The sequence below is a fragment of the Mycobacterium sp. SMC-14 genome, assembly GCF_046250075.1.
GTDB lineage: Bacteria > Actinomycetota > Actinomycetes > Mycobacteriales > Mycobacteriaceae > Mycobacterium.
The window spans coordinates 3,073,846-3,129,671 of record NZ_CP176429.1 but is presented as its reverse complement, the minus strand read 5'-3'; the positions used below and the strand labels follow the sequence as shown (position 1 = coordinate 3,129,671).

Here is a 55,826-nt window from a genome sequence, read left to right as displayed (position 1 = left end):
GGCGCTGTTCCCGCGCGAAGAGACCGACGTGAACCCGGCGATCTTGTCGGCGCTGTCGCCCAACGCCGACGAGAACCACGACTTCTTCTCTGGTTCGGGTTCGTCCTACGTGATCGGTAAGGCCGTCGTCACCGAGGACGAGGACTGGGAGTTCTGATTTAGCGGGAGGCACCGCCTCACTGCGGCTGAATAGTGCCGCTCGGACCCAACGCCGTGTTTACATAGCCGAATGACGGTTGTTGCCAAGCCGGAAACCAGGGCACAGCAGTTCGTCAACCTGTTCCTGGCCACCTGGGTCTCGGTGATCTGCTTTTGGGCGTGGACCTTGATCGGTCCGCTGTCGACGCGGTACGCCAGCCAGTTGTCGCTCAGCTCCAACCGTGAGGCGCTGCTGGTGGCCACTCCGATCCTGGTCGGAGCGCTGGGCCGGATCGCCACCGGATTGATGACCGACCGCTTCGGCGGCCGCACCATGTTCATCGGGGTCTCGCTGGCCTCGATTCTCCCGGTGCTGGCGGTCGGGTATGCGGCAAAGATCGGTTCCTATCCGCTGATGCTGGTGGCGGGGTTCTTCCTCGGCGTGGCCGGCACCGTCTTTGCGATCGGAATCCCGTTCGCCAACAACTGGTTTGGCCCCGAGCGCCGGGGGTTTGCCACCGGGGTGTTCGGCATGGGCATGGTCGGTACCGCGGTCTCGGCGTTCTTCACGCCGCGGTTCGTGAAGTGGTTTGGGCTGTTCACCACCCATCTCATAGTTGCGGTGGCCCTGGCGATTTCAGTGCTGTTGTGTGTGGCGCTGATGCGTAACGGGCCGCGCTTCGTGCCCAACACGGCATCGGTGCTGCCGAAGCTCAAGGCTGCCGCGCGATTGCGGGTGACGTGGGAGATGTCGCTGCTGTACGGACTGGTGTTCGGCGGCTTCGTGGCCTTCTGCAGCTACCTGCCCATCTACATCAAGACGGTCTACGACTTCTCCGCGGTAGGCGCGGGGGAGCGCACCGCGGCGTTCGCCCTGGCGGCGGTGCTGGCCCGGTTGCTCGGTGGGACGCTGGCCGACCACATCGCGCCCAAGTACGTCGTGTTGGCCTCGCTGGCCGGTATCGCGGTGCAGACGCTGATCTCGGTGTTCAAACCGCCCGCCGATATCTGGTCGGGACTGACGTTTCTGCCCCTTGCCGTCGCGCTCGGCATCGGCACCGGCGGGGTGTTCGCCTGGGTGTCCCACCGCGCCCCGGCCGGTTCGGTCGGCTCGGTCACCGGGATCGTCGCCGCCGTCGGCGGGCTGGGTGGCTACTTCCCGCCGCTGGTAATGGGCGCTACCTACGATCCGGTGCGCAACAGCTATGCGGTGGGATTGCTGCTGCTGGTGGCGACTGCGGTAATCCTGTTCGGCTATACCGCAGTGTTTTTGCGCGCGCACGAACCGATCGCTTCACCATCACCGTCGAGTTGAGGGAGAGACAAGATGACGACAAACGCCGACCCCGCTACGCCGCGTCGTTCCCGGGCATGGATCACCGGAGCCGCGATCACCGCCCTGCTCGGGCTGTTCTTCGCGTTCGATGCCATCCCGAAGATTCTGGGTGTGTCGTTTGCCCGGGAGGGCACCGAGGCGCTCGGCTTCTCTCCTGACAAGACCGCGGTGATCGGCTGGGTCCTGTTGGTGTGCCTGGCTGTGTTCTTGATCCCGCGCACCGCGGTGCTGGGTGCGCTGGGTCTGACGGCCTATCTGGGTGGGGCGGTGACGATCAACCTGCATGCCGACAAACCGTTGGCCGGCTTCGTGTTATCCGGGGTGTATGTCGGAGTGCTGATGTGGATCGGGCTGATCCTGCGGCGGCCGGAACTGCTACGGGTGCTCGGACTTCGGCGCGACTGAGCCGCTCATCGGGGCGGTAGTTGATCCAGTAGCTCGTCAAGGAATCCGCCCGCCTCGCGCCCGGCCGCCTCGACGTCGGCCGCGGCGATCGCGTCCACCAGGCCGCGGTGCCGGATCTGGTCCGCCTGCGCCGGTTTCGCGCTCGTGGTGGCCACGCTGGCCATCAGCACCTCGGTGAGTCCGCAGTACAGCTCGGTCAACACCGGATTGTGCGAGCAGCGGACCACCGCAAGATGGAAATCGGTGTCGGCCCGGACGAACTCTTCGTGTCGGCCCTGCTGCTGGTGGCCGTCGCGGCGATCCAACAGGGCGCGCAACTCGGCCAGGTCCTCGTCGGTGCGGGCGGCGGCGGCCAGGCGCGCTCCTTCCACTTCCAGGCAACGTCGCACCTGCAGTACGTCGCGCAGCTGCGGGCCGCACAGTCGGCGCACCGCGCCGGACACCTCGCTGGTGGCGCGCACGTAGGTGCCGTCGCCCTGGCGGACCTCCAGGAGGCCGCTGTGGGCGAGCGCCCGGACCGCCTCACGCACGGTATTGCGGCCGACGCCCAGCGCGTCGGCGAGCTCCGGCTCGGTGGGGATCCGCGTATCGACCGGCCATTCCCCGCCGGTCACCGAGGCGCGAAGCTGTTCAATCACCTGATCCACCAAGCCGGTGCGGCGAGTGGTGACCAACGGCACAGCTACCTCCCTTCATCCAATCATAGGATGTATGCCATCCTACTTTAGGTGACCCGCACCGCCCGCAACGACAGACTCGGCCAGTACGGGCACGACCTTGAACTGGAACTTGAGGGTGCGGCCGAATTCCGGCCGGCGACGATGGCGGCCGGCGGTGCACTCCTGACCGTCGCGGTGGTCTTGACCGCGCTGAACCTGCGCCCTGCGATCACCAGCGTAGGGCCGCTGCTCCCGGAGATGCGTGGCGCATTGGGCGCCTCGGACACCTGGGCCGGTGTCCTGACCACGTTGCCCGGTCTGTGCTTCGCCGCAGCGGGGCTGGCCGCGCCGTGGTTGTCGCGGCGGATCGGACTGGGCCGCACCGTTTCCGCGGCTTTGCTGATACTCATTGCGGGACTGCTGATCCGGGTCTGCGACGGACCCCTCGTGGTGCTCGGCGGAACGCTGGTGGCGACCGCCGGAATCGCGTTGATCAACGTGCTGATCCCGGTGATCATCCGAGGATCCTTCCCGGCGCAGGTCGGGCTGATGACCGGGATCTACACCGCGGCACTCCAAGGGGGAGGAGCCTTGGGCTCCGCGGTCACCCCGGTGCTCGATAACGCGCTGGGCGGCTGGCGCTCGGCCCTGGGCGCGTGGAGTGCGCTGGCGCTGCTGGCATTGGCGGCATGGGTGGTGGGGGCCCGCGGATTCGACCGGCCCGGCACCGCCGCACCCGCGGCGACGACCAAGGGCCGCTCGCTGCTGCGCAGCAAGCTGGCCTGGACCGTCACCCTGTTCTTCGGCACCCAGTCGTTCCTCGCCTACGTGGTGATGGGCTGGCTACCCGAGGTGCTGATCGAGAACGGCACCAGCGAAACGCGCGCCGGCCTGCTGCTCGGCCTGATTTCGCTGATCGCCGTGCCGATCAGCCTGATCGTCTCGCCGCTGGCGGCCCGCAGCGACAGCCAAAGCGGATGGATCGTCGGACTGGGGGTGCTCGGCATCTCCGGAATGCTCGGCCTGCTGATCGCGCCCGCGGCCGCACCACTGCTCTGGAGCGTGTTGGTGGGCCTCGGGATGAGCGTGTTCTCGTTGGCGCTTACCGTGATTGCGCTGCGAGCCCGCGACGCGCAGGACACCGCGAGCCTGTCGGGGATGGCGCAAGGTTTCGGCTATCTGCTCGCTGGCGTCGGCCCGTTCATGTTCGGCCTGTTGCACCACGTCAGTGGTGGATGGACCGTGCCGTGGCTCATGATGCTCGCCGTCTACCTGGTGCAGACAGTGGCGGGCGCCCTGGCCGGGCGCAACCGCTACGTCTGAGGCGGCAGCCCTCGCCGAACGTGTACTGAGACCGGTGATTTCGTGATTTTCTCGGTCTCAGTACACGCTCGGCGCGATGGACTGAAACGGTTGGTTGCTAGGCGGTCCGCAACGACTCGGTGTCGATGACGAAGCGGTAGCGCACGTCAGATGCCAGCACGCGCTCGTAAGCGGTGTTGATGTAATCCGGTTCGATGACCTCGATCTCGGGACGCACGCCGTGCTCGGCGCAGAAGTTCAGCATCTCCTGGGTCTCGGCGATCCCGCCGATCAACGAGCCGGTCACGCTGCGCCGCATCCGGACCAACGGGCTCGGCGGCACCGACAGGGCGTGTTCGGGCATACCCAACTCGACCAGCGTGCCGTCGAGGGTGAGCAGGTTCAGATACGCGCCCAGGTCCAGACTGGCCGAGACGGTGTTCAAGATGACGTCAAACTTGCCGCGCAGATCCTTGAACGTCTGTCGATCGCTGGTGGCGTGGTAGTGCTCGGCCCCCAGTCGCAGGCCGTCTTCCATCTTCTTCAGCGACTGCGACAGCACCGTCACCTCGGCACCCATCGCCACCCCCAGCTTGACGGCCATGTGTCCCAGGCCGCCGAGGCCAATGACCGCAATCCGCTTGCCGGGACCGACATTCCAGTGCCGCAGCGGCGAATAGGTGGTCACTCCGGCGCAGAGCAGGGGAGCGGCGGCGTCCAGGGGAATTTCGTCGGGGATGCTCAAGACGTAGTTCTCGTCGACGACGATCGCGCCGCTGTAGCCGCCCTGGGTGGGCTGCCCGTCGCGGCCGACGCCGGCGTAGGTACCGACCATGCCGCCGCCGGTGCAGTACTGCTCAAGGCCGGCCTGACAGTTGGCGCATTCGCGGCAGGAGTCGACGAAGCAACCCACGCCTACCCGGTCGCCCACCTTGAACTTCGTCACCTCGGACCCGACGGCGGTGACCACACCGGCGATCTCGTGGCCGGGAACCAGCGGGTACTGCGGAGCGCCCCACTCGGCTTTGACCGTGTGGATGTCGGAATGGCAGATGCCGGCGAAATGAATGTCGAATGCCACGTCGTGCGGGCCGGGGTCCCGGCGGGTGATGGTGGTCTTGCTCAGCGGGTCGGTTGCCGACGTGGCGGCATAGGCGGAAACGGTGCTCATAGTGGAGATTCCTCTTCAGATATGCATCGACACGTAAAAACATAGCTTAGCAAAGTTATTTGCTGCGACGCATGTCCCGAGGGCGTGAGTTCGGTCACCGCGGCGTCGGGAGCAGGGACGCCGGATCAGTTGATGGGCGCGTTCACCCAGTGCAGGTCTTGGGCCACGCCGCGCGCGGCGACCGGTCCCTGCCCGGTCTGCCACACCTCGTTGTTGACGACGAAAACCCGGCTGTCGCGGTTGGCCGCAAGCCGGCGCCAGGCGACGCTGTCGAACACCGTGGCTGCCCGCGCCTTCACTGCCGGCGAGGAGAAGGACACGTAGACGATGTCGCCGTCGGCCGCGGAGAAGTCCGCCCGGCCGGCCAGATCGGCATCGTTAGCTGGGATCTCGATGTAGGGCCGATCGGTGAATCGCTGCAACGGTGGGCGGTCCACCCCGACGGCCCTGAGCACGCTGGCGGCGAAGCCGGCGGACCCGTACACCCGCACGCTGTCGTCGGTGAGCGTCACTACCGACACCTGGAAGTGGGTGGCGTCGCTGACCTCGCGGGTTTCGGTTGCATATGCGCTGAACTTCTCCAGCACCTCGTCGGCGGCGTCGGTGCGCGCGGTCGCGGCGCCCACACCGCGCACGTTGTCCTCCCATGCCGAGCCGGGCGTACCGGTGAACACGGTCGGGGCGATCGCGGCCAGCTCCGCATACCCGGGCGTCAGGCCCTGCGCGCCCAGGATCAGATCCGGATGCAAGGCGGCGATGGCGTCGGTATCGGGGTTGCTGCGCGAGCCCACGGCCGCGACACCGTGCACTACCGAGCCCAGATACGACGGTTGCTTGTCCGCCCCGTCCGGTAGTGCGGCGCCCACCACGCGCGACTGCAGGCCCAGGGCGCACAGCGTGTCGAGCTGATCGCCGGAGAGCACCACGATGCGCTCGGCCTGCTCGGGAACTTCGACGGTGGGCGGCTCCACCTCGGCCGCGTTGTGGACCCAGCGCATGGCGGGCCCGGGGTCCGGATGCGCAGGCTCCGCCGCGCACGACTCGTCGGGGCGACGATCATTGCCGAGCACACCAGCGCCGGCGACCATCGTCGTCGTAGTGGAGATCGAGGTCGGGGCGGTTTCCGTCGCATCGCCCGCGCATCCGGCGGCCGTGAGCAAGGTCACGGAAAGCGCTACTGCGGACGCCGCCCGCCGGTCCACCCTGGTCACGCCGTGACGTTAACACCCACGGCGGAACACCCCTCGAGGAGACGAATACGACAGTTTGTAGGAGGCCTATACCGACCGGGCGACGCTCGGGGTTAGGATTCGACCAAGTTTCCCGGGATGCCCATGTTTGGAGGAATCTTGACCGCCGAAGCACCCCCACGCGCAGAACTCGAGGCCAGTCGGCCCTTCCCTGCGTTGATGGGCCCCAAGGGCAGCCTGCTGTACAAGATGATCACCACCACCGATCACAAGCTGATCGGCATCATGTACTGCGTCGCCTGTATGGCCTTCTTCTTCATCGGCGGCCTGCTCGCGCTGCTCATGCGCACCGAGCTGGCGGTGCCGGGCCTGCAGTTCCTGTCCAACGAGCAGTTCAACCAGCTGTTCACCATGCACGGCACGGTGATGCTGCTGTTCTATGCCACCCCGATCGTGTTCGGGTTCTCCAACCTGGTGCTGCCGCTGCAGATCGGCGCCCCGGATGTGGCCTTCCCGCGCCTCAACGCGTTCTCGTTCTGGCTGTTCCTGTTCGGTGCGACCATCGCTCTGGCGGGTTTCATCACCCCCGGTGGCGCCGCCGACTTCGGCTGGACCGCCTACACCCCGCTGAGCGACGCGGTGCACTCCCCGGGTGCCGGTGGCGACCTGTGGATCATGGGCCTGGCCGTCGGTGGTCTGGGCACCATCCTCGGCGCGGTGAACATGATCACCACGGTGGCCTGCATGCGTGCCCCGGGCATGACGATGTTCCGGCTGCCGATCTTCACCTGGAACATCCTGGTCACCTCGATCCTGGTGCTGATCGTCTTCCCGTTGCTGACCGCGGCGCTGTTCGGCCTGGCCGTCGACCGTCACCTCGGCGGGCACGTCTATGACTCCGCCAACGGCGGTGTGTTGTTGTGGCAGCACCTGTTCTGGTTCTTCGGCCACCCCGAGGTGTACATCATCGCGCTGCCGTTCTTCGGCATCGTCAGCGAAGTGTTCCCGGTCTTCGCGCGCAAGCCGATCTTCGGCTACGTCACCCTGGTGTACGCGACGCTGAGCATCGCCGGACTGTCGACCGCGGTGTGGGCGCACCACATGTTCGCCACCGGTGCGGTGCTGCTGCCGTTCTTCTCGCTGCTGACCCTGATGATCGCCATCCCGACCGGTCTGAAGTTCTTCAACTGGATCGGCACCCTGTGGCGGGGCCAGCTGACCTTCGAGACGCCGATGCTGTTCGCGCTGGGCTTCATCGTCACGTTCCTGGCTGGTGGTCTGACCGGTGTCATGTTGGCCAGCCCGCCGCTGGACTTCCACGTCAGCGACAGCTACTTCCTGATCGCGCACTTCCACTACGTGCTGTTCGGCACCATCGTGTTCGCGACGTTCTCCGGGATCTACTTCTGGTTCCCGAAGATGACCGGCCGGCTGCTCGACGAGCGGCTCGGGAAGCTGCACTTCTGGTTGACCTTCATCGGCTTCCACACCACGTTCTTGATCCAGCACTGGCTGGGCAACATGGGTATGCCGCGTCGTTACGCGGACTACCTGCCCACCGACGGCTTCACCGCGTTCAACATCGTTTCGACCGTGGGCGCCTTCATCCTGGGCTCGTCGATGATCGCCTTCACCTGGAACGTGTTCAAGAGCTGGCGGTACGGCGAGGTCGTCACCGTCGACGACCCGTGGGGCTACGGCAACTCCCTGGAGTGGGCGACCAGCTGCCCGCCGCCGCGGCACAACTTCACCGAGCTGCCCCGGATCCGTTCGGAGCGTCCGGCTTTCGAGCTGCACTACCCGCACATGATCGATCGGCTGCGGGCCGAGGCGCACGTCGGCCGTCACCCCGGTGACGAGCTGTACGAACCCGCAAACGCTTGATGAGCCTGTCGGGGGAGAGGCGGCGCCCGGTCGAGCCGGGCGCCCGCCGCGGGTGAGCACGCCCAAGGTGCCGGTGTTGATCACCGTCACCGGCGTCGATCAGCCCGGCGTGACGTCGACCCTCTTCGAGGTGCTGTCGCGCTACCAGGTGGAGTTGCTCAACGTTGAGCAGGTGGTGGTTCGCGGTCGGCTCACGCTCGGTGTGTTGGTCTCGGTAGGACCGGCGGTCGCCGACGGGACAGCGTTCGCCGATGAGGTCACCATCGCGATTCGCGGCGTGGGGCTAGATGTCACGATCGAACGCAGCGACGACGCGCCGATCATCGCGGCGCCCTCCACGCACCGGATCGTGGTCCTGGGACGGCCGGTGGCCGCCACCGCACTGGGCGCACTGGCACACGAGATCGCGGAGATCGACGCCAACATTGACATGATCCGCGGCGTTTCGGACTACCCGGTGACCGGGCTGGAACTGCGGGTTTCGGTGCCGGAAGGCGCCGCCGGCCAGTTGCAGTCCGCGTTGAGCAAAGTCGCCGCGGAGCAGCAGGTCGACGTCGCGTTCCAAGACGCCAGCCTGTCGCGCCGGACCAAGCGCCTGATCGTCTTCGACGTCGACTCCACCCTGATCCAGGGTGAAGTCATCGAGATGCTCGCCGATCGGGCCGGCGCCGGGGACGCGGTCGCCGCGATCACCGAGGCCGCGATGCGCGGCGAACTCGACTTTGCCGAGTCGCTGCACCACCGGGTGTCCACCCTCGCGGGTCTGCCCGCCAGCGTCGTCGACGAGGTCGCCGCACAGATCGAGCTGACTCCCGGTGCTCGCACCACGGTGCGCACGCTTCGCCGCCTCGGCTTCAAATGCGGGGTGGTGTCCGGGGGTTTCCGGCAGGTGATCGAGCCGTTGGCGGCTGAGCTGCAGCTGGACTTCGTGGCGGCCAACGAGCTCGAGATCGTCGACGGCAAACTCACCGGCCGGGTGATCGGTCCGGTGGTGGACCGGGCCGGCAAGGCCGAGTCGTTGCGGGAGTTCGCCTCCCAGGTGGGTGTGTCACTGGAGCAGACCGTGGCGGTCGGGGACGGCGCCAATGACATCGACATGCTGTCCACGGCGGGCCTGGGTGTGGCGTTCAACGCCAAGCCTGCGTTGCGCGAGGTGGCCGATGCCTCGTTGAGCTACCCGTACCTGGACACGGTGCTGTTCTTGCTCGGGGTCACCCGTGCTGAGATCGAGGCCGCCGACGCACACGACGGTGTGCTGCGCCGGGTCGAAATCCCACCGGTCTAGAACAGGGCGCCGAGCACGATCAACGGCAGCAGTCCGATGTCAGCGGCAAGCGGGATACCGATCGCGTCCAGCAGGTTGCCGTCGGCGAGCTCGGACATGAACACGTCGTAGTTGTACTGGGGCAGGGTGAACAACACTGCGCTGAGCATGTCCAGCGGCGGGAAACCGGTGTGCGGCGGGAACGTTTCGAAGAGGTCCTGCCAGGTGGTGGGCACGAAGGACAGCAGCGAGCTATCGCCCCCTTCGACGGCCTGCGCGGTCTTGAGTAGCTGTTCAGCCCAGTCCGGCAACGAATAGACGTAGTTGGCCGGGTCTATCAAAGTGTTGAAGGCGTCCGTGATGCCCTTCTGCACGCCGTCGAACAGGGCCTGCGGAACCTGTTGCAGGACACTGAGGTCCGGCAGGAAGCCGATTCCCGTGGGTACGTCGGCGAACCCGGGGCTCCAGCCGTGCTCGATGTTGCCGTAGCCCAGATTCACCAGCACCCGCAGGGCCGGCTGCAGTAGGTCGACCAGGGGGTTGCCGATGAACGGCAGCAGTTGCAGCGGTGCAAGCAGCGGCAGCGTGCTGACCGGCAGCATGTAGTAATCGGTCAGGACGTCATCGGAAGAGGTTGGCAGCTGCACCGCATTCGCGATCTCCTCGGGATCCAGTCCCAGGTAGGTCACGTGCTCGAAGAAGATGCCCAGCACGGCGTTGAGGGTGGACAAGAAGTTGAGCGGATACTGCGGGAAGTCGGCAAAGCCGTCGTACTCGTGGGTGTAGACGGTGGTCGGGAAGAGGTCGCTGGGCTGGGGCCCACTGAACGTCAACCCGAGGCTCGGGATGTCCTGATGGGAACCGGCGGGCAGATCGAAGCGGGACAGCATTCCCCCGTTGGGCAGGGCCTCGTCACCGATCAGCACGAAGTGCACGTAGTCGCTGGGCACACCCTCGTCTGCGAGCTGCTGCATCAGCAACGACGAAATCACCGCGCTCTGCGACCACCCGAACACCACCACGGGGTTCTCGGCATCGACGTGCCCTCCGACGATCTGTCGCAGGATCGCGAGCTCCAGGATCTGGCTGCCCTCTGCGGCCGACTCGTCGAAGGTGCCGGTGAACGGGCCGAGGAATGGGTACAGCGCCTCGGGGGTGCTGATGATCTGGGTGGTGCCGGTGAAGCCCAACGGGGCCAGGTAGAGCTCGTTGACCGTGTCCGCGTAGGTCTGCCCCGGGGTGGGCATACCGCTGCCGCCCATGATCAGAGCCGTACCGCCGCCCAGCGGCGCGTCGGCGTCGGCGAGCTGCACCGCTTGGACGACGGGATCCGCGGCGGCGGGGGAGGCGATGAGACCGGCACCGACAAGGCCGACCGCGAGAACACTGGGAAGACGAATCATCGAAGCCCCCTGAACCAAAGCCTAAGAACCGGTGTGGGCCGACCTCGGCAAACATTACAACAGCACAACGCCGCATCGGTGCGAAGAAGATCAGCCGGGAACGTAGGCCGGCTACCGGCACCCCGGTCGGTCGTCGCGGAGCCGGGATACGGCACGATAGGGCCGTGCCCGATACCGGACGTTCCGCTCCCGCAACCGGGGCCGATCAGGATCTGTTGATCCACTTCGAGGGCATTTCGCTGTGCCGTGACGGGCGCTCTCTGGTGGGGCCGCTGGACTGGTCGGTCGAACTCGACGAACGCTGGGTGATCATCGGGCCCAACGGGGCGGGCAAGACGTCGTTGCTGCGGATCGCCGCCGCCACCGAACACCCGTCCTCGGGTGTGGCCTACGTGTTGGGCGAACAGCTGGGCCGGGTCGACACCACCGAGCTGCGGGCCCGGGTGGGACTGAGCTCCTCCTCGCTGGCGCAGCGGATCCCGGGCGGGGAAACGGTCAGCGACCTGGTCATCTCGGCCGGCTACGCGGTGCTGGGACGGTGGCGGGAGCGCTACGACGCCGTCGACCACGAGCGGGCGGTCGACCTGTTGGAGAGCCTGGGCGCCGAACATCTGGCCGACCGCACCTACGGGACGTTGTCCGAAGGCGAGCGCAAGCGGGTGCTGATCGCCCGGGCCCTGATGACCGATCCGGAGCTGCTACTGCTCGATGAGCCGGCGGCCGGCCTGGACTTGGGTGGGCGTGAGGAGCTGGTGGCGCGCCTGGGGGACCTGGCCGCTGACCCCGACGCCCCGGCGATCGTGCTGGTCACCCACCACGTCGAGGAAATCCCGATCGGCTTCAGCCACTGCCTACTGCTGGCCGAGGGCCGCGCCGTGGCCGCCGGTCTGCTCGAGGACGTGCTCACGGCCGAGAACCTGTCGGCCACGTTCGGCCAGTCGATCTCCCTGGATGTCATCGACGGGCGCTACTTCGCGCGCCGGACCCGAAGCCGAGCAGCCCACCGGAGGCGCGCATGAACGAACCCCAGCCACCACCGTTGCCGACGCGACCGGCCGCGACGGTGATGTTGGTACGCCAGGACGCCCCCGGCGGGGCGGGTCTCGACGTGTTCCTGATGCGCCGCCACGCTGCGATGGAGTTCGCTGCCGGGGTGATGGTGTTTCCCGGCGGTGGGGTCGACGACCGTGACCGCAGCGCCGAGATCGCCTGGCACGGGCCAGAGCCGACGTGGTGGGCGCAGCGTTTTGGTGTGGACGTCGACCTGGCCGCGGCGCTGGTGTGCGCGGCCGCACGTGAGACCTTCGAGGAATCCGGGGTGCTGTTCGCCGGCCCTGCCGATGATCCCGACCGGGTTGTCTCCGATGCTTCGGTGTACGCCGAATCCCGGCGAGCGCTGAACGCCGGCGAGCTGTCGTTCGCCGACTTTCTGCGCACCGAGAATCTGGTGATGCATGCCGAGCTGCTGCGGCCCTGGGCGAACTGGGTGACTCCGGAAGCCGAGCGCACCCGTCGCTACGACACCTACTTTTTCGTGGGTGCGCTGCCGGTCGGGCAGCGGGCGGATGGCGAGAACACCGAATCCGACCGCGCCGGCTGGCTCACCCCCGAAGCCGCTATCGACGACTTCGCGGCCGGGAACAGCTTCTTGCTGCCGCCGACCTGGACACAGCTGGATTCACTCATCGGGCGCAGCATCGAAGCCGTCATGGCGGTGGAACGGCAGATCGTGGTGGTGCAGCCGGACCTGGCTCGCCGCGGTGACAACTGGGAGATCGAGTTCTTCAATTCCGACCGGTACAACGCCGCGCGTGGGAAGCGTTGGCCGGGATGAGCGAATTCGTCACGATGCACACCTCGGGCGAGGAACCCGGGGTGGCCACCCTGGTGGTCTCACGGGCACCGACCAATGCCATGACCCGGCAGGTCTACCGGGAGATCACCGCGGCCGCGGCCCAGGTGTCGGCGCGCGACGACGTCGCATCCGTGGTGTTGTACGGGGGCCACGAGATCTTTTGCGCCGGTGACGATGTGCCGGAACTGCGCACGCTGATCGCGGCAGAGGCGCAGGTGTTCGCCCGCGTGCGTCACGATGCCGTGCAGGCGGTGGCGGCAATCGGGAAGCCGACCGTGGCGGCGATCACCGGTTACGCGCTGGGCAGTGGTTTGGCGCTGGCGCTTGCCGCGGACTGGCGAATCAGCGGCGACAACGTCAAGTTCGGGGCGACCGAGATCCTGGCCGGCCTCGCTCCCGACGGTGGCGGACTGGCTCGCCTGGCTCGCACCATCGGTGCGAGCCGAGCCAAGGAATTGGCCTTCAGCGGCCGGTTCTTCGATGCCGAAGAGGCGCTGGCCCTGGGTCTGGTCGACGACATGGTCGCCCCCGACGGCGTCTACGATGCCGCGATCGCCTGGGCTCGGCGCTTCGTCGGCACCCAGGCGCAGGCGCTGGCCGCGGCCAAGGCCTCGATCGACTCGATCGAAACCGAACGTCCGGCCGATCGGGCCGGCGCGGACCAACGTCGTTACGGCGAGCTGTTCGCCGCCGGTATCGGCCCCGCCGGGGACGGCCCTTAGCCACCACGCCAGAACGACTTGGGGCAGTGACGGTTTCTTTTCACGTTTTTATCAGCTAACGTCCAGTCAGCGGCGAAGGCCGCCACGATGCCGGCGTTAGGAACCCATCATGCAATCACCTGCCATCCGCCCCTGGACCACCGCGGCCATCGCCCTGCTGGGCGCGGGCGCCGTTGCGTCCGGCCCGGTCGTGGTGCCGCAGGCCGGTGCCGTCGCGGTCGACATCCTGCTGGCCGCGCAGGACATCACGCTCGACCTGGTGCGCCACGGCCAGTCGGTGGACAACGCCGAGGACATCTTGGGCACCCTTCCGCCGGGCGCTCCGCTCACCGAACTCGGGCAGCAGCAGGCGGAGGACGTGGCGCCGCTGATCGATGCCGCATACCCGGGCGGGCTCGCCGGCATCTATGCGTCGGAGTTCATTCGTGCGCAGGACACCGCGCAGCCGCTGGCTGATCTGTTGGGGATGGACGTCATGGTCCTCGCCGGGCTCAACGAGATCAACGCGGGATGGTTCGAAGGGCACGATCTCAACATCCTCACCGAGATCGCCTACGCCCTGCCGACTTTCATGTGGGCCTTGGGTCAGTACTGGGTGCCGATGCTGGGGTCCACGATCGACCCCAACGGGGTGGCGTTCAACGATCGCGTCACTGAAGCGATCGACGCCATCTACAACAACACTGTCTCCGACCCGGCGAACCCGCTGAATGACGCGGTGTTCGCCCACGCCGGAACGATCTCGATCTGGACGTTGATGAACGTCAAGAACCCGGATTTCGGGCTGGTCCTCAGCGAACTGCTCGACACCCACAGTCCGCTGGCCAACACCGGCCAGGTGGTGATCGAGGGCAACCCCACCGACGGCTGGACGCTGGTCAGCTGGGGTGGGCACGAGGTGTCGCAGACCCCGGATCTGTTCACCGGGCTGTTCATCGACTGGCGGGAGCTGAACGTTGCGCCGCAGATCGCGACCTGGCACATCCTGGAGGCGTTGCAGGGCGGGGATCAGGCCGAAATCGCTGCCGCCGTGCAGACCGGGTTCGACCAGGTGCTCGGGGCCATCACCGCGTTCCCGCAGGCTGTGCTCGATACCATCACCGGCGCGCTGGGCGGCTAACGCGCCGCGCCGGACTTTGGCGGATTAAGCATTGACATAGGAAAACCACGGGATTACCTTCAGCGAAGTATTGCGCTACGCGTCGGAGCGTAACGGAAGCTATCGACTCGCTGAAGGAGAAGGTCATGCACCACACCCGCCCGTGGATCACCGCCGGGGTCGCCCTTGTCGGCGCCGGCCTCGTGGCTGTCGCCCCGGTGGCTCCGATAGCCGCACCTTTGCCCACCGTCGCTGTGTCCAGCATCCAGCTGACCGCAGCGGACATCGTGCTGGATCTGGTCCGGCACGGGCAATCGACGGAGAACGTGACCGACTACGTCGGGACGACGCCGCCGGGTGCTCCGCTCACCGACTTGGGTGAGCAACAGGCCATCGATGTCGGGAACAGCCTCTTCAACGGCGGCGACAACGACATCGCGCGGGTCTGGGCCTCGGACTTCCTGCGGGCTCAGCAGACGGCGTGGCCGCTGGCGCAGTTGCTGCTGGGCAACAGCAACTACGACGAGATCCCGGGAGGTCCGACCCCGCTGCTCGACCCGAGCCAGATCCTGTCCGGGCTCGGCGAGATCAATGCCGGGTGGCTGGAGGGGCAGAGCGGCACCATCGGCGGCCTGCTCTATCTCCTGCCCACCATTGCGTGGATGACCGGGGCTTACTGGGTGCCGATGCTGGGCTCGGACGTCAACCCCAACGGGATGGCGTTCCAGGACAACTACAGTGGCGCGATTCAGACGATCTACGACACCAGTACGGCAGACCCTGACAGCACCGGGACCGACGTGGCGTTCTCGCACGGCGCGGCGATCATGGCGTGGACGATGATGAACGTCAAGAACCCCGATTGGGGGCTGTTCTTGGAGACGCTGGCCGGCGACCGCGGGCTCCCCAACACCGGCCAGGTCGTGGTCGAGGGCAACCCCACCGACGGCTGGACGCTGGTCAGCTGGAACGGCACCGAGGTCGCGGAGAACCCGGGCCTGCTCACCGGGCTGTTCGTCGACTTCCGTGACCTGATCGTCGCGCCGCAGATGGCCGGCTGGCACGTCTGGGAGGCCATTCTGGGTGGCGACCCCTCCGAGATCTTGGCTGCGTTGCAGACCGGCTTCAGCGACGTGTTCTCGGCGCTCGTGGAGTTCCCGCAAGCCGTGATCGACACCATCACCGGTTCCCTGGGCGATGCCGCGGGCAGCGGCTCCGCCGATGCCATGGGTGACCTGCTGGCGGCCCTGGCGATCTAAGCCGCAGCAGTACCGAAGCCGGGTGCGGCAGCAACTCGCCGCACCCGGCTTCGCTGTCCCTGAAGGCGACCCCGCGATCCGCTGAGGGCCGGGTATTGCCCAGCCCTCTGCCGCCTGGGTACGATGTGATATCGGTCACACCGCGTCCCATCTGGGGGGATGGACATGCAGCGAGTCGTCAACCGTACGTGGATAACCGCCGGCATCACGCTGGTCGGGCTCGGGGTCGCCACCGTCACTCCGGTGCTACCCCCGCCCGCCGCAGCGCTTGTGGTCGATATCCAGCTCACCGCGGATGCCGAGCAGATCACGCTCGATTTGGTGCGGCACGGCCAATCGACCGACGACCTGAACAACATCCTCGGCACCCTGCCACCGGGTGCTCCACTCACCGAGGCGGGGGTACAGCAGGCCAACGCCGTCGCCCAGGCCATTGCGGGCGAGTTCCCGAACGGCATTTCCGGAATCTATGCCTCCGAGCTGATCCGGACCCAGGAGACAGCAGATCCGCTGGCCCAGGCATTGATGATGGACGTGCAGATCCTCGCCGGGCTCAACGAGGTGGGCGCCGGCATCTTCGAAGGCCAACCACGCGACCTGATGACCGAGATCGGCTACTTCGCGCCGATGGCAGCGTGGGTCCTCGGCTTCGTACTGGTGCCAGAGTTCGGCGGCATCAACGGCGTGCAGTTCGACGAACAGGTCGGCGGCGCCATCGACACCATCTACAACAACACCATCGCCGGCGACGGCCCACTGGCCGACGTGGCGTACACCAGCGGCGGAGTGATCGCCATCTGGACGTTGATGAACGTGCAGAACCCGCCCATCTTGCTGCTTCTGCAGCAGTTGCTCGAGACGCTGGGGCCACCACCCAATGCCGGCCAAGCCATCCTGCAGGGCAGCCCCACCGACGGCTGGACGATGGTCAGCTGGGACGGGACGCCAGTCCCGCAGACCCCGGATCTTTTCACCGGCTTGTTCGTCGACGTCCGAGACCTGATCGTCGCGCCGCAGGTGGCCGCCTGGAACGTCTGGGAGGCCATTCAAGGCGGCGATTCCGCCGATATCGCCGCTGCGCTGCAGACCGGCTTCAACGACGTGCTCGCGGCATTCACCGCGTTCCCGCAAGCGGTGATCGACACCATCACCGGCGCCCTGGGCGACAGCACCGGCTCAGCCGCCGACTCGGTGGCCGACGGTTTGGTGGGAGCGATCTGACCCGGGGCGGGGCCAGCCGTTAGGCTGGCTCACTATGACGAGCACGGACCCGACGCCGAACCCGCACGCCACCGCTGAGCAGGTGGAGGCCGCCCGGCACGACAGCAAGCTCGCTCAGGTGCTCTACCACGACTGGGAGGCCGAGCAGTACGACGAGAAGTGGTCGATCTCCTACGACGAGCGCTGTATTGACTACGCCCGCGGCCGCTTCGATGCGATCGTGCCGGCCGCCGAGCGCACCGGGGAAGCGCCGCTCTACGACCGGGCGCTGGAACTGGGCTGCGGCACGGGATTCTTCCTGCTCAACCTGATGCAGTCCGGCGTAGCGCGGCGCGGCTCGGTCACCGACCTGTCGCCGGGCATGGTCAAGGTCGCCACCCGCAACGGTCAGTCCCTGGGCCTGGACGTCGACGGGAGGGTCGCCGACGCCGAGGGCATCCCGTACGAGGACAACACCTTCGACCTGGTGGTCGGCCATGCGGTCCTGCACCACATCCCGGACGTCGAACTGTCGTTGCGCGAGGTGGTCCGGGTGCTCAAGCCCGGTGGGCGATTCATCTTCGCCGGCGAGCCCACCACGGTCGGCAACTTCTATGCCCGCCGGCTGGCCGACCTGACCTGGAAGACCACGGTCGCCGCGATGAAGTTGCCCGGAATGGGTTCCTGGCGCCGACCGCAGGAAGAGCTCGACGAGAACTCGCGCGCCGCCGCCCTTGAGTGGATCGTGGACCTGCACACCTTCGAGCCGCGCGACCTGGAGCGGATGGCGAGCAACGCCGGCGCGGTCGACGTGCAGACCGCCAGCGAAGAGTTCACCGCCGCCATGCTGGGCTGGCCGGTCCGGACCTTCGAGTCGACGGTCCCGCCGGGCAAGCTCGGCTGGGGCTGGGCGCGGTTCGCCTTCGGCAGCTGGACGGCCTTGAGCTGGGTGGACTCCAACATCTGGCGCCGGGTGGTGCCCAAGGGCTGGTTCTACAACCTGATGATCACCGGGGTTAAACCGTCCTGACTGCCGGCTTCAGATTTGAAGTCGACGACGTCGGCTATCTGAGCTCGCCGGTCGGGGTGGCCGCCCTGGCCGAGGTTGGCGGCTTCGCGCTCACCGACGCCAGCCGGATCGCCGACATCACCGCCCTGCGCGGCCGCTTCGGCACCCGGGCACCCGCGTTAGTGGAGACCGTGCTGCTGCGCCGGCGTGCCGCCGCCAAACTCGCTGAGCTGCCCGAGACATCGCGGTGGCTGTTCACCGACGAGGCCCTGCAACAGGCCAGTGCCGCCCCGGTGGCACGGCACCGGGCCCACCGCCTCGCCGCCACGGCACCAGGTGCCGTCGTGCACGACGTGACCTGCTCGGTCGGCACCGAGCTGGCCGCCTTCCTGGCGGCCGGTCTCCCGGCGGATCGGCTGCTGGGCAGTGATCTCGACTCGGTACGACTGGCGATGGCGCGCCACAACGTGGGCGTCGACTGCATTGTTCGAGCCGATGCGCTGGTGCCCGTCAGCCGCGGCACGGTGGTGTTGGCCGACCCTGGCCGGCGCGGCGGCGGGCGGCGTCGTTTCGACCCGACCGACTATCAGCCCGCACTGGATCGGTTGCTGGATGTCTACCGCAACCGCGACATGGTGGTAAAGGTCGCTCCCGGAATCGATTTCGACAAGGTGGGGGACCTCGGATTTCAGGGAGAGATCGAAGTCACCTCGTGGCGTGCCTCGGTGCGGGAGGCCTGCCTGTGGTCGCCCGGCCTGGCCGAAACCGGGGTGCGCCGCCGGGCTGTGATCCTGGACCGCGACGAGCAGATCACCGACGCCGACCCGCCCGACTGCGACGTGCGTCCCGCGGGGCGCTGGCTCATCGACCCCGACGGTGCGGTGGTGCGGGCCGGTCTGGTCCGCCAGTACGGCGCCCGGCATGGGCTGTGGCAGCTCGATCCCGACATCGCCTATCTCTCCGGTGACGAGTTGCCGGACGGTGTACGCGGATTCGAGGTGCTCGAGACGCTGGCCTACAGCGAGAAACGCCTTCGCCAGGTGCTGACGGCACGCGACTGCGGCGCCCTGGAAATCCTGGTGCGCGGCGTACGCGACGTGCAGGCCGACGCGGACGCGTTGCGTCGCCGGTTGCGGCTGCGCGGGGCGCAGGCCCTGTCGGTCGTGATCACCCGCATCGGGACGGGGGCAGCGGCGCGGGCCATTGCGTTCGTCTGCCGTCCGTCGCGCTAAGGCGCCCGGTAGGCTGTCGTCTTCGGGCCATTCCTGCTTGCTGCGGCAAGGCGAGACAAAGCGAGACAAACCGACAATGCGCATTCTGGTGGCCGCCCTGGTGGCGGGCGGTGCGGTGGGCAGTTGGCTGGGCATGACGGGTGTGCCCTCGGCGGGCGCGGTGTCGCCCTGTGCCGAACTGGGCGGCACGCTCGAATCCGGGCAATGCCACGTCCACTCGTCCAATGCCAACTACACCCTGGATATGCGGTTTCCGGTCGACTACCCCGACCAGCAGACCCTGACCGACTACCTGGTGCAGAACCGCGACGGGTTCTTGACCGTGGCCAAATCACCCGGGTCGCGGGATATGCCGTACGAAATGGATGCCACCTCTGAGCAGCACCGCTCGGGTCAAGCCCCCAAGGGCACCCAGAGCGTCGTGCTGAAGATCTTCCAAGACCTCGGCGGCCCGCAGCCCTCCACCTGGTACCAGTCGTTCAACTACGACCTGGCGACCCGCAAACCGATCACGTTCGAGACCCTGTTCGCGCAGGGCAGCAAGCCGCTGGAAGTGATCTTTCCGGTCGTGCAGCGCGACCTCGAGCGTCAGACCGGAGTGCCGGCCATCCTGATCTCGTCGGGTTCGGGAATGGACCCGGCGCACTACCAGAACTTCGCCATCACCAACGACGAGGTGATCTTCTATTTCGCACCCGGCGAACTGCTGCCGATGAGCTCCGGCGCCACCTCGGTGAAAGTGCCGCGCACGGCACTCCCGGCGCTGGCCGTCTAGGCGATCGCGCTGGGGGAAGTAGTCGCGATTACGCGGGGGCGAAGCTGAACACCTGACCGGCGCTGGTGGCCACCGCCACCCGCCGGTCATTGCCGACCGACACCCCGACGGGAAACCCGCGTGCCTCGGGCAGCGGATAACTGTTGATGGTGTGGCCGTCAGCCGGGTCAAACACCAGCAGCGACAAACCTGCCGGGCCGAGGCTGGTGCCCGCGACCACGGTGTAGCCCACCTTGCCGGCCAGGCTCGACGAGGACAGCGGCACGGTGTCCTCGCGGCGCCACACCTGCTCGGCGTAGTCACCGCGGTCGGTGTAGGCGACCAGTTCGGTGTCGGGGCCACCGCCCGAGACGATCAATCCGCCGGGCGTCACCGCCGGTGGTGTTTGGGCCAGGAACTTCAGCGGCACTGACCATTTCGCCTTGCCGTCGGCGGCATTGATCGCCCACAGGCGTTGGTCACGCCCGTTGACGTAGACCGTCTCACCGTCGGCGGACAGCACGGGGCTCGCCAAGACCCCGGCCGCGACGGCGTCGCTGCTCCACTCCTGGGTGAGCAGCGGGACGCCGCCCGCGTGGTATTTGAGGCCCACCAAGCCGGACTCCTTGGCGCCCGGCTGCCACAGGCTCACCACCGCGATATCGCTCTCCGGCGAGAAGGCCGGTGCGGCGGCGACCGGGCAGTCCGGCCGGGCGCCCGCGCAGTCGGACAAGCCGCGCCGGAAGTCGGTCGGGTCGACACCGTCCACCAGGTCCAGCGGGGTGCCGACGACGGCGCCGCGGTGCGCATCGAAAACCAGTACCTGGCCCAGATGGGTCACGACCAGCAGCTGGCCGTCGCCGAGGATCCGCGGCGTTGAGGGCATTCCGATCACCGGTGCGCGCCAGCGGATCCACTGGGTGGGCGGGAACGACAGCATGGCGCCCGGCTGTCCGACATAGACGTTGTCGAAGCCGTCGATGAGCGGGCTGAAGAACCCACCGCCCTGATGCAGCCGTGTGCACCAGCGTTGCCGGCCGCGGTCGGCGTTCTCCCACTGCATCAGCGAGCAACCCGATTCGGTCTGGGCGTTGAGCATCATCCAGCCGTGGACGCCCAGCGCGGGCTGGGCTCCCAGCTCACCCTTGACCGAGCGGATCCAATCCAGTTGCAGGTCGGCGGCTCCCGCGGTCGCGGTGTGACTGCTGTTGGCGGCGTCCGCGTACTGGGCGGGCCAGCCCGGCGCGGGCGCGGCATCCACCCACGAATCGGTGTTGGAGCAGCCGCCAAGAAGCCCCGCCAGCGCCATCATTGAGATTCCGGCCAGGACACCACGTCGCCGCAACACAGTGGCAATCCCCAATCCTCGGCCGGGCGTGTGAACGAGTCCAGGTGAGGGTAGCGCGTGGGTAGATCGCGCTCGCGTAGGCTTTCCGGCCATGACGACGATGTGGGGTGCTCCAATCCACAAACGCTGGCGGGGTTCGCGGCTGCGGGACCCGCGCCAGGCCAAGTTCCTCACGCTGGCCTCGCTGCGCTGGGTGCTGGCCAACCGGGCCTACACACCGTGGTACCTGGTCCGCTATTGGCGGCTGCTGAAGTTCAAGCTGGCCAACCCGCACATCATCACCCGCGGCATGGTGTTCCTGGGCAAGGGTGTGGAGATCCAGGCCACCCCGGAGATGTCGCACATGGAGATCGGCCGCTGGGTGCACATCGGCGACAAGAACACCATCCGGGCCCACGAGGGCTCGCTGCGATTCGGCGACAAAGTGGTGTTGGGACGCGACAACGTCATCAACACCTATCTCGACATCGAGCTGGGGGACTCGGTGCTGATGGCCGACTGGTGCTACGTCTGCGACTTCGACCACAAGATGGATGACATCAACGTGCCGATCAAGGACCAGGGCATCATCAAGAGCCCGGTGCGGATCGGTCCGGACACCTGGATCGCGGCGAAAGTCACCATCCTGCGCGACACCAGCGTCGGCCGCGGTTGCGTCTTGGGCGCCCACGCGGTGGTCAAGGGCGTCATCCCCGACTACTCGATCGCGGTGGGGGCACCGGCCAAGGTGGTCAAGAACCGCAAACTGGCCTGGGAAACCTCGGCCGCCGAGCGGGCCGAGCTGGCCGCCGCATTGGCCGACATCGAACGTAAGAAGGCCTCCCAGAGCTGAGTCGTGCCGGTGACGCGACCGCGGGTAGTCATAGCAGGGCTGGGCGACAGCGGCGTTCTCACCGCGATCCGGCTGGCCAAGCACGCCGACGTGGTGGGCATTTCGGTCAAGCCCGCCCTGGTGAGTGGCCAAGAGCTCGGTCTGCGGCTGTCCCGCCCGCACCAGTGGGCGCGGGACTACTGGTTGCCGTTCGACCGGTTGCCCCGCCTGGATGCGGTGCGCACCGTGCACGGTGCGGTGTCCGGCGCCGATCTCGGCGCCAGGACTCTGACCGTCGCGTGTGCCGACGGTGTCAGCCGCGAAGAGCCCTATGACGCCCTGATCATCTCGACCGGAGTCAGCAACGGCTTCTGGCGTCAGCCCACGACGCAGTCGGCCGGCGATGTCGCCGCGGAGCTGACCGAGGCGCACAGCCGACTGGCCACCGCTGAATCGGTCATCATCGTGGGCGGCGGTGCCGCGGCGGTCAGCAGCGCCGCCAACATCGCCCGCACCTGGCCGGCCAAGCGGGTCGCCCTGTATTTCCCGGGGCAGCGCCCCCTGCGTGAGCACCACCCGCGGGTCTGGAGCACCGTCGAACGCAGGTTGTCCGACGCCGGTGTGGCGCTGCATGCCGAACACCGCGCGCTGGTGCCCGAGGGGTTCGGCTGCGACCGCATCACCGCTGACCCGGTTCATTTCAGCACCGGTCAGGACCCGGCATCGGCTGATGCCGTGCTGTGGGCGATCGGACGGGTGCGACCGAACACCGACTGGTTGCCGGCGGAGCTGCTCGACGAGGCCGGTTTCGTCCGGGTGATGCCCGACCTGCGGGTGCCCGGACATTCGACAGTGTTCGCGGTCGGCGACGTCGCGGCGACCGACCCGCTGCGCAGCTCGGCCCGCAACCGGGCGGACGGCCTACTGGCCAACAATGTGCGGGCCGCCCTCACCGGCAGGCCGCTGCGGCACTACCGGCCACCTACCAGGCGTTGGGGTTCGGTGCTGGGGCCGGGGCCCGAGGGCCTGGAGGTGTTCGCGCCGTCCGGGCACGCGTTCCGGTTCCCGGCCTGGTCGATCGACCGCGTGCTGCTTCCCTGGATCGTCCGGCGGGGCATCTATCGCGGCGTGCGCCCCAACGATCCGCTGAAAACTGCCAGAATCGAATGATGACGACACCGGCATTCTCCGATGTGTACCGGGAAAAGTACCTGCTGCTGACGACGTTCACCAAGGACGGCAAGCCCAAACCGACCCCGGTGTGGGGCGCCCCCGTCGGGGACCGGCTCTTGGTCATCACCGACGACGGGTCGTGGAAGACCAAGCGGATCAAGAACACTCCGCGGGTCACCATCCAAAAGTGTGGCGTCTTGGGCAAGCCCAAAGGTGATCCCGTTGAGGCGGTGGCCCGGGTGCTGCCCAAGTCCGAGACCCGGCGGGTCTATGACGCCGTCATCAAGCGGTACTGGTGGCACGCCTGGTGGTTCGTTCCGCACTCGCTGGTGCGCGGCGGAATCGACAAGGTGCACATCGGCCTGGAGATCACCGCCGCCTGACCCGCATCGAGTTCTCAGGCGAACTCAAGCAGCGTGTAGGCGCCCCGGAGATTCTTCGTGGGCCCCCACTGCCAGAAAGCCGGGAACACCGTCCCGAAGAACAGGCCACGTCCCTTCGGTATCGCCACATCGTGCACCGCGCTGACGCCGGGCACCGTGTGGGTCAGCTCGGCGAGCCGACGCGCCGAGAGGCTGAACGGCATCGGGGGCACGCGATAGTGCCTGGACGACCGCATCCCGCGCGGAGCCACTTTCTTGACCAGGGTCGGTGGGACGTCGAAGAACATCTGACCGCCGGGGAAAAGATCGGCGCACGCCGCGATGAGGTCCATCGCCTCGCGCGGCTGCAGATACATCAGCAGGCCCTCGGCTGTGATGAAGACGCCGGCGCTGGAATCGACCTGTGTCATCCAGCTGTAGTCCAATGCCGACTGCGCCAGGTTGGTGATGCGCGGTGACGTCGGCAGCAATCGTTCGCGAAGCCGCATCACCGGCTCCAAATCCACGGATACCCAATTGAATCGCGGATCGGGTATGGCGGCGTTCAGGCGCCAAAAGCTGGTTTGGAAGCCTTCGGCAAGTGCGACAACCGTCGCGGCGGGGTGCTCACGCAGATACGTCGTCGCGCATCGATCAACGGCCAGCGACCGCAACGCCATCTCCTGGCCGCGACGTCCGAACTTGTCGAAGTCGAACGCGATGGACTCGACGAGTCGAACAGCCTCCGGGTCGTCGATGATCGCGCTGGAGTGTGCGGCCTGATATGCCCGACCGTTCAGCGTCATCAGGGCGGTTTCCGAAACTCCGTTCAGCGCACGGGCGTCGACTTTGGATTCGGCTGGACGGTCCATCGCGCCCATGGTATCGGAGATAACTGGTGAGCCGGGCTGTCCCAACTAGGGTTTCAGTGCGGGCAGCACCCGTTCGACCAGCAGCCGCAGGCTCTCCCAGCCCGCGTCCAACGGCAGGCCGCCGATCAGCGGGTGCAGGGTCACCCCGGTGCGGCCGGCGTGACACTGTGCCACGAGCTCGTCGGGAGTCAGCACCTCGATCTTCGCCGATGCGCGCAGCTCGGCGATGGTGGCGGTCGGACTCTCGTTGGGGCGAGGCACCTCGGCCACCGCCCACGAACTGTATTCGGTTGCCTCGTGCAGGAAATGCTCACCACATCGTGCCCACGCCGCTTCGGGATCGGTGGTCAGATGAGTCACGGTGTTGCCGTTCTCGGGGCTGAACACGAAACCCTGCTTGCCGTTGCGTGCCAGTTCATCTCGATACACCGCTTCGATCTCGGGCATGGGCATCGGCGGCGAGAACGGCAACCCGAACCGTGCCGCGCGGCGGGCGGCTGCGGCGCTCATCCCGCCGATGAAGAACACCGGATGCGGCTTGGTGTACGGCTTGGGAGTCACGTCGATCAGCTGGCCGTGGTACTCGAACGGCTCGTCGCCCCAGGATTTGAGCAGCACGTCGAGGCATTCGTCCATCAACTGGCCCCGTCGCCGGAAATCCTTGCCCACCGCGTGGTATTCCTCTGGGCGGTAACCGATTCCAGCGACGAAGCTGACGCGTCCGGCGGACAGCTGGTCGAGCACCGCGATGTCCTCGGCGAGGCGCACCGGGTCGTAGAGCGGTATCAGCAGCGCGTTGATGCTGATGCGAATGTTGGTGGTGCATCCGGCGACGGCGGCGGCCATCAACAGCGGGGCGGGAAGCCAGCCGGTGGCCGCAAGATGATGTTCTTCGCAGCCGACCGCGGTGACTCCGTTGGTGTCGGCGTAGGACGCCATCTCCAACGCCGCCCGGTACCGCTCGGCATTTCCGGCACCGGGGACGTTCGTCATGTTCAGCCGCAGGGCGCTCAGTAGTGGCATGGGATTGGCCGGTCACCTCCTGGGCGCCACCGTAGCGCACGAAATGATCAATCGATTGATTATGTCGGCGTTCCGCCGTTAGCCTAGGGACTGTGACCGGTGCGCCCACCCCGCTGCTGATCGACGGCGCGCTGGTCGCCGGCGGCGCGGGCGCCTTCGACACCATCAACCCGGCCACCGAGGAAGCCATCGGTGCGGCCGCCGACGGTGACGCCGCGGACCTCGACCGCGCTATCGCCGCCGCCCGCACGGCGTTCGATTCCTCGGACTGGGGCCGTGACACCGCCTTGCGGGTGCACTGCCTGCGCCAGCTCCGCGACGCGCTCAACGACGAGATCGAGACGCTGCGTGAGATCACCATCGCCGAGGTGGGGGCACCGCGGTCGCTGACGTATCGGGGCCAGCTGCAGACCCCCGTCGATGACCTGGGGTTCCCGGCCGCCACCGCGGAGAGCTACCCCTGGCAAGTGGACCTCGGGCAGGCGGCTCCGATGGGCATCACCACCGCGCGCACCATCGTGCGGGAGCCGTTCGGCGTGGTCGGAGCGATCACTCCGTGGAACTTCCCTCACCAGGTCACGTTCGCCAAGATCGGGCCGGCGCTGGCGGCCGGCAACACCGTCGTCCTCAAGCCGGCACCCGACACCCCCTGGTGCGCAGCAGAAGTCGGTCGGATCATCGCCGAGAAGACCGACTTCCCGCCCGGAGTGGTCAACGTAGTCACCGCGTCCGACCACCGTATCGGCGCCCGGCTTGCGCAGGACTCTCGTGTCGACGTGGTCTCTTTCACGGGCTCCACGGCGACCGGTCGCTCGGTGATGACCGCGGCCGCGCAGACCATCAAGAAGGTTTTTTTGGAACTGGGCGGCAAGTCGGCGTTCGTGGTCCTCGATGACGCCGACCTGGCCGCCGCGTGCACGGCCGCCGCGTCGACGGTGGCGATGCACGCCGGCCAGGGGTGCGCACTGACCACCCGGCTGCTGGTGCCGCGTGAACGCTATGGCGAGGCGCTCGACTTGGTGTCTGCCGCGATGTCACGGGTGCCCGTGGGTGACCCCAATGATCCGAAAACGCTGTGCGGACCGCTGATCTCGGCGAAGCAGCGAGACCGGGTGCAGTCCTATCTGGATCTGGCGATCGCCGAAGGTGGGACGTTTCACTGCGGCGGCGGCCGACCGGCCGGAGTCGACCGTGGCTTCTTCATCGAGCCGACGGTGATCGGCGGGCTGACGAACGAGGCGCGGGTGGCCCGCGAGGAGATCTTCGGACCGGTGTTGGTGGTGCTGGCTCACGACGGCGATGCCGACGCACTGCGAATCGCAAATGACTCGCCGTATGGATTGTCCGCCACCGTGTTCGGGACCGACGACCGTGCCGCTCGAATGGCGTCGCGGCTACGTGCCGGGACCGTCAACGTCAATGGCGGGATGTGGTACTCCGCCGACGTACCGTTCGGGGGGTACAAGCAATCGGGAGTTGGTCGGGAGATGGGATTGGCGGGCTTCGAGGAATACCTCGAGACCAAAGTGGTGGCCACCGCGGTGCGTGGGGCGCAACGCTGATGGCCGGGCCACCCGATCCGCAGGTGCTGGCGGCGTTGCTGGCGATGCGCGACGGCGCCGACAATGCGCCGGTGCCGCAGGTCGGCGATGTCGCCGCACGTCGTCGCAACGTGGGTCATACCTTCAATCAGGTGCTGGCGTCGCTGGCACCGGTCACCGGCGTAGATACAGAAGAGTTTTCGCTGACCTACGACGGGGGCACGCTGCCGTTGCGCTGGTACCGGCGAATCGGCACCGATCAGCCCGGCAGCGCCGCGCTGTATCTGCACGGTGGCGGAATGATCCTGGACTGGGGACACTTGGGTCCGCTCTACGACGCGGCGGTGCGCGGCTACGTCGCTGCCTCCGGGGTACCGATGCTGGTGGTGGATTACCGTGTCGCCCCGGAATTCCCGCATCCGACTCCGCTTCAGGACTGCTACGCGGCATTGCGCTGGCTCAGCGACCACGCCGGCGACCTAGGCGTCGACGCGTCCCGGTTGGCCGTGATGGGCGACAGTGCCGGCGGGGGACTGGCCGCAGGCGTGGGCCTGCTGGCCCGCGACCGGGGCGGACCGGCGATCGCAGCCCAGCTGCTGATCTACCCCATGCTCGACGACCGCACCCGCGAGGCAGGCGCCGCGGGCGCCACGCTGCTCACCTGGAGCTACGACGACAACGCCACCGGCTGGTCAGCGCTGCTGGGCGAAGGGGGCGCCGACGGTTACGCCGCCCCAGCCCGCGCCGACGACCTGGCCGGCTTGCCGCCGACCTACCTCGATGTCGGCGGGCTGGACATCTTCGCGCCGGAGGACGTCGCCTTTGCTCACCACCTGATTGCGGCGGGAGTCCCCGTCGAGCTGCATGTGTACCCCGGCTGCCCGCACGCGTTCGACCTGCTGGTGCCCGAAGCCGAGGTGTCTCAACGGGTTATCGGGCACCGAGTGAGGTATCTGGCGGCGCTGTAGTCGCGCCGAAGAGCCTGCGTAGCGCCGACTCGTCACCGTCGATCTCGACCAGTGCAGCCACGTCGTCAAAGGACAACACACCCGCCGCGAGGCCGAGGACGAGGGGCGCCTCGGTGTGCAGCACGGCATCAAGCGGGCGCCCGTCGGGTTCGCCGACATCGATACCGGCCTCGGTGGCCTGCAGTTGAACCATTCCGCCGTCCACGGCGACTCCCACCGCCGCCGACGGGCCCGCGGCCACCCGATCGGCGAACAGGGCGGGAAGGGCCAGTCGCAGCCACTCGGCGCGGAATTCATCGCCCTGGGGGCCGCGGATCATCAGCGGGGTGGACCAGCGGACCAGCGCGTAGATGGGCTCGCGCAGTTGCGTGCCCCAGGGGGTCAGGGCGTAGGTGACCGCCTTGCCGTCGTCGGCCAATCGCCGCTCGAGGACCCCTGCGGTCTCCAGATCGCGGAGCCGGTCGGTCAGCAGGTTCGTCGCGATCCCGGACAGTCCGTCGCGCAACTCGCGGTAGCGGGCCGGGCCCATCAGGAGCTGGCGCACAATCAACAGATTCCACCGGTCACCCACCACATCCAGGGCCCGGGCAAGTCCGCAGTACTGACCGTAGTCTCGACTCATCACCATCTGCTTGCTAATTTAAAGTGAACTTGACTATATCAAGCGGCAAGGGGGATCGGCATGGCAGACGCCCAACGGCCCGCGTGGGTCGACGACACGTTGTTCCCGTTCGAGAGCCGGTTCCTCGACGTCGACGGGAACCGCGTCCACTACGTGGACGAGGGAACCGGGCAGGTGCTGCTGTTCTTGCACGGCAACCCGACCTGGTCGTTCGACTATCGCAAGGTCATCGAAGCGTTGCGGCCGGACTTTCGATGCGTCGCGGTGGACTATCCCGGGTTCGGCCTGTCGTCGGCGGGGCCGCAGTACCGGTACCTGCCCACCGAACACACGCAGGTGATCGGCGCGTTCGTCGATGCACTCGCCCTGAGCGGCGTCACCTTGGTGGTGCACGACTGGGGTGGTCCGATCGGGTTGGCCGTCATACAACAACGTCCCGAGATCTTCGAACGGTTGGTGCTGTCCAATACGTGGGCATGGCCCGTCGGTGCTCCGCTCGTGCAGGTATGTCGCATGTGATGGGTGGCTCGATCGGACGCCTGCTGATCAGACAGTTCAACCTCTTCGTCAACGTCATGATCCCCGTCGGGCACCGTCTCACCAAGCCCACCCGCAAGGAGATGGACCACTACCAAAAAGCCCTCGATAGCCCCGCGCGTCGGGAGGCGTCGGCGGTCTTTCCGCGCGAGATCACCGCCAGCCGAGCCTTTCTCGCCGACCTCGAATCCGGGTTGCCCGCCATCGCGGGGCTGCCGACGCTGATCATCTGGGGTGACGGCGATTTCGCCTTCGGCGACAGGGAATTACGGCAGTGGGAACAGACGCTGACCAATCATCAGACGGTGATCGTCGAAGGCGCCGGCCACTTCGTTCCCTCCGATGCCCCCGAACAATTCGCCGCGGCGATCCGCGACTGGCATCCGGGGCAATAGTGGCCTACGACGCGCAGCTGGCGGCCCGCGTGCGGGAGATGTTCGCCGCAGATGGCCCACCGGTGCTGGAGAAGGCGATGTTCGGCGGCCTGGCGTTCCTGGTCGCCGGCAAGATCGCGGTCGCCGCTATGGCCGGTGGGCTGCTGGTCCGCGTGGGTGCCGCGCGTGCCGAACAGCTGCTGAAAGCCACCGCCGCCCAGCCGATGGAGATGGGCGGACGGACCATGCGTGGCTGGGTCCATGTCGATGGCGAGCACATCGGTTCTGCGCATCAGCTCGCCGAATGGGTTGATATCGGAATCGCCGCCGCGGCAAGCGCTTAGGACTCGGCAGCAGCCTAGAACAGCGTGCCGCGGATGAGTTCTTCGGCGCAGCGCAGAGTGGCCCGGTAGGCGGCCGGTGATGCCTGCGCTGCCTGCTCGGTCAACCCCCGCGTCAATGCGTAGACGGCGTCCGCGGCGCCGTCACAGTCCACATCGGTTGCCATCGACCCTCCGCGCTGCGCTTCGTCGACGACCTCACCGATGACCTCGCGCAACGGCGAGACCTCGCCCGTGGCACGTTCGAAGGCGGCCAGGTACGGGTGGTCGTGGCTCAACCGATCGGCCTCGGCAAGTATCGCGGCCAGCTGATCAGCCACAGTGCCGGTCCGCTGTGCCGCGGCGTGTAATCGGGGCAGGGCGATCTCTCGTGCGGCGGCCACGGTCGCCGCCATCAGCTCATCCTTGTTCGGAAAGTAGTGGTAGAGGCTTGCGCTGGTCACGTCGGCGGCGGAGGCGATATCGCGGATAGTGGCGCCGGAACGGCCGACTTCGGCGACGCGCCGGATCGCTGCGCTGATGATCCGCTGGCGGGTTTCTTCGCTGCTGGTTCCAGCCGGTCGACCCCGCGGCGACGAAGTCAGGGGCATGATCACCTCAGATTAACCCGCCGGCGATCCGGCGGGTCACACACAGTGCCGGTTGTCGAGCGCCGGTGTCGAGGGCTGCGAGGATGTGTCCATGTCGACTCCGCAGCTGGGCCGCCCGGTCGGCGCCGTCGGCGGCCAGACCCGCCAGCGGATCATCGCCGCCACCATTGCGTGTGTAGCCGAATTGGGCTACGCGCGGACCACGATCCGTCAGATCGCGAGTACGGCAGGTGTCACCAGCGCCAACATCTACAACTATTTTCCGAACAAGGCCGAACTGGTGGCGGCCGCGATCGCTGCGCGGGCCGAGATCGCGCTGCCGCGACTGCGGCGCGCCGCGCAGCGGCCCGGCTCCGTGGTCGACCGGATCGAGGCCGTGCTCGATGAGTCCGGCAACCTCATGCGCGAGCATCCCGATCTCGCCACCTTCGAGTGGGCGATACGCGCTCAGAACGCCGTCACCGTATATCCGGGGGAGGCTGGCAGTGGGGGGCTCGAGGCGCTCCGCGACATCATCACCGGGATCGTGCATGACGGCTCTGATCGCGACGCCAACGGTACGCGGCCGGAAGTCGAGGTGACCTACGCCCTGGTCTATGGCCTGACCGAGTTGGCGGCGACCGGCTCGCCGGAGACCTATCAGGCGGCGCTGGCCGCCGCGAAGCGGCTGATCAGGGGAACCCTGTTCGACGACCATTGATATGATCAACTGATTGATTATATGCTGATCGGCGTTGCTGGGCTGGCTTTGCGGCGTTCCGGAGGTGCCTGTTAATGACCGATGTCCAGGATCTCCAGGGCCAGGGTTTTGATCCGAATGCCCTGCGGGACAAGTACACCCGGGAGCGCCAGCGCCGCCTGCGAAACGACGGGATCGACCAGTATGTCGAGGTGGCGGGCCGCTTTGCCCGTTTCGCCGAAGACCCGTGGGCTCAGGAGGGGTTCACCCGGGAGCCGCTGTCCGACGAGGTCGACGTCGCGATCGTCGGAGCCGGTTTCGGGGGGCTGTTGACCGGAGCCCGACTGCGGGAGCTCGGGGTGGGCAGCATTCGCCTGATCGACAAGGCGGCCGACGTCGGCGGCACCTGGTATTGGAATCGGTATCCGGGCATCGCCTGCGACGTGGAGTCCTATGTCTACATGCCGCTGCTGGAGGAGCTCGGCTACGTGCCGACCGAGAAATACGCCAAAGGCCCGGAGATCTTCGCGCACTGCCAGCGCATCGCGCGCCACTACGACTTGTACCGGAATGCCTGCCTGCAGACCGAGGTCACCGAAATACGTTGGGAAAAGGCGACATCACGCTGGCTGATCACCACCGATCGCGGCGACGCATTCCGGGCACGATTCGTGTCGATGGCCAATGGCTACCTACAGAAGCCGAAATTGCCGGGTATCCCCGGCATTGACGAGTTCACCGGCCGGACCTTTCATACCAGCCGCTGGGACTACGACTACACCGGCGCGGATCTGGCCCGCTTGGCCGACAAACGGGTCGGGATCATCGGCACCGGCGCCACCGCAATCCAGTGCGTGCCGCGCCTGGCCGAGGCGGCCGGGAGCCTCTACGTTTTTCAGCGCACGCCGTCGACGGTGGATGTACGGGGCAATCGGCCGACCGACCCGCAGTGGGCAGCGGAGTTGGCGCCGGGCTGGCAACAGCGCCGGATGGAGAACTTCCAGATCCTGACCGCGGGCGGCACAGCCGACGAGGACCTGGTCGATGACGCCTGGACCAGCCTGACCAAGCAGATGCCGATCGTCGACGAGGGTGGCCCGAACGCCGCCGAGCTGGCCGACTTCGCCAAGATGGACCAGATCCGCGGGCGCGTCGACGCGCTGGTGGACGATCCGGCCACGGCCGAGGCCCTCAAGCCGTGGTACGGGTACTACTGCAAGCGGCCGTGCTTCCACGACGAATACCTGCAGGCCTTCAACCGCGACAACGTCACCCTGGTCGACACGAAGGGCCTCGGTGTCGAGCAGATCACCTCTTCCGGCGCGGTGGTCGACGGCGTCGAATATCCCTTGGACTGCTTGATTTTCGCGACCGGCTTCGAGGTGGGCACCGACTATTGCCGGCGCACCGGCTTCGAGGTCATCGGGCGCGACGGCGTGACCCTTACCGACAAGTGGGCCGACGGTGTGCGTACCTTCCACGGCCTGCACGTGAGCGGCTTCCCGAACTGCTTCATCGAGAGCATCGCCCAATCCGGGTTCACGGTGAACTTTCCTTACCTGATCGACACCCAGTCGCGGCACGTGGCGTGGGTGATCGCCCACGCGTTGCAGCAGGGCGTGGCCACCCTGGAGGTCACCGAGGACGCCGAACAGGGCTGGGTTGATGCCGTGGTGGCGCGTTCCGACGTCATCGCCGGGCGGCGCGAGTCCTGCACCCCGGGCTATTACAACCGCGAGGGTCACGCCAATGCCCGGCTGCGTCAGGACAGTTTCTTCTTCGGCAGCCCCACCGAATACGCCGACATCCTGGGTGCGTGGCGAGACTCCGGTGCCCTGGAAGGATTCACCGTCACTCGATGACGGCGTGCGGGGCTAGAGCCCGAAGTCGATGACACCCCTGATCAATTCGCCGCGGGCGAGGTCTGCGTAAGCCTCATTGACGTCCTCGAGCCGGTAGCGCTTGGTGACCATCTCATCGAGTTGCAGTCGGCCCGCCTCGTAGAGCGTGGCCAACAGCGGGATGTCGGTCCGCGGGTTGCAGGAGCCGAAGACGGTGCCGCACAGCGTCTTGTTCATCAGCATCATGTCCTGGGGATCGATGCTGGTCCGAGTGCCCTGCACCGCCATCCCGGTCAGCACACAGGTCCCGGCCTTGCGGGTCAGTCGCAGGGCGTCCTCGACATCGGTATCGGTGATGACCGAGGGCGACACCACCACAGCGTCCGCCATCACCCCGCGCGTCAGGTCGCGGACCATCTCGAAAGCCTCGGCGGCGCTGGCCGCGGTATGCGTGGCGCCGAACACGCGGGACGATTCCCGCTTGAAGGCAACGGGATCCACCGCGACGATCCGGACGGCGCCGTTGATACGGGCGCCCTGGACGGCGGCCGTGCCGATGCCGCCCACCCCGATGACCACGACGGTGTCGCCGCCGCGCACACCGGCGCGATAGGCCGCCGAGCCGTACCCGGTCGGCACCGCGCAGGCCAGCAGGGCCGCGGGAAGCAGGGGCAGGTCCGGGTCGATCTTGACCAGGGAGGCGGCTGAGACCACCGTGTGTTCGGCGAAGGCGCCGATCTTGGAGACATGCGCCAGATCCCGGCCGTCTGCGCCGTGGTGGCGGAAGGTCCCGTCGGTGGGCATTCCGGGCAGCATGGTTCCCGCGCCGGCATCACAGATGTACTCCATACCCGAAGAACACCAATGGCATTGACCGCAGACCGCGACGAATGACGTCACCACATGATCGCCGGGGGACAACCCCGTGACACCGGCGCCGACCTGCACGACCACCCCGGAGCCCTCGTGGCCGCCGATCGTCGGCGCGGTGGGAGCGCTCTGCGCCGGCGGGGCCAGGTGGCCCTGACGGATGTGTTCGTCGGAATGGCACAGGCCTGCCGCGGCCATGCGGATCAAGACCTCGCCGGTGCGCGGCGGATCGAGTTCGAACTCCTCGACCGCCCAGGGCCCACCGTAGGTTCGCAGGATCGCGGCGCGACTTCTCATCTCGCCGGGTTTACCGGTCCGGCAGCGCGTGCTCGATGATCGGCCGTCGTGGCTGCGGGTCCCGCAAGCGGCGTTTGGCGGCCAGGTACACCTGGGCGGTCTCGTCGGCGACGGTGTGCCAATCGAAGTCGCAGCTGAGCCGCTCCCGGGCGGCGACGGCGCGGCGCTGGGCGGCGGCCGGGTCATCGAGCACGTGGCAGACGGCTGCGGCCAGGGCCGGCACGTCACGCGGCGGGCACGACATACCGGTTTCGCCGTTGATCACCGCCTCGCCAAGTCCGCCCACGTTGGCCACCACCAGCGGGGTCCCGGCGGCGGCGGCCTCCAATGCCGCCAGGCCGAAGGGTTCGTAGTGGCTGGGCAGTGCCGCCGCGTCGGCCCGGTGCAACAGTGCCAACAGCTCGTCGTGGTCGACCCGGCCGATGAACCGGGTTGCCTTGAGCACCCGGCTCTTTCGGGCGCACTCGACCAGCCAGTCCTGCTGCGTGCCGTCGCCGGCGATGGTCAGCGTGGTTCCCGGGTGGGCGCGCCGGATCCGCGGCAGGGCCGCGATGATGTCGTGCACGCCCTTCTCGTATTCGAGTCGCCCGACGAACAGGATTTCCGGTGGACCGGTGCGGGGTTGGCGGCGGGCGAACGGCCACCGTGCGGCGTCGATGCCATTGCGGATCACGGTGGTTTCGGCGAGTCCGGGACCGAACAAGTCGGTGATCTCGTCCCGCATCGAGGCCGAACAGGTGATCAGCGAGTCGGATTCGCGAACCAGCCACGATTCCACCGCGTGCACCTGACGACTCAACGCTCCTGACACCCAGCCGGAGTGACGTCCGGCCTCGGTGGCATGGATCGTGGAAACCAATGGCACATCATAGAATTCAGCAAGCGCGATCGCGGGGTGTGCTACCAGCCAGTCGTGGGCGTGCACCAGATCGGGGCGCCACACGCTCTGGCCGCCGTCGATCTTGAGCGACAGTCCGGCGCGGACCATGGAATGACCCATCGCCAGTGTCCAGGCCATCATGTCTTCGCCGAAGGAGAATTCGTGCGGGTCTTGGGCCGCGGCGACCACCCGCACGCCCTCGCTGATCTCGTCGGACGACGGGTGCGTACTCGGGTCGGTGCCATAGGGGCGCCGGCATAGGACGACGACATCGTGTCCGGCGGCGGCCAGCGCGGTCGACAGGTGATGGACATGTCGACCCAGCCCACCGATCACCACCGGCGGGTATTCCCACGACACCATCAGGATTTTCACGCGGCGGTTCCGTTCTGACGCGCACCGTAGCGATGCGAGGTCCGGAGGTGGGGGGTCACCGTGGCAGCCTACGGGCATCCAGGGCGCCGAACAGGCCGTCGGCCTTATTCCAGCCGTCGGCCAACCGCTGTGCGGTGTCTCGGTGACCGCCGGCCAGTGCGTCGGCGATCTCCCGGGTGGCGTGCGCGTGCAGCTGCGCGCGATAGCGGGCGTAGTCGGCGGCGGAGTCCTTGCTGACCATGAAGGGCCAGTCGCTGGAGACCGTCAGCAGTGCCTCGCGCAGGATCTGGTCGGCGACTCGGTCGCGCGGGGTGGGACCCGACGGCGCAGCCGTCTGGGCCAGCGCCTTGTCGACGGCGCCCAAGGCGGTCTCGGTCACCTCGGAGTTCAGCTGCACCAGGTCGGCGACCTTCTCGCCGGACCACACCCGCCAGTCCTTGCCCGAACCCCACGAGCTGGGCGGCAGTTCGACCGCCTCGCCGACGAATCCGGCGTTGATGGCATCGGTGAGGGTTCCGACGCGAACCCCCGCTTCGGGCAGTGCCCGCAGCACCCGAGCCAGCCAGGTCGGTCCCTCGTACCACCAGTGGCCGAACAGTTCGGTGTCGAATGCGGCGACCACGTGGGCCGGTCGGCCGATCCGCTCGGACTCGGACTGCAGGCGGCCCCGAACCACCTCGACGAAATCGGCGACGTGGGCATCGATTGCGGCGTCGGCTCGCTGCGGGTCGTACGGCGCTTTTTGCTCGGGGGAGACGTTGCGGCCGGTTACCCGGGACGGCTTCAACCCGGTGCGGTGGTCATAGGTGTGGAAATCCCGGTAGGCGTCATGCCCGGGATAGCCCGACTTCGGCGACCACACCCGGTAGCTGACTGCAAGGTCACGGCCGAACGCGATCACATCGGAGTCGCCGACCGGTCGGCCCAGTGTGGTGTCGCCATGCAGCGACGGGCCATCGACCATGAAGTGCGAAATCCCGGCGGCCGCGTACTCGGTTTCCAGGCCGGGGGTGTACGCGCATTCCGGCGCCCAGATTCCGGTGGGGGTGTGGGCCAGCCGCGCCCGAGCGTCGGCCAATCCCTCGTGCAGCGCGAACTGGCGCAGTCGTGGCGCCAGCAGAGGTTGGAACGGATGGGCCAGCGGACCGCCGAGCAGTTCCACCGTCTGCGCCTGCACCAGCTCCCGGAGCAGCGGGCTGGCGCCGTGGCGCCACAGCAGCGCGAATTCCTCGAGAGCCTGTTCGGCGGCGGCGCATTCGTGCAGCCCGAACGGGCGGATGTCGGCCAAGGTGGTGGCCTGGGCGGCGCGCAGCTGCCAGTTCGCCAGCCAGTGGTGCATGCCGTCCAGGCAGTACGGGTCGTCGAGCTGGGCGGCGACCACCGGTGTCACCCCGAGCGTGAGCAGGTTTCGCCGGCCTTCGGCGGCCAGCGTCCGCAGCACCCGCACCAGCGGCAGGTACGCCGCCGACCAGGACTGGTAGAGCCATTCCTCACCGACTGGCCAGCGGCCGTGGTGTGCCAGCCAGGGCAGGTGAGTGTGCAGCACCAGGGTGAACAGGCCCGGTACCGAGCCGTTGGATTCTTCGGTCACCGGCGCACCGCGATCGCCACCAGGTCCAGGCTGTCGTCGATGTCGCGCTGCGCGGCTTCGAGGATGTCGAAATCGGCGCTGGTGACGGCGGCGACATCGGCCAGCAAGTCGGCCGGCCAAGGCGCGTCGGCGACCGCTCGCGCGATCTGGGCGTCGATGATCGAGCCGCCGTGCCGGGCGTCCATCTCGGCCAGGACCGGTCCATGGAAAACCCCGAACATTCCGTCCATGACGAATCCGCCCTCGAGCAGGAGCTCGGTGAGCTCGGCGGCATTGAGTTCGCGGGTGTGGAACGGGTTGATCGGAGTGTCGCGGCCGGGGGAGAAGGTGATCCGGTTGGGAGTGGACACCATCAGCAACCCGCCGGGCCGCAGCACGCGGGCGCATTCGGCGATGAACTGCCCCTGGTCCCAGAGGTGCTCGATGACTTGGAAGTTGACCACCACGTCCACGGCCGCGTCGGGCAGCGGTAAGTCGGCGAGGTTTCCCTGGACGGCTTCGACGCGCGGGTAGCGGGCCCGTACGTGGGCCACCGCCGAGTCGTCGTAATCCACGCCGATCACCCGCTGGGCCACGCGCGCGATCAGGTCGGCGCCGTAGCCCTCGCCGAACCCGGCCTCCAGGACGTCGCGCCCGCTGCAGCGCGGCGCCAGCTGCTGGTAGACCACCTCGTGACGTCGGAACCAGTAGTTCTCGACGTCCAGTCCGGGAATGGTGCGCTCCCCGGTCAGCGTCAGCGTGCTGTCGCTGGGCGGCGTGCCGGTGGCGTCTCCGGTGGCATTCGTAGATTTCATCGCACAGGCAGGCTAACGCGAAGGGCGCGGTCCATGAACCGGCTACCCCACATGGCATTATCACGACCCGCTACGCTGTACACGCGAACCGCATTAAGTTACCGGTGAGTAACATTCTCGTGCGGCTGCGTGAATCGCTACCGAAGTCTTGTGGCCCGCCGCTGCAGGACCCCTTCGAGGAGGACGAACCACACTCATGACGAACATCGTGGTCCTGATCAAACAGGTCCCAGACACCTGGTCGGAGCGCAAGCTCACCGACGGTGACTTCACGCTGGACCGTGACGCTGCCGACGCCGTGCTCGATGAGATCAACGAGCGGGCCGTCGAAGAGGCGCTGCAGATCCGGGAGAAGGAAGGCGCCGAAGGCACCGTCACCGTGCTGACCGCCGGCCCGGAGCGGGCCACCGAGGCGATCCGCAAGGCGCTGTCGATGGGGGCCGACAAGGCCGTGCACATCCTCGACGACGGCATGAAGGGTTCCGACGTCGTCCAGACCGGTTGGGCGCTGGCGCGCGCCCTGGGGGCCATCGAGGGCACCGAACTGGTCATCGCCGGCAACGAGTCGACCGACGGTGTCGGCGGCGCGGTTCCGGCGATCATCGCCGAGTACCTGGGTCTGCCGCAGCTGACCCACCTGCGCAAGCTGACCGTCGAGGACGGCAAGGTCACCGGCGAACGGGAGACTGACGAAGGCCTGTTCACCCTGGAGGCTTCGCTGCCGGCCGTGGTGAGCGTCAACGAGAAGATCAACGAGCCGCGCTTCCCCTCCTTCAAGGGCATCATGGCCGCCAAGAAGAAGGAAGTCACCGTGCTCACGCTGGCCGAGATCGGCGTTGAGGCCGACGAGGTCGGTGTCGCCAACGCCGGTACCAAGGTGACTGCTTCGACTCCGAAGCCGCCGAAGACCGCTGGCGAGAAGGTGACCGACGAGGGCGATGGCGGCACCAAGATCGCCGGGTACCTGGTTGCCCAGAAGATCATCTAAGCGATCCCCGGACCTAGCGAAGACGGAAGAAAATAGACATGGCTGAAGTACTTGTGCTCGTTGAGCACGCCGACGGAGCACTGAAGAAGGTCAGCTCCGAACTGATCACTGCCGCGCGTGAGCTCGGTGAGCCGTCCGCGGTCGTCGTCGGTGCCCCCGGCACCGCCGCCCCGCTGGTGGACGGTCTGAAGGAGGCCGGCGCCGCCAAGATCTACGTCGCCGAGTCCGACGTCGTGGACAGCTACCTGCTCACCCCGGTCGTCGACGTGCTGGCTGGGCTGGCCGAGACGGCCGCTCCGGCCGCGGTGCTGATCGCTGCCACTGCCGACGGCAAAGAGGTCGCCGGCCGCCTGGCTGCCCGGATCGGTTCCGGACTGCTGGTCGACGTGGTTGAGGTCAAGGCAGGCGCCAAGGTGGTGCACTCGATCTTCGGTGGTGCCTACACCGTCGAGGCCGAGCCCACCGGGGAACTTCCGGTCATCACCGTGCGTGCGGGTGCGGTGGAGCCCGCGCCGGCCGCCGGCGCGGGCGAGCAGGTCACCGTTGAGGTGCCCGCAGCCGCCGAGAACGCCACCAAGATCACCTCGCGTCAGCCGGCCGTGGCCGGTGACCGCCCGGAGCTCACCGAGGCCCCCATCGTGGTGGCCGGCGGTCGTGGCGTCGGCAGCGCGGAGAGCTTCTCGGTGGTCGAGGAGCTGGCCGACTCGCTCGGTGCGGCCGTCGGCGCGTCGCGTGCCGCGGTGGACTCGGGCTACTACCCGGGCCAGTTCCAGATCGGCCAGACCGGCAAGACGGTTTCGCCGCAGCTGTACATCGCGCTGGGCATCTCTGGTGCGATCCAGCACCGGGCCGGCATGCAGACGTCCAAGACCATCGTCGTGGTCAACAAGGACGAGGAAGCGCCGATCTTCGAGATCGCCGATTTCGGCATCGTCGGCGACCTGTTCAAGGTCGCCCCGCAGCTGGCCGAGGCGATCAAGGCCCGCAAGGGTTAAGAAGACCTCTATGGGCGTTCGCCGGGCCTGCCCGGCCGCCAGTCGTCAAAGCCCCCGCACGCCTGGCGTGTCGGGGGTTTTGTCGTCCTTGCGGGGCCGCGACGCCGAGTGCGCGCAGTTACGCGAAACCCTGGCCGCCGCGCGTGGCGGCCGCAGTCAGGTGCTGGTGCTGCGCGGCGAGGCCGGGATCGGCAAAACCGCTCTGCTCGACTACCTGGCCGAGTCCGCGCCGGATTTTCAGGTGATTCGGGCGGCCGGGGTGGAATCGGACATGGAGCTGGCGTTCGCCGGGCTGCAGCAGCTGTGTGCACCTGCGGCCGACGGGATCGACCTCCTGCCCGAACCTCAGCGCGAGGCGCTGGCCATTGCCTTCGGCATGAGCAGTGGATCGGCGCCCGACCGATTTCTGGTCGGTCTGGCGGTATTGGGGCTGCTTGCCGGGATCGCGGCCCGGCAGCCGATGTTGTGTCTGATCGACGACGCCCAGTGGCTCGATCGGGTTTCGGCTCAGACGCTGGGGTTCGTGGCACGGCGACTGCGAGCCGAGCCGGTCGCGTTGGTGTGCGCTCTGCGTCAACCCGTCGACGGCCTGACCGGGCTGCCGAAGCTGATGCTGCGCGGCCTGGCGGACTCCGACGCACGCGCAGTGCTGGAATCGGCGTTGCCGGGCCGGATCGACCCCCAGGTCGCCGACCGGATCGTCGCAGAGACGCACGGCAACCCGCTGGCGCTGCTGGAACTGCCGCGGGGGTTGTCCGCGGCAGAGCTGGCCGGCGGCTACTACCGCCCCGACGTAGTGCCGGTGGCGGGACAGATCGAACGCCATTACCTGACCCGGGTTCATGGGTTGCCCGACGATGCCCAACGGCTCCTATTACTGGCTGCTGCCGAGCCGGTGGGTGATGCGGCGCTGCTGCTGCGGGCGGCCGGCGAGCTGGGCCTGGCGGTCGCGGCCCTGGCCCCGGCCGAGCAGGCCGGCCTGATCGAGGTGGGCGCGCGGGTGCGGTTCAGGCATCCGCTGGTGCGCTCGGCGATCTACCGTGCGGCGAGTCTGGAGGACCGCCGGGATGCCCACCGCGCGCTGGCCGAGGCCACCGACCCGGCACACGATCCCGACCGGCGGGCGTGGCATCGCGCCCACGCGGCAGCCGGCCCGGAAGAATCGGTCGCCGCAGAGCTGGAGCGCTCCGCCGACCGGGCGGCCTTGCGCGGTGGAACCGCTGCGGCAGCAGCGTTTCTAGCCCGTGCCACCGAACTGACCCCCGACCCGCTGCGGCGCGGATCCCGCGCTCTCGACGCCGCCGAAGCCAAGCAGTCAGTGGCCGAAATAGACGCGGCCGCAGCACTGTTGGGTACCGCTGAGCTGGCGCCGCTCGACGAGCTGCAGCGTGCCCGATTGTTCCGAATGCGCGCGCAGTTGGGATTCACCCGTGGCCGCGGCAGTGGCAACGCCGCCACCATTCTTGATTCGGTTCACCAGTTCTTCAGCGCAGCAAGCCATTTGGAGTCCATAAACGCCGCGATGGCGCAGGAGACCCTGCTGGAAGCGGTCAGCGCGGCAATGTATGCGGGCCGGGCGTTCGGAGTGCAGGTGCGCCACCACACCGCGGCAGCACTGGCGGCGGGTGTGCGGACGGCCCCGAACCGGCCGGCCGACCTGCTGTTGCTTGCATTGACCACCCGCATCAGTGCCGGCTGTCAAGCCGGCCTGGACCCGATGCGTACCGCGATTGCCGCACTCACCCCGAACACCTGGTCATGGCAGGCGTTTCCGATCGGGTACGAAGCCGCCGTGCACGACGTGTGGGACGACGAGGCCTGGTATCGGATCGCAGGCGACGCCGTGCGGGTCGCGACCGACACCGGTGCGCTGGCCATGCTGCCGATCGCGTTGACAACCCGGGCCGGCGTGCACGTGCAGGCGGGTGAGTTCGCCACGGCGCGCGCGTTGATCGCCGACGCCGACGCCCTGACCGCAGCGGTCGGTCAGGCGCCGGTGCGCTACCACGCGCTGGCGTTGGCGGCCTGGACGGGCGAGGAAGCCGAGGCGACCGTGCTGATCGACGCCGCGGCCCGCAGCGGGGCGGCCCGCGGAGAGGGACGCATCATCGCACTGATCGGCTACGCCTCCGCGGTGCTCTACAACGGGCTGGGCCGCTACCAGTCGGCGTGCGAGGGGCTGCGCCGGGTGCTGGAGTACGAGGACCTGGGCCTCTACGGGTGGAACCTGGCCGAACTGGTGGAGGCCGGGGCACGCGGCGGTGAGCAGCCGTTGGCCGCCGAAGCGCTGGCGCAGCTGGCCGAACGCGCCACCGTCAGCGGAACGGACTGGGGGCTGGGCGTGCTGGCCCGCTCGCGTGCGCTGCTGTGCGACGCAGCGACCGCCGAGGACCACTATGTCGAGGCCATCGAGCGGCTGGGGCGCACCCGGATCGCCGTGGACCTGGCGCGTGCGCACCTGGTGTACGGGGAGTGGCTGCGTCGCGAGAAGCGGCGCGGCGACGCGCGTACGCAGCTTCGCACCGCCCACGAGATGTTCACCGGATTCGGGGCACAGGCCTTTGCGCAGCGCAGCCGCCGCGAGCTGCAGGCGATCGGGGACAAGGTCGGCAACAGGACCGCTGCCGGCGGTGATGTGATGACACCGCAGGAGCAGCAGATAGCCGAGCTGGCCGGTGCCGGGCTGACCAATGTCGAGATCGGGGCGCAGCTGTTCATCAGTGCCCACACCGTCGAATGGCACCTGCGCAAGGTCTTCGCCAAGCTGGGCATCCGCTCGCGCCGGGAACTGCGGGACACCGCAGCCGGCCGCTGACCGGGTCCCCGAACCCCGCCGGCAGGACAGCAGACTACGGACTTTCCGGGGTTCCCCCACGGACTGCTCGGTGCCAGGGTCGAGGTATCGAAATCGTGCTGAGGCGAGAGGGTGTGTCGAGGATGAAGATCACTGTGATGGGTGCCAGCGGGCAGATCGGCACCAAGGTCGTTGAGCTGCTACGTGCCGCGGGCCACGAGACCGTGGCAGCCGCCCGCAATTGCGGTGTCGACGTGCTGACCGGCGATGGCCTGGCCGAGGCCCTGTCGGGCGCCGACGTGCTGGTCGACGTCGTCAACTCGCCGGACTTCGCCGACGGCCCGGTGCTGGATTTCTTCACCAAGTCCACCACCAACCAGGTGGCCGCGGCCAAAGCCGCGGACGTCGGCCACTACGTCGTGCTGTCCATCGTGAACTGCGACGGTTTGCCCGACAGCGGTTACATGCGCGCCAAGGTCGCCCAGGAACGCATCATCGCCGACTCCGGGTTGCCCTACACCGTCGTCCGCGCCACTCAATTCCACGAGTTCGCCGACAGCATCACCGCCTCGTTGACCGTCGACGGTGAAGTCCGGGCACCCGAAGGCCTGATCCAGCCGATCGCCGGCGCCGAGGTGGCCGCCGAAGTGGCCCGGGCCGCTCAGGCCGCGCCGGTCGACGGCATCGTCGACATCGGTGGCCCGGAGAAGCTGACGTTCGCCGAAATGGCGGCGCTCGCGCTGGCCCACCGCGGCGAGAACCTCCCGATCGTCGTCGACCCGGCTGCGGTCTACTTCGGCACCAAGATCGGCGACACCGGCCTGGTCACCGGCGACGACGCCACCCTGGCGTCCACCCGGCTGGCCGATTGGCTGGCGGGGCAATGAACGAGCTGGCGGGTCAGACCGCACTGGTGACCGGCGGGACCGCGGGAATCGGACTGGAATCCGCACGCCTGCTGGCGCGGCACGGCGCCGAGGTGATCATCACCGGCCGCTCGGCGAAGCGTGGTGCCGCCGCCGTCGCCGAACTCGGTGGCGGGGTGCGATTCGTGGCTGCGGACCTGTCCGACCTCGATTCGGTGAAAGCTCTGGTGCGCCAATGCGGTGACGGCGTCGACATCCTGGTGAACAACGCCGCCAGCTTCCCCGGCGCACTGACCGTGGAACAGGACGTGGCATCGTTCGAGTCGACGTTCGACACCAACGTGCGCGGTGCCTATTTCCTGGTCGCTGCCTTGGCGCCGGGGATGCTGCGGCGTGGGCGCGGCAGCATCGTCAACGTCACCAGCATGGTCGCCTTCAAGGGCGTCCCCGGTGCGTCGAGCTACAGCGCCTCCAAAGCCGCGTTGGAGTCGCTGACGCGCACCTGGGCCGCCGAATTCGGCCCGCAGGGCGTACGCGTCAACAGTGTTGCCCCGGGCCCGACCGCCACCGAGGGGGTCGTCGCCGAGTGGGGTGACGTCAACGATGAACTGGGCCGGGCACTTCCGCTCGGGCGTACGGCTCACGCCGCCGAGATCGCCGAAGCCGTGCTGTTTCTCGCCTCGCCGCGGTCCAGTTTCATCACCGGCTCGACACTGCACGCCGACGGCGGCGGCGCCGCCGCCTGAGCCGCGGCGTTGAGATTGCACTGATGGTTGAGATTGCACTGATGGTTGTGCATGACGTCGATTCACGACCGTAGATGCAATCTCAACGCCCGTTGGGTGTTGTTCACCAATGCGCACAATTCGTCATCAAGCGTGCACCGACATGTCACGCCGTGATTGCCTGGTCGCTGCCTGGCTGCGCGACCGTGACGAGTGTGAGCACTGGTTCTGTTCTCATCGCCCCTGAGCCCGCCACCGATTCTCCCGCTTCCGGGACCGACAACCCGCGCTACTCGCTGCTGTTGTCCACCGACGCCGCCATGATCGAAGCCGCGCAGCGGCTGCGATTCGAGGTGTTCAGCACCGAGCCGGGCTTTTGCCTGACCGACACCGGCACTGGCCGCCCCGGCCTGGACGCCGACCACTTCGACGAATACTGCGACCACCTGCTGGTGCGCGACGATGACTCCGGAGAGCTGGTCGGCTGCTACCGGATGCTTCCGCCCACCGGGGCTATCGCCGCCGGGGGCCTTTACAGCGCAAGTGAATTCGATGTCACCGCACTGGACCCGCTGCGGCCGTCCCTGGTCGAGATGGGTCGCGCCGTGGTCCGGCCGGGGCACCGCAACGGCGCGGTCGTGCTGCTGATGTGGGCCGGGATCCTGGCATACCTGGACCGCTACCAGTACGACTACATCACCGGCTGCGTATCGGTGCCGGTGCGCGGTGAGGGCGCTCCCGGTAGTCAGATCCGCGGGGTCCGCGATTTCGTGCGGCGGCGTCACGCCTCCCCGCACCGGGTGACTCCGTATCGGCCGGTGGTGATCGACGGTAAGGGTCTCGACGAGATCGCGCCGCCGACTCGACCCACCATGCCGCCGCTGCTGCGGGGCTACCTGCGCCTGGGCGCACGGGTCTGCGGCGAACCGGCCCACGACCCGGCGTTCGGAGTGGGGGACTTCCCGGCCCTGCTGCGCCGCAGCGAGGCCGACACCCGCTACCTGCGTCGGCTGCGGTCGGTGTCCGCGGCGTCGGTGGTGGCGGGAGCTCCTGAGGCTGCCGACACCGCTGCACACGCGTGAACCGAACAGCGGTGAACGCCTGGGCGCCCCGGGCCGGCTGCACCCCGCGATGTGTCCGCGGCGGTAGCGAACGGCCGTTCCCGGGGGTGGTGGCGCTGCGGCTGGCCCTGGTGGTTCTGCTGGCGCCGCTGATGCCACTGCTGGCGGTCCCGATTCCAGGCCGTGCCCGGCTGCAACGTGGCTCCTGCCGGGTGGTGTTGCGCTGCTTCGGGGTGCGGGTGACGACCACCGGCGGGCCGGTACGCAACCTGCGCGGCATCTTGGTGGTCAGCCCGCACGTGTCCTGGCTGGATGTGTTCGTGATCGGTGCGGTATCGCCGGGGACCTTCGTGGCGCGCGCCGATCTGATCAGCTGGCCCGGAATCGGAGCGTTGGCCCGCCTGATGCGGATCATCCCCATCGAGCGGGACAGCCTGCGCGGGTTGCCGGTGGTGGTGGAGACGGTGGCGGCCCGATTGCGGGCCGGCCGCACGGTCGTGGCGTTCCCGGAAGGAACCACCTGGTGTGGACGGGCCCACGGCCGGTTCTATCCGGCGATGTTCCAGGCCGCTGTGGACGCGGCACGACCGGTGCAGCCACTGCAGCTCACCTACCACCATCACGACGGGTCGCCGTCGACCCTGCCCGCGTTTGTCGGCGACGACAGCCTGCTGGCCTCGATGCGTCGCTTGATCACCGCGCGACGCACCGTCGCGCAGGTGCACGTCGCCGCACTGCAGCTGCCGGGAACCGATCGGCGTGAGCTGGCCGCTCGTTGCCAGGCGGCGGCGGGCTGGCGGGTGCGGCCGCGCCGACGAGCCCGCATCGCTTGTTGAGCACCCCGGCCGCCCGCCGCAACGCTGGGGCGTCGCGAAGTGCCCGGTATCCTTAGCAGGTCATGGTCTATCTGGATCACGCTGCCACCACCCCGATGCACCCGCAGGCCATCGAGGCGATGGCAGCTGTGCTGGGGACCGTCGGGAACGCCTCCTCGCTGCACGCCGCGGGTCGTGCCGCGCGTCGCCGCATGGAGGAGTCCCGCGAATCCCTTGCCGCAGGGCTGGGCGCACGCCCCTCTGAGGTGGTGTTCACCTCCGGCGGCACCGACGGTGACAACCTGGCCGTCAAGGGCATCTATTGGGCCCGCCGCGACGCCGATGCGCGGCGGCGCCGGATCATCACCACCGAGGTCGAGCACCACGCGGTGCTGGATTCGGTGGGCTGGCTCGCCGAACACGAGGGCGCCGAGATCACCTGGCTGCCCACCGATGCCGACGGGTCGGTGTCACCGGACGCGCTGCGCGAGGAATTGGACGGCGGCCGGGCCGATGACGTCGCCCTGGTGTCGGTGATGTGGGCCAATAACGAAGTCGGAACGGTGTTGCCGGTCGCTGAACTGGCCGCGATCGCCGCGCAGTTCGGGGTGCCGATGCATTCCGACGCGGTGCAGGCCGTCGGTCAGCTGCCGGTCGATTTCGCTGCCAGCGGGCTGTCCGCGCTGAGCCTGACCGCCCACAAGTTCGGCGGGCCGTGTGGGACCGGCGCACTGCTTATTCGTCGTGACGTGACCTGTGTACCGCTGACGCACGGTGGGGGACAGGAGCGTGACATCCGTTCCGGCACACCCGATGTAGCCGGGGCAGTCGGAATGGCAGCGGCGCTCCAGGTCGCTGTGGGCTCGTTGGAGTCCACCGCCGACCGGGTTGCTGGCCTGCGTGATCGGCTCATCGACGGCGTGCTCGCCCGGATCGACAACACCCGGGTCAACGGGTCGCGAACCCAGCGGCTGCCCGGCAACGCGCACTTCACCTTCGCCGGCTGCGAAGGCGACTCCCTGCTGATGCTGTTGGATGCCAACGGCATCGAATGCTCCACCGGATCTGCCTGCACCGCCGGTGTGCCGCAGCCCTCGCACGTGCTGACCGCGATGGGCGCTGACCCGGTCGCCGCCCGGGGATCGCTGCGACTGTCGTTGGGGCACACCAGCGTCGACGGTGACGTCGACGCCGTGCTGGCGGTGCTGCCCGGCGCGGTGGACCGGGCCCGCCACGCGATGCTGGCCGCCGCGGGAGTAGCGCGATGAAGGTCGTCGTGGCGATGAGCGGCGGAGTGGACTCCTCGGTGGCGGCGGCCCGCATGGTCGATGCCGGCCACGACGTGGTCGGCGTGCATCTGGCACTGTCGCGCAATCCGGGCACCCTGCGTACCGGCTCGCGGGGCTGCTGCTCGCGCGAAGACTCCGACGACGCCCGTCGCGTCGCCGACGTGCTGGGCATTCCGTTCTACGTGTGGGACTTCTCCGAGCAGTTCAAGGACGAGGTGATCGACGACTTCGTCGAGTCCTACGCTCGCGGCGAGACACCCAACCCCTGCATGCGATGCAACGAGAAGATCAAGTTCTCCGCGGTGGCCGCCCGGGCGCTCGCCCTGGGCTTCGACATGGTCGCCACCGGTCACTACGCCCGCCTGGCCGACGGTCGACTGCGCCGCGCGGTGGACGCCGACAAGGACCAATCCTATGTGCTTGCGGTGCTCTCGGCAGAACAACTCCGGCACGCGGCGTTCCCGATCGGGGACACCGCCAAGCCGCAGATCCGTGCCGAAGCCGCCGAACGTGGCCTGGCGGTGGCGAGCAAGCCCGACAGCCACGACATCTGCTTCATCCCGACCGGCGACACCCGCACCTTCCTCGGGGGCCACATCGGGGTGCGGCCCGGGGCCGTGGTGGACACCGGCGGGTCGGTGCTGGCGCAGCACGACGGAGTGCATGGTTTCACCATCGGCCAGCGCAAGGGCCTGGGCATCGCTGGGCCCGGCCCGGACGGCCAGCCGCGCTACGTGACCGGTATCGACGCCGCGACCGGCACCGTCACGGTCGGGTCGGCCGCCGACTTGCAGGTGGTGGAGCTGACCGGGCGGGCGCCGGTGTTCACCTCCGGGCAGCCGTGGCGCGGCCCGGTCGAGTGCGAGGTGCAGGTGCGCGCCCACGGCGAGACCGTCGGCGCGGTCGCCGAACTGGTCGGCGACAAGTTGCAGGTGCGGCTGCGCGAGCCGTTGCGCGGCGTGGCCCGCGGCCAGACCCTGGCCTGCTACCGCCCGGACGCGCACGGCGACGAAGTGATCGCCAGCGCCACCATCGCCGCCACCGGCGCATAGCTCCAGCTTCTAGCGCCGAACGTGTACTGAGCACGACGATCCGGCGATTTTTTCGCCCTGGATGCACGTTCGGCGCGGGGAAACGCGCCTAACCGGGCACCGCCGACGCCATGTTCGTCACCACCAGGGCGGCGTCGGCTTGCGAAAAGCCGCAGTAGGTGACCTCCAACAGCACCACCGACTTGACCCGGTAGGCCCGGCCACAGGCACCGGCGTGGGTGCGTAGGGACTCCTCGTCGGAATCCCAGTCGCTGACCAGTCCCGGTCCGGCGGCGGTGTCGGCGCACTCGGCGACCGTGTTCACCAGCGTGTCGAGAGCGTGGTGAGCGGCCTCGGTGTCGGGATAGACGGCCGCGCCCTCGGAGACCAGCGCGGCCTTGGGCGGGTACTGGTAGGTCGTCTTGTGGAAACGCGTCGCGGCGGATCCGAACACCGCGGTCTCGGCGAAGATGAAACGGCACGGCGGCGGGATGGTGGCGGCGAGGTCGTCGATGTCGGTTGGAGAGCTGGAATCCATGGTGGGGATGACCGTCAGCTGCTCGTCGGCGCCGACGATGGCCCGCATCCGGGGCGTGCCGAGCATGATCCGGCCGAGATCCACGACGCCGGCGGGCGCCGGCAGCGCCACGGGCGGCAGCGCCGTCCCATCGACCAGCCGGGTGCAGCCCACCACCGCTGTCGTTACGGCCCAGATCGGCACCAGCCAAGACATCCTCACCATCGAAGGCTAGCCCGCCGTACCCGGGGTCATGTCACTTCAATACGGTTGTCCGGTGAGTGCTTTCGCCACCGGGACCGGATTGGGGTCGTGGCCGGGCACCTCGGCGCGTGCGGCGGCCGAGGTGGTGGTCGGTGAGTTGGGTGGCAGCCTGGCCCACCTGGTCGAGCTGCCAGGGCGTGGCGTGGGCGCCGACATGATCGGTCGGACCGGCGCGCTGCTGGTCGACATCGCCATCGACACCGCCCCGCGTGGCTACCGGCTGGCGGCGCGTCCTGGAGCGGTGAGCCGGCGCGCGGTGAGTCTGCTCGGTGAGGACGCCGATGCGCTGGAAGAGGCTTGGGAAGTCGCCGGCCTGCGCGGTAGCAGGCACCCGGTGAAGGTGCAGGCGGCCGGTCCGTTGACTCTGGCCGCGGAGGTGGAGCTGGCCAATGGGCACCGGGCGATCACCGACCGCGGTGCGATGCGTGACCTGGCCGCGTCGCTGGCCGAGGGCCTCAAGTCACACCGCGCCGAGCTGTCTCGCCGGCTCGACACACCGGTGATCGTGCAGCTCGACGAGCCGTCGCTGGCCGCCGCGGTGACCGGCCGGCTGGCCGGCGTGACCGCATTGAGCCCGGTGGCCGCCATCGATGAGCCGGTGGCCACCGCGCTGCTCGACGGCTGCGTCGAAACGATCGGCGGCGAGGTACTGGTGCACAGTTGCGCATCGGGACTTCCGTGGAATGTGTTGCAGCGCAGTGCTATCACCGCGCTGGCGTTGGACTGCACCGGGTTGGAATCCGCCGACTACGACCAGATCGGTGCCTTTGTCGACTCCGGCCGCACCGTGGTGATGGGTCTGGTTCCCGCGCTCGCCCCGGCGCGTACGCCCGCCGTCGAAGAGCTGGCGACCGCGGTCGCGGCGATCACCGACCGGATCGGATTCGCCCGCTCGGTATTGGCGCAGCGGGTCGGGATCAGCCCGGTCTGCGGGATGGCCGGTGCTAGCGCCGCCTGGGCGCGTACCGCGGTGGGACTGGTGCGCAAGGTGGGCGAGGCGCTGGCCGGCGACCCCGCGGCAATCTAAAGAGCAACCAAAAGGTTGCGCATTGACCGTCGGCCTGCTGTACTGATAGGCAACCAGGAGGTTGCATATGAGTACCGATCGCATCGAGAAACGGGTCGTGCTGCGGGCGACGCTGGACCGGGTGTGGCGCGCGATCAGCGACTCGGGGGAGTTCGGGCAGTGGTTCGGCGTCCGGTTCGACGGGCCGTTCGTCGCCGGTGCGTCCGTGACCGCGACGATCACCCCGACCAGCGTCGACGCCGAGGTCGCCCGACTGCAGGAGCCCCATGCCGGGAACCGGGGAACCTGGCACGTCGTCGCGGTCGAACCGCAGCGGCGGTTCGCCTACCGCTGGCACCCGTTCGCCATGGACGCCCAGGTCGAGGACGAACCGACGACGCTGGTGGAGTTCACGTTGGCCGAGACCCCCGACGGGGTGTTGCTCACCATCGTCGAGAGCGGCTTCGACGCACTGCCGCCGTCCCGGCGATCGACCGCATTCGAGGCCAACGCCGGCGGCTGGGCGCATCAGGTCAGGTTGGTGCGCAAGTACCTGGAGTTGCAGCGGGCGTGACGAGTATCGAGGCACCGGTTTTCGACGCGCTCGGCGACCCGAACCGGCTGCGGATCATCGGGCGTCTCTGCGATGGCGGGCCATGTTCCACCTCGCAGCTCACCCACGCGATTCCGGTGACACGTCAGGCGGCCACCAAACACCTGCAGCTGTTGGAGGCCGTCGGCCTGGTCACCAGCAGCCGTCGCGGCCGCGAGCGGATCTGGGCGGTGCAGCCGCGGCAGCTGGCCGATGCCAGCGACTATCTCACCGGTTTGTCGCGCCGCTGGGATGCCGCGACTGAACGGCTGCGGGCGTTCGTCGAGACGGGCGAGAACTAATCCCCATCCAGGGACCGGATCAACCGCGGCGGTGCGGTCAGCCGAAACGACGCGTCGACCAGCTCGCCGACCTCATCCCAATCCACTTCAGCTGCACCGAAATCCAATCCCAGCCAACCGGACGGGCCCAAATACATCGGCGAGAAGAACCGCGGGTCTTGCTCCAGCGCCCGTCGCTCGGACTCGTCGACCTTGACCAGCAGCGCGTGCGGGTAGGGCACCATGGCGCCGGCGGCTTTGCTGTTGCCGCCATAGATCGCGAACATTTTCGGGGCGCAGAACACCGGGCGGCCGTGGGAGATCTTCTCAAAGGCTTCGGGAAACCCCAGCGCGATGCGCCGCAGCTGCGCCAGACCAGGGTCGTCGTCGTGGAACATGATCGGGTGCGGCATGCCGTCAGGGTAGTCAGCAGATAACCTGCGGTGGTGAGACCAGAGGCCGACAGCGTGACCCCCGACCTCCGGCGGGAGTGGCACGACCTGGCCGAAGAGGTGCGCGAACACCAGTTCCGCTACTACGTCAAAGACGCGCCGATCATCACCGACGGCGACTTCGACGAGCTGTTCAACCGGCTGCTCGCGCTGGAGGAGGCGCACCCGGAGTTGCGCACCGCCGACTCGCCGACCCAGCTGGTAGGTGGCGCCGGCTTCACCACGGAGTTCGCGCCCGCTGAGCACCTGGAGCGGATGCTGTCGCTGGAAGACGTGTTCTCACCCGACGAACTGACGGCCTGGGCGGGCCGGGTCAGCGGTGAGATCGGCGGCGACACCACCTATCTGTGCGAGCTCAAGGTCGACGGCGTGGCACTCGGGCTGGTGTACCGCGACGGACGGTTGAGCAGCGGGGCCACCCGCGGCGACGGGCGGGTCGGCGAGGACGTGACGCTGAACGCGCGCACCATCGTCGATATCCCCGAATTCCTCAACACCGACGGCGAATTCCCAGTCCCGGCCGTACTGGAGGTACGCGGCGAGGTGTACTTCCGGCTGGAGGATTTCGAAACCCTCAACGCCGGACTGGTCGCCGAGGGCAAGGCCCCATTCGCCAACCCCCGCAACAGTGCGGCCGGATCGCTGCGGCAGAAGAACCCGGCGATCACCGCCCGGCGCAACCTGCGGATGGTCTGCCATGGCCTCGGCTTCGCCGACGGGTTCAGCCCCGAGACCCTGCACGACGCCTACAGCGCGATGAAGGCATGGGGGCTGCCGGTCTCGCCGCACACCTCCCGCGTCGAGGGCATGGCCGCGGTGGCCGAACGCATCACCTATTGGGGTGAACACCGGCATGACGTCGAACACGAAATCGACGGTGTTGTAGTCAAAGTCGACGATCGGGCACTGCAGCGCCGGCTCGGTGCCACCTCCCGGGTGCCGCGCTGGGCGGTGGCCTACAAATATCCGCCGGAGGAGGCGCAGACCACGCTGCTCGACATCCGGGTCAGCGTCGGACGTACCGGCAGGGTCACCCCGTTCGCGTACATGACTCCGGTGAAGGTCGCCGGCTCCACGGTGAGCCTGGCCACCTTGCACAACGCCTCGGAGGTCAAGCGCAAAGGTGTACTGATCGGCGACACCGTGGTGATCCGCAAGGCCGGCGACGTGATCCCCGAGGTGCTCGGGCCCGTGGTCGATCTGCGCGACGGCGACGAGCGTGAGTTCGTCATGCCGACTCACTGCCCGGAGTGCGGAACGCTGCTGGCACCGGCGAAGGAAGCCGACGTCGACATCCGGTGCCCCAATTCCCGGTCCTGCCCGGCGCAGCTGCGCGAGCGGGTGTTCCACGTCGCCGGCCGCGGCGCCTTCGACATCGAGGCCCTGGGCTACGAAGCGGCGACCGCGCTGTTGAGTGCCGGCGTCATCACCGATGAGGGCGATCTGTTCACCCTCACCGAAGACGACCTGTTGCGCACCGAGCTGTTCACCACCAAGGACGGCCCGCTGTCCAAGAACGGCCGGCAACTGCTGGCCAATCTCGACAAGGCCAAGGCGCAGCCGCTGTGGCGGGTGTTGGTGGCGTTGTCGATTCGGCACGTCGGACCGACCGCGGCCCGCGCACTGGCCACCGAGTTCGGCAGCCTGGATGCGATCACCGCGGCGTCCACCGAGCAGTTGGCCGCTGTCGAAGGCGTCGGCCCCACGATCGCCGCCGCGGTCACCGAATGGTTCGACGTCGACTGGCACCGCGCGATCGTCGACAAGTGGCGGGACGCCGGGGTGCGGATGGCCGATGAACGCGATGCGAGCATCGAACGCACGCTGGAGGGGCTGAGCATCGTGGTGACGGGTTCACTGACCGGCTTCTCCCGCGACGAGGCCAAGGAGGCCATCATCGCCCGCGGGGGCCGCGCGGCCGGTTCGGTGTCGAAGAAGACCGCCTACGTGGTGGCCGGCGATGCGCCCGGCTCGAAGTACGACAAGGCCGTCGAACTCGGAGTGCCGGTCCTGGACGAAGACGGTTTCCGGGCACTGCTGGAGAACGGACCCGACGTTCCGGAAGACGAGACCCCGGACGCCGACTAGCGCAGCAGCGTCGCCACGATCCCGGCCAGATAGCCCAACCGGACCACTTCGGCGGGCAGGAAGGCCGGACCTCCGGTGCGGCCCAGCACGACCGCGGTGCGCGGGTTGCCCAACGGCGCGGCCGCCAGGGCGACATCCATCTCCCGCCACACCGCCGGCACCCAGGCGGCGGTGTTGTCCAGGGCGGCGGCCTGCTCGATCGGCAGCCACGGCACCGCGCTGACCTGAGTCTCCGGGATGCCCGCACTGCCGGCGAGCCGGCGGAACGTCCCGTCGTCTCCGTCGCTGCGCAGCACCGCGCACCAGCTGACTCGCAGCACCCGCGGCGCTTCATCGACCAGTTTCTGCAGCTTGGCGCCGCGGTCACCGGCGGCAGCGACGTGGTCGATGAGCTCGAGTTCGCGGTGCGCGTCCAACAGCCCGGTGTGCGGGCGGACACTGTGCACCCGAACCCCGGGCAGCCGTTCGGCGGCGGTGATCAGCACGTCAGGCATCGATCCCTGCGGCAGTTCGACCACCAGGTCGTCGATCGCTGAACCGCTTCCACGCTCGACAACGTCCAGCGACAGGATGTCGGCGCCCACCGAGCCCAGACCCACGGCCAGCGAACCCAGGCTGCCGGGGCGGTCGTCGAGTTCGACGCGCAGCAGATAGGAAGGCATGGGCAAACTTTCCCACAGCGTGTCCGGGCGTGCCGTCAGTGAGTCTGACTTCACGCGCGCCATCGCACGCTGGCTTTACGCTCGGCGTGAGCGGACGACTAGGCTTTGCACCCGTGTCCCAGATCTCCCGTGACGACGTAGCTCACCTGGCCCGGTTGGCCCGGCTGGCGCTGACCGACGCCGAGTTGGACGGTTTCGCCGGCCAGCTCGATGCGATCCTGACCCATGTCAGCACGATTCAGTCCGTCGACGTCACCGGCGTCGAAGCCACCGACAACCCGCTCAAGGCGGTCAACGTGACCCGGCCCGACGAGATGGTTGCCTGCCTGACCCAAGCCGAGGCACTGGCCGCCGCGCCGCGCGCCGCCGAGAACCGCTTCGCGGTGCCGCAGATCCTGGGGGAGAGCCAGTGACCGAGCTGATCCGATCCGACGCGGCCACCCTGGCGGCCAAGATCGCCGCCCGCGAGGTGTCCTCGGTCGAGGTCACCCGCGCCCACCTCGACCAGATCGCGGCCACCGACGACCGGTACGGGGCGTTCCTGCACGTCGGTGCCGACGAGGCTCTGGCCGCAGCGGAGGCCGCCGACAAGGCGATTGCCGCCGGCGAGGCGCCGTCGGCGCTGGCCGGGGTGCCGCTGGCGCTCAAGGACGTGTTCACCACCGTCGATGCGCCCACCACCTGCGGATCGAAGATCCTGGAAGGCTGGCGGGCCCCCTACGACGCGACCGTCACCGCGCGACTGCGCGCGGCCGGCATTCCGATCCTGGGCAAGACCAACATGGACGAGTTCGCGATGGGTTCCTCCACGGAGAACTCCGCCTACGGTCCGACCCGCAACCCGTGGGATGTCGAGCGGGTGCCGGGTGGTTCCGGTGGCGGCAGTGCCGCGGCGCTGGCGGCGTTCCAGGCGCCACTGGCCATCGGCACCGACACCGGCGGCTCGATCCGCCAGCCGGCCGCGCTGACCGCCACCGTCGGCGTCAAACCCACCTACGGCACCGTGAGCCGCTACGGGTTGGTGGCCTGTGCCTCCTCGCTGGACCAGGGCGGGCCGTGCGCACGCACCGTGGCCGACACCGCGCTGCTGCACTCCGTGATCTCCGGGCACGACCCGCGCGACTCCACCTCGCTGGACGTACCGGTGCCCGACGTCGTCGGCGCCGCGCGCGCCGGGGCCAGCGGTGACCTGTCCGGGGTGCGGATCGGGGTGGTGCGCCAGCTGCACAGCGGGGAGGGCTACCAGCCCGGGGTGCTGGCGTCGTTCAACGCCGCCGTCGAACAGTTGACGGCGCTGGGCGCACAGATATCCGAGGTGGACTGCCCGCACTTCGACTACTCGCTGAGCGCCTACTACCTGATCCTGCCGTCGGAGGTGTCGTCCAACCTGGCCCGTTTCGACGCGATGCGCTTCGGGTTGCGGGTCGGCGACGACGGCACCCACAGCGCCGAGGAGGTGATGGCGCTGACCCGCGCGGCCGGGTTCGGTCCAGAGGTGAAGCGCCGCATCATGCTCGGCACCTACGCGCTGTCGGCCGGCTACTACGACGCCTACTACAACCAGGCCCAGAAGGTGCGCACGCTGATCGCGCGTGACCTTGACGAGGCGTACAAGTCCGTCGACGTGCT

56 protein-coding genes (2 of these 56 only partly in view) are annotated in these 55,826 nt (G+C 68.2%); 40 read left to right on the top strand and 16 right to left on the bottom strand.

The features are described from left to right. The 3 genes from nrdF to ACKY0W_RS14785 all read left to right on the top strand — a co-directional run. Positions 1-157: the end of a class 1b ribonucleoside-diphosphate reductase subunit beta gene (gene nrdF, locus ACKY0W_RS14795; protein WP_109558875.1), read on the top strand. Its footprint begins 818 nt before the window's first position; only the last 157 of its 975 coding nucleotides appear in the window; its start codon lies off the left edge, out of view; its stop codon occupies positions 155-157. Positions 158-229: 72 nt separating this feature from the next. Continuing rightward, complete coding sequence (locus ACKY0W_RS14790) at positions 230-1,453, top strand: MFS transporter (RefSeq protein WP_409434676.1); 1,224 nt, start codon at positions 230-232, stop codon at positions 1,451-1,453. A gap of 12 nt (positions 1,454-1,465) precedes the next feature. Beyond that, positions 1,466-1,879 (top strand): DoxX family protein, encoded by a 414-nt coding sequence (locus tag ACKY0W_RS14785; protein ID WP_409434675.1) that lies wholly within the window; start codon positions 1,466-1,468, stop codon positions 1,877-1,879. A gap of 5 nt (positions 1,880-1,884) precedes the next feature. Here ACKY0W_RS14785 and ACKY0W_RS14780 read toward each other — a convergent pair whose 3' ends face one another. Next, positions 1,885-2,559, bottom strand: coding sequence for a FadR/GntR family transcriptional regulator (locus tag ACKY0W_RS14780; RefSeq protein ID WP_409434674.1), 675 nt, complete (start codon positions 2,557-2,559; stop codon positions 1,885-1,887). A gap of 48 nt (positions 2,560-2,607) precedes the next feature. Between ACKY0W_RS14780 and ACKY0W_RS14775 the strand changes: the two genes are divergently transcribed. Next, positions 2,608-3,861 carry a CynX/NimT family MFS transporter gene (locus tag ACKY0W_RS14775; protein ID WP_409434673.1) on the top strand — a complete coding sequence of 418 codons (1,254 nt, stop codon included), beginning with the start codon at positions 2,608-2,610 and terminating at the stop codon, positions 3,859-3,861. 97 nt (positions 3,862-3,958) lie between these two features. Here ACKY0W_RS14775 and ACKY0W_RS14770 read toward each other — a convergent pair whose 3' ends face one another. Together ACKY0W_RS14770 and ACKY0W_RS14765 are read right to left on the bottom strand one after the other, a co-directional pair. After that, a complete protein-coding gene (locus ACKY0W_RS14770) occupies positions 3,959-5,011 on the bottom strand; it encodes an NAD(P)-dependent alcohol dehydrogenase (protein ID WP_308483762.1) in 1,053 nt (350 codons plus the stop codon). Between the two features lie 125 nt (positions 5,012-5,136). Continuing rightward, positions 5,137-6,222, bottom strand: a complete 1,086-nt coding sequence (locus ACKY0W_RS14765; RefSeq protein ID WP_409434672.1) for an iron-siderophore ABC transporter substrate-binding protein — start codon at positions 6,220-6,222, stop codon at positions 5,137-5,139. A gap of 138 nt (positions 6,223-6,360) precedes the next feature. On the opposite strand from ACKY0W_RS14765, the gene ctaD reads away from it, so the two are divergent. Both ctaD and serB read left to right on the top strand, forming a co-directional pair. Further along, a complete protein-coding gene (gene ctaD / locus ACKY0W_RS14760) occupies positions 6,361-8,085 on the top strand; it encodes a cytochrome c oxidase subunit I (protein WP_409437795.1) in 1,725 nt (574 codons plus the stop codon). Between the two features lie 52 nt (positions 8,086-8,137). Next, positions 8,138-9,370 carry a phosphoserine phosphatase SerB gene (gene serB, locus ACKY0W_RS14755; protein ID WP_409434671.1) on the top strand — a complete coding sequence of 411 codons (1,233 nt, stop codon included), beginning with the start codon at positions 8,138-8,140 and terminating at the stop codon, positions 9,368-9,370. Here the strand turns inward: serB and ACKY0W_RS14750 are convergent. Beyond that, positions 9,367-10,752: a PE-PPE domain-containing protein gene (locus tag ACKY0W_RS14750; protein WP_409434670.1), complete on the bottom strand. Its 1,386-nt coding sequence runs from the start codon at positions 10,750-10,752 to the stop codon at positions 9,367-9,369. The genes serB and ACKY0W_RS14750 overlap by 4 nt on opposite strands. 146 nt (positions 10,753-10,898) lie before the next feature. Here ACKY0W_RS14750 and ACKY0W_RS14745 point away from each other — a divergent pair, with 146 nt between their 5' ends. From ACKY0W_RS14745 to ACKY0W_RS14705, 9 genes are all read left to right on the top strand, one after another. Continuing rightward, a complete protein-coding gene (locus ACKY0W_RS14745; RefSeq protein ID WP_406757625.1) occupies positions 10,899-11,771 on the top strand; it encodes an ABC transporter ATP-binding protein in 873 nt (290 codons plus the stop codon). Then, complete coding sequence (locus ACKY0W_RS14740; protein WP_409434669.1) at positions 11,768-12,586, top strand: NUDIX hydrolase; 819 nt, start codon at positions 11,768-11,770, stop codon at positions 12,584-12,586. Before ACKY0W_RS14745 ends, ACKY0W_RS14740 begins: the two co-directional genes overlap by 4 nt. Continuing rightward, positions 12,583-13,329 carry an enoyl-CoA hydratase gene (locus ACKY0W_RS14735; RefSeq protein WP_409434668.1) on the top strand — a complete coding sequence of 249 codons (747 nt, stop codon included), beginning with the start codon at positions 12,583-12,585 and terminating at the stop codon, positions 13,327-13,329. Before ACKY0W_RS14740 ends, ACKY0W_RS14735 begins: the two co-directional genes overlap by 4 nt. Before the next feature lie 109 nt (positions 13,330-13,438). Then, positions 13,439-14,449, top strand: a complete 1,011-nt coding sequence (locus ACKY0W_RS14730; RefSeq protein WP_409434667.1) for a histidine phosphatase family protein — start codon at positions 13,439-13,441, stop codon at positions 14,447-14,449. Positions 14,450-14,574: 125 nt separating this feature from the next. Next, complete coding sequence (locus ACKY0W_RS14725) at positions 14,575-15,687, top strand: histidine phosphatase family protein (RefSeq protein ID WP_409434666.1); 1,113 nt, start codon at positions 14,575-14,577, stop codon at positions 15,685-15,687. Between the two features lie 159 nt (positions 15,688-15,846). After that, complete coding sequence (locus ACKY0W_RS14720) at positions 15,847-16,908, top strand: histidine phosphatase family protein (RefSeq protein ID WP_409434665.1); 1,062 nt, start codon at positions 15,847-15,849, stop codon at positions 16,906-16,908. Between the two features lie 34 nt (positions 16,909-16,942). Further along, positions 16,943-17,917, top strand: a complete 975-nt coding sequence (locus ACKY0W_RS14715) for a class I SAM-dependent methyltransferase (protein ID WP_406757472.1) — start codon at positions 16,943-16,945, stop codon at positions 17,915-17,917. Then, the gene (locus tag ACKY0W_RS14710; protein ID WP_409437794.1) at positions 17,914-19,128 is read left to right on the top strand and encodes a THUMP-like domain-containing protein; all 1,215 of its coding nucleotides are present in this window, start codon (positions 17,914-17,916) and stop codon (positions 19,126-19,128) included. Before ACKY0W_RS14715 ends, ACKY0W_RS14710 begins: the two co-directional genes overlap by 4 nt. A gap of 76 nt (positions 19,129-19,204) precedes the next feature. Then, complete coding sequence (locus tag ACKY0W_RS14705) at positions 19,205-19,903, top strand: esterase (protein WP_409434664.1); 699 nt, start codon at positions 19,205-19,207, stop codon at positions 19,901-19,903. A gap of 28 nt (positions 19,904-19,931) precedes the next feature. Here the strand turns inward: ACKY0W_RS14705 and ACKY0W_RS14700 are convergent, their stop codons facing one another. After that, positions 19,932-21,194 carry a PQQ-binding-like beta-propeller repeat protein gene (locus ACKY0W_RS14700; protein ID WP_409437793.1) on the bottom strand — a complete coding sequence of 421 codons (1,263 nt, stop codon included), beginning with the start codon at positions 21,192-21,194 and terminating at the stop codon, positions 19,932-19,934. A gap of 127 nt (positions 21,195-21,321) precedes the next feature. Between ACKY0W_RS14700 and ACKY0W_RS14695 the strand changes: the two genes are divergently transcribed. The 3 genes from ACKY0W_RS14695 to ACKY0W_RS14685 are packed head-to-tail and all read left to right on the top strand — an operon-like array spanning position 21,322 to position 23,597. Next, positions 21,322-22,062 carry an acyltransferase gene (locus ACKY0W_RS14695; protein WP_308483749.1) on the top strand — a complete coding sequence of 247 codons (741 nt, stop codon included), beginning with the start codon at positions 21,322-21,324 and terminating at the stop codon, positions 22,060-22,062. A gap of 9 nt (positions 22,063-22,071) precedes the next feature. Next, positions 22,072-23,211, top strand: a complete 1,140-nt coding sequence (locus ACKY0W_RS14690; RefSeq protein WP_409434663.1) for an FAD-dependent oxidoreductase — start codon at positions 22,072-22,074, stop codon at positions 23,209-23,211. Then, positions 23,211-23,597 (top strand): PPOX class F420-dependent oxidoreductase, encoded by a 387-nt coding sequence (locus ACKY0W_RS14685; RefSeq protein ID WP_409434662.1) that lies wholly within the window; start codon positions 23,211-23,213, stop codon positions 23,595-23,597. Before ACKY0W_RS14690 ends, ACKY0W_RS14685 begins: the two co-directional genes overlap by 1 nt. A 14-nt stretch (positions 23,598-23,611) precedes the next feature. Here the strand turns inward: ACKY0W_RS14685 and ACKY0W_RS14680 are convergent, their stop codons facing one another. Both ACKY0W_RS14680 and ACKY0W_RS14675 read right to left on the bottom strand, forming a co-directional pair. Then, a complete protein-coding gene (locus ACKY0W_RS14680) occupies positions 23,612-24,457 on the bottom strand; it encodes a class I SAM-dependent methyltransferase (RefSeq protein ID WP_409434661.1) in 846 nt (281 codons plus the stop codon). Between the two features lie 36 nt (positions 24,458-24,493). After that, complete coding sequence (locus tag ACKY0W_RS14675; protein ID WP_409434660.1) at positions 24,494-25,471, bottom strand: LLM class flavin-dependent oxidoreductase; 978 nt, start codon at positions 25,469-25,471, stop codon at positions 24,494-24,496. A 92-nt stretch (positions 25,472-25,563) separates the two neighbouring features. Here ACKY0W_RS14675 and ACKY0W_RS14670 point away from each other — a divergent pair, with 92 nt between their 5' ends. Beyond that, the gene (locus ACKY0W_RS14670) at positions 25,564-27,033 is read left to right on the top strand and encodes an aldehyde dehydrogenase (RefSeq protein WP_409434659.1); all 1,470 of its coding nucleotides are present in this window, start codon (positions 25,564-25,566) and stop codon (positions 27,031-27,033) included. After that, on the top strand, positions 27,033-27,980 hold the full coding sequence (locus ACKY0W_RS14665) for an alpha/beta hydrolase (protein ID WP_409434658.1): 948 nt from the start codon (positions 27,033-27,035) through the stop codon (positions 27,978-27,980). Before ACKY0W_RS14670 ends, ACKY0W_RS14665 begins: the two co-directional genes overlap by 1 nt. Here ACKY0W_RS14665 and ACKY0W_RS14660 read toward each other — a convergent pair. Further along, positions 27,943-28,602 carry a winged helix-turn-helix transcriptional regulator gene (locus tag ACKY0W_RS14660; RefSeq protein ID WP_409434657.1) on the bottom strand — a complete coding sequence of 220 codons (660 nt, stop codon included), beginning with the start codon at positions 28,600-28,602 and terminating at the stop codon, positions 27,943-27,945. The two genes, ACKY0W_RS14665 and ACKY0W_RS14660, sit on opposite strands and share 38 nt — an antisense overlap. A gap of 60 nt (positions 28,603-28,662) precedes the next feature. Between ACKY0W_RS14660 and ACKY0W_RS14655 the strand changes: the two genes are divergently transcribed. The 3 genes from ACKY0W_RS14655 to ACKY0W_RS14645 are packed head-to-tail and all read left to right on the top strand — an operon-like array spanning position 28,663 to position 29,857. After that, positions 28,663-29,121 carry an alpha/beta fold hydrolase gene (locus tag ACKY0W_RS14655; RefSeq protein ID WP_409434656.1) on the top strand — a complete coding sequence of 153 codons (459 nt, stop codon included), beginning with the start codon at positions 28,663-28,665 and terminating at the stop codon, positions 29,119-29,121. Next, positions 29,121-29,534, top strand: coding sequence for an alpha/beta fold hydrolase (locus ACKY0W_RS14650; protein WP_409434655.1), 414 nt, complete (start codon positions 29,121-29,123; stop codon positions 29,532-29,534). Before ACKY0W_RS14655 ends, ACKY0W_RS14650 begins: the two co-directional genes overlap by 1 nt. Beyond that, positions 29,534-29,857, top strand: coding sequence for a TfoX/Sxy family protein (locus tag ACKY0W_RS14645; protein WP_406782107.1), 324 nt, complete (start codon positions 29,534-29,536; stop codon positions 29,855-29,857). The genes ACKY0W_RS14650 and ACKY0W_RS14645 overlap by 1 nt, the downstream gene beginning before the upstream one ends. A 14-nt stretch (positions 29,858-29,871) precedes the next feature. On the opposite strand, the gene ACKY0W_RS14640 is transcribed toward ACKY0W_RS14645, so the two are convergent. Continuing rightward, positions 29,872-30,444: a TetR/AcrR family transcriptional regulator gene (locus tag ACKY0W_RS14640; RefSeq protein ID WP_409434654.1), complete on the bottom strand. Its 573-nt coding sequence runs from the start codon at positions 30,442-30,444 to the stop codon at positions 29,872-29,874. 91 nt (positions 30,445-30,535) lie between these two features. Between ACKY0W_RS14640 and ACKY0W_RS14635 the strand changes: the two genes are divergently transcribed. Together ACKY0W_RS14635 and ACKY0W_RS14630 are read left to right on the top strand one after the other, a co-directional pair. Further along, entirely contained in the window at positions 30,536-31,144 is a 609-nt protein-coding gene (locus tag ACKY0W_RS14635; RefSeq protein WP_409434653.1) for a TetR/AcrR family transcriptional regulator, read from the top strand. 74 nt (positions 31,145-31,218) lie between these two features. Continuing rightward, a complete protein-coding gene (locus ACKY0W_RS14630) occupies positions 31,219-32,985 on the top strand; it encodes a flavin-containing monooxygenase (protein WP_409434652.1) in 1,767 nt (588 codons plus the stop codon). A 12-nt stretch (positions 32,986-32,997) separates the two neighbouring features. Here ACKY0W_RS14630 and ACKY0W_RS14625 read toward each other — a convergent pair whose 3' ends face one another. From ACKY0W_RS14625 to ACKY0W_RS14610, 4 genes are read right to left on the bottom strand one after another with little or no spacing between them, the layout of a single operon-like run. Continuing rightward, entirely contained in the window at positions 32,998-34,131 is a 1,134-nt protein-coding gene (locus ACKY0W_RS14625; RefSeq protein ID WP_409434651.1) for an NDMA-dependent alcohol dehydrogenase, read from the bottom strand. 10 nt (positions 34,132-34,141) lie between these two features. Further along, complete coding sequence (locus ACKY0W_RS14620; RefSeq protein WP_409434650.1) at positions 34,142-35,386, bottom strand: glycosyltransferase family 4 protein; 1,245 nt, start codon at positions 35,384-35,386, stop codon at positions 34,142-34,144. A gap of 55 nt (positions 35,387-35,441) precedes the next feature. After that, on the bottom strand, positions 35,442-36,977 hold the full coding sequence (locus tag ACKY0W_RS14615; protein ID WP_409434649.1) for a 1,4-alpha-glucan branching protein domain-containing protein: 1,536 nt from the start codon (positions 36,975-36,977) through the stop codon (positions 35,442-35,444). Next, positions 36,974-37,771, bottom strand: a complete 798-nt coding sequence (locus ACKY0W_RS14610) for a class I SAM-dependent methyltransferase (protein WP_409434648.1) — start codon at positions 37,769-37,771, stop codon at positions 36,974-36,976. Before ACKY0W_RS14610 ends, ACKY0W_RS14615 begins: the two co-directional genes overlap by 4 nt. Before the next feature lie 196 nt (positions 37,772-37,967). Here ACKY0W_RS14610 and ACKY0W_RS14605 point away from each other — a divergent pair, with 196 nt between their 5' ends. The 9 genes from ACKY0W_RS14605 to mnmA all read left to right on the top strand — a co-directional run bounded on the left by ACKY0W_RS14605 (position 37,968) and on the right by mnmA (position 48,356). After that, a complete protein-coding gene (locus ACKY0W_RS14605) occupies positions 37,968-38,759 on the top strand; it encodes an electron transfer flavoprotein subunit beta/FixA family protein (protein WP_406757453.1) in 792 nt (263 codons plus the stop codon). Between the two features lie 38 nt (positions 38,760-38,797). After that, positions 38,798-39,754, top strand: a complete 957-nt coding sequence (locus tag ACKY0W_RS14600; RefSeq protein ID WP_409434647.1) for an electron transfer flavoprotein subunit alpha/FixB family protein — start codon at positions 38,798-38,800, stop codon at positions 39,752-39,754. Positions 39,755-39,764: 10 nt separating this feature from the next. Beyond that, positions 39,765-42,569, top strand: coding sequence for an AAA family ATPase (locus tag ACKY0W_RS14595; RefSeq protein ID WP_409434646.1), 2,805 nt, complete (start codon positions 39,765-39,767; stop codon positions 42,567-42,569). A gap of 122 nt (positions 42,570-42,691) precedes the next feature. Then, positions 42,692-43,435 (top strand): SDR family oxidoreductase, encoded by a 744-nt coding sequence (locus tag ACKY0W_RS14590; RefSeq protein WP_409434645.1) that lies wholly within the window; start codon positions 42,692-42,694, stop codon positions 43,433-43,435. Beyond that, a complete protein-coding gene (locus tag ACKY0W_RS14585) occupies positions 43,432-44,160 on the top strand; it encodes an SDR family NAD(P)-dependent oxidoreductase (RefSeq protein ID WP_406782117.1) in 729 nt (242 codons plus the stop codon). The genes ACKY0W_RS14590 and ACKY0W_RS14585 overlap by 4 nt, the downstream gene beginning before the upstream one ends. Positions 44,161-44,354: 194 nt before the next feature. Beyond that, positions 44,355-45,221 carry a GNAT family N-acetyltransferase gene (locus ACKY0W_RS14580; RefSeq protein WP_409434644.1) on the top strand — a complete coding sequence of 289 codons (867 nt, stop codon included), beginning with the start codon at positions 44,355-44,357 and terminating at the stop codon, positions 45,219-45,221. Further along, positions 45,218-46,036 carry a lysophospholipid acyltransferase family protein gene (locus ACKY0W_RS14575; protein WP_409434643.1) on the top strand — a complete coding sequence of 273 codons (819 nt, stop codon included), beginning with the start codon at positions 45,218-45,220 and terminating at the stop codon, positions 46,034-46,036. The genes ACKY0W_RS14580 and ACKY0W_RS14575 overlap by 4 nt, the downstream gene beginning before the upstream one ends. A gap of 62 nt (positions 46,037-46,098) precedes the next feature. Next, the gene (locus ACKY0W_RS14570) at positions 46,099-47,283 is read left to right on the top strand and encodes a cysteine desulfurase family protein (RefSeq protein WP_409434642.1); all 1,185 of its coding nucleotides are present in this window, start codon (positions 46,099-46,101) and stop codon (positions 47,281-47,283) included. Continuing rightward, a complete protein-coding gene (mnmA, locus tag ACKY0W_RS14565) occupies positions 47,280-48,356 on the top strand; it encodes a tRNA 2-thiouridine(34) synthase MnmA (RefSeq protein WP_409434641.1) in 1,077 nt (358 codons plus the stop codon). The genes ACKY0W_RS14570 and mnmA overlap by 4 nt, the downstream gene beginning before the upstream one ends. 88 nt (positions 48,357-48,444) lie before the next feature. Here mnmA and ACKY0W_RS14560 read toward each other — a convergent pair whose 3' ends face one another. Next, the gene (locus tag ACKY0W_RS14560) at positions 48,445-49,077 is read right to left on the bottom strand and encodes a sensor domain-containing protein (protein WP_409434640.1); all 633 of its coding nucleotides are present in this window, start codon (positions 49,075-49,077) and stop codon (positions 48,445-48,447) included. Between the two features lie 52 nt (positions 49,078-49,129). On the opposite strand from ACKY0W_RS14560, the gene ACKY0W_RS14555 reads away from it, so the two are divergent. From ACKY0W_RS14555 to ACKY0W_RS14545, 3 genes are all read left to right on the top strand, one after another. Beyond that, the gene (locus ACKY0W_RS14555) at positions 49,130-50,143 is read left to right on the top strand and encodes a methionine synthase (protein WP_409434639.1); all 1,014 of its coding nucleotides are present in this window, start codon (positions 49,130-49,132) and stop codon (positions 50,141-50,143) included. 67 nt (positions 50,144-50,210) lie between these two features. Beyond that, positions 50,211-50,696: an SRPBCC family protein gene (locus tag ACKY0W_RS14550; protein WP_409434638.1), complete on the top strand. Its 486-nt coding sequence runs from the start codon at positions 50,211-50,213 to the stop codon at positions 50,694-50,696. After that, positions 50,693-51,016: an ArsR/SmtB family transcription factor gene (locus ACKY0W_RS14545; protein WP_406782122.1), complete on the top strand. Its 324-nt coding sequence runs from the start codon at positions 50,693-50,695 to the stop codon at positions 51,014-51,016. Before ACKY0W_RS14550 ends, ACKY0W_RS14545 begins: the two co-directional genes overlap by 4 nt. On the opposite strand, the gene ACKY0W_RS14540 is transcribed toward ACKY0W_RS14545, so the two are convergent. After that, complete coding sequence (locus tag ACKY0W_RS14540; protein ID WP_409434637.1) at positions 51,013-51,408, bottom strand: MmcQ/YjbR family DNA-binding protein; 396 nt, start codon at positions 51,406-51,408, stop codon at positions 51,013-51,015. The two genes, ACKY0W_RS14545 and ACKY0W_RS14540, sit on opposite strands and share 4 nt — an antisense overlap. 30 nt (positions 51,409-51,438) lie before the next feature. Here ACKY0W_RS14540 and ligA point away from each other — a divergent pair, with 30 nt between their 5' ends. Continuing rightward, positions 51,439-53,535, top strand: a complete 2,097-nt coding sequence (gene ligA, locus ACKY0W_RS14535; protein WP_409434636.1) for an NAD-dependent DNA ligase LigA — start codon at positions 51,439-51,441, stop codon at positions 53,533-53,535. Here ligA and ACKY0W_RS14530 read toward each other — a convergent pair. Then, a complete protein-coding gene (locus tag ACKY0W_RS14530) occupies positions 53,532-54,197 on the bottom strand; it encodes an amino acid-binding protein (RefSeq protein ID WP_409434635.1) in 666 nt (221 codons plus the stop codon). The genes ligA and ACKY0W_RS14530 overlap by 4 nt on opposite strands. 113 nt (positions 54,198-54,310) lie before the next feature. Here ACKY0W_RS14530 and gatC point away from each other — a divergent pair, with 113 nt between their 5' ends. Next, on the top strand, positions 54,311-54,610 hold the full coding sequence (gene gatC, locus ACKY0W_RS14525) for an Asp-tRNA(Asn)/Glu-tRNA(Gln) amidotransferase subunit GatC (RefSeq protein ID WP_409434634.1): 300 nt from the start codon (positions 54,311-54,313) through the stop codon (positions 54,608-54,610). Beyond that, positions 54,607-55,826, top strand: the 5' portion of a protein-coding gene (gatA, locus tag ACKY0W_RS14520; protein WP_409434633.1) for an Asp-tRNA(Asn)/Glu-tRNA(Gln) amidotransferase subunit GatA. Its footprint extends 262 nt past the window's final position; 1,220 of the gene's 1,482 nt are visible here — the first part of the coding sequence; its start codon is at positions 54,607-54,609; the stop codon falls past the right edge of the window. The genes gatC and gatA overlap by 4 nt, the downstream gene beginning before the upstream one ends.

What these genes read in the sequence shown, in the direction of transcription:
- ACKY0W_RS14790 (WP_409434676.1), top strand. Translation starts at nt 230, where the DNA reads ATGACGGTTGTTGCCAAGCCGGAAACCAGGGCACAGCAGTTCGTCAAC.
- ACKY0W_RS14785 (WP_409434675.1), top strand. Translation starts at nt 1,466, where the DNA reads ATGACGACAAACGCCGACCCCGCTACGCCGCGTCGTTCCCGGGCATGG.
- ACKY0W_RS14770 (WP_308483762.1), bottom strand. Translation starts at nt 5,011, where the DNA reads ATGAGCACCGTTTCCGCCTATGCCGCCACGTCGGCAACCGACCCGCTG.
- ACKY0W_RS14750 (WP_409434670.1), bottom strand. Translation starts at nt 10,752, where the DNA reads ATGATTCGTCTTCCCAGTGTTCTCGCGGTCGGCCTTGTCGGTGCCGGT.
- ACKY0W_RS14740 (WP_409434669.1), top strand. Translation starts at nt 11,768, where the DNA reads ATGAACGAACCCCAGCCACCACCGTTGCCGACGCGACCGGCCGCGACG.
- ACKY0W_RS14735 (WP_409434668.1), top strand. Translation starts at nt 12,583, where the DNA reads ATGAGCGAATTCGTCACGATGCACACCTCGGGCGAGGAACCCGGGGTG.
- ACKY0W_RS14730 (WP_409434667.1), top strand. Translation starts at nt 13,439, where the DNA reads ATGCAATCACCTGCCATCCGCCCCTGGACCACCGCGGCCATCGCCCTG.
- ACKY0W_RS14725 (WP_409434666.1), top strand. Translation starts at nt 14,575, where the DNA reads ATGCACCACACCCGCCCGTGGATCACCGCCGGGGTCGCCCTTGTCGGC.
- ACKY0W_RS14720 (WP_409434665.1), top strand. Translation starts at nt 15,847, where the DNA reads ATGGACATGCAGCGAGTCGTCAACCGTACGTGGATAACCGCCGGCATC.
- ACKY0W_RS14715 (WP_406757472.1), top strand. Translation starts at nt 16,943, where the DNA reads ATGACGAGCACGGACCCGACGCCGAACCCGCACGCCACCGCTGAGCAG.
- ACKY0W_RS14705 (WP_409434664.1), top strand. Translation starts at nt 19,205, where the DNA reads ATGCGCATTCTGGTGGCCGCCCTGGTGGCGGGCGGTGCGGTGGGCAGT.
- ACKY0W_RS14700 (WP_409437793.1), bottom strand. Translation starts at nt 21,194, where the DNA reads ATGATGGCGCTGGCGGGGCTTCTTGGCGGCTGCTCCAACACCGATTCG.
- ACKY0W_RS14695 (WP_308483749.1), top strand. Translation starts at nt 21,322, where the DNA reads ATGACGACGATGTGGGGTGCTCCAATCCACAAACGCTGGCGGGGTTCG.
- ACKY0W_RS14685 (WP_409434662.1), top strand. Translation starts at nt 23,211, where the DNA reads ATGACGACACCGGCATTCTCCGATGTGTACCGGGAAAAGTACCTGCTG.
- ACKY0W_RS14680 (WP_409434661.1), bottom strand. Translation starts at nt 24,457, where the DNA reads ATGGGCGCGATGGACCGTCCAGCCGAATCCAAAGTCGACGCCCGTGCG.
- ACKY0W_RS14675 (WP_409434660.1), bottom strand. Translation starts at nt 25,471, where the DNA reads ATGCCACTACTGAGCGCCCTGCGGCTGAACATGACGAACGTCCCCGGT.
- ACKY0W_RS14665 (WP_409434658.1), top strand. Translation starts at nt 27,033, where the DNA reads ATGGCCGGGCCACCCGATCCGCAGGTGCTGGCGGCGTTGCTGGCGATG.
- ACKY0W_RS14660 (WP_409434657.1), bottom strand. Translation starts at nt 28,602, where the DNA reads ATGAGTCGAGACTACGGTCAGTACTGCGGACTTGCCCGGGCCCTGGAT.
- ACKY0W_RS14655 (WP_409434656.1), top strand. Translation starts at nt 28,663, where the DNA reads ATGGCAGACGCCCAACGGCCCGCGTGGGTCGACGACACGTTGTTCCCG.
- ACKY0W_RS14650 (WP_409434655.1), top strand. Translation starts at nt 29,121, where the DNA reads ATGGGTGGCTCGATCGGACGCCTGCTGATCAGACAGTTCAACCTCTTC.
- ACKY0W_RS14640 (WP_409434654.1), bottom strand. Translation starts at nt 30,444, where the DNA reads ATGCCCCTGACTTCGTCGCCGCGGGGTCGACCGGCTGGAACCAGCAGC.
- ACKY0W_RS14635 (WP_409434653.1), top strand. Translation starts at nt 30,536, where the DNA reads ATGTCGACTCCGCAGCTGGGCCGCCCGGTCGGCGCCGTCGGCGGCCAG.
- ACKY0W_RS14630 (WP_409434652.1), top strand. Translation starts at nt 31,219, where the DNA reads ATGACCGATGTCCAGGATCTCCAGGGCCAGGGTTTTGATCCGAATGCC.
- ACKY0W_RS14625 (WP_409434651.1), bottom strand. Translation starts at nt 34,131, where the DNA reads ATGAGAAGTCGCGCCGCGATCCTGCGAACCTACGGTGGGCCCTGGGCG.
- ACKY0W_RS14610 (WP_409434648.1), bottom strand. Translation starts at nt 37,771, where the DNA reads ATGAAATCTACGAATGCCACCGGAGACGCCACCGGCACGCCGCCCAGC.
- ACKY0W_RS14605 (WP_406757453.1), top strand. Translation starts at nt 37,968, where the DNA reads ATGACGAACATCGTGGTCCTGATCAAACAGGTCCCAGACACCTGGTCG.
- ACKY0W_RS14600 (WP_409434647.1), top strand. Translation starts at nt 38,798, where the DNA reads ATGGCTGAAGTACTTGTGCTCGTTGAGCACGCCGACGGAGCACTGAAG.
- ACKY0W_RS14595 (WP_409434646.1), top strand. Translation starts at nt 39,765, where the DNA reads ATGGGCGTTCGCCGGGCCTGCCCGGCCGCCAGTCGTCAAAGCCCCCGC.
- ACKY0W_RS14590 (WP_409434645.1), top strand. Translation starts at nt 42,692, where the DNA reads ATGAAGATCACTGTGATGGGTGCCAGCGGGCAGATCGGCACCAAGGTC.
- ACKY0W_RS14585 (WP_406782117.1), top strand. Translation starts at nt 43,432, where the DNA reads ATGAACGAGCTGGCGGGTCAGACCGCACTGGTGACCGGCGGGACCGCG.
- ACKY0W_RS14570 (WP_409434642.1), top strand. Translation starts at nt 46,099, where the DNA reads ATGGTCTATCTGGATCACGCTGCCACCACCCCGATGCACCCGCAGGCC.
- mnmA (WP_409434641.1), top strand. Translation starts at nt 47,280, where the DNA reads ATGAAGGTCGTCGTGGCGATGAGCGGCGGAGTGGACTCCTCGGTGGCG.
- ACKY0W_RS14560 (WP_409434640.1), bottom strand. Translation starts at nt 49,077, where the DNA reads ATGGTGAGGATGTCTTGGCTGGTGCCGATCTGGGCCGTAACGACAGCG.
- ACKY0W_RS14550 (WP_409434638.1), top strand. Translation starts at nt 50,211, where the DNA reads ATGAGTACCGATCGCATCGAGAAACGGGTCGTGCTGCGGGCGACGCTG.
- ACKY0W_RS14540 (WP_409434637.1), bottom strand. Translation starts at nt 51,408, where the DNA reads ATGCCGCACCCGATCATGTTCCACGACGACGACCCTGGTCTGGCGCAG.
- ACKY0W_RS14530 (WP_409434635.1), bottom strand. Translation starts at nt 54,197, where the DNA reads ATGCCTTCCTATCTGCTGCGCGTCGAACTCGACGACCGCCCCGGCAGC.